This window comes from Klebsiella sp. S69 (assembly GCF_016516145.1).
GTDB classification, from domain to species: domain Bacteria; phylum Pseudomonadota; class Gammaproteobacteria; order Enterobacterales; family Enterobacteriaceae; genus Klebsiella; species Klebsiella oxytoca.
The window spans coordinates 1-57,671 of sequence record NZ_JACVUU010000005.1 but is presented as its reverse complement, the minus strand read 5'-3'; the positions used below and the strand labels follow the sequence as shown (position 1 = coordinate 57,671).

The window sequence follows — 57,671 nt, the reverse complement described above, 5'->3', positions numbered from 1 at the left end:
CAGGGCCGCGGCGGGCGCACCCATCTGGTTAGCCCGGCCATGGCAGCCGCGGCGGCCGTTACCGGTCATTTCGCCGATATCCGTAGCTTGAAATAAGGAAACCCTCATGGCAGAGAAATTTATCCAACATACCGGCCTGGTGGTTCCGCTGGATGCCGCGAACGTCGATACTGATGCAATCATTCCAAAACAGTTTCTGCAGAAAGTCACGCGTACCGGTTTTGGCGCCCATCTGTTTAACGACTGGCGCTTCCTGGACGATAAAGGCGAACAGCCTAACCCGGAATTCGTGCTGAACTTTCCGGAGTATAAAGGCGCCTCTATCCTGCTGGCGCGAGAAAACTTCGGCTGCGGCTCCTCCCGCGAGCATGCGCCGTGGGCGCTGACCGATTACGGTTTTAAAGTCGTCATCGCGCCCAGCTTCGCCGATATCTTCTATGGCAACAGCTTTAACAATCAGCTGCTGCCGGTCACGCTGAGCGAAGAACAGGTTGATGAGCTCTTTAAGCTGGTCCAGTCTCAGCCCGGCATTAAGTTTGAAGTCGATCTGCAAGCCGAGGTCGTGAAAGCTGGCGATAAATCCTGGAGCTTTAAAATTGACGCTTTCCGCCGCCACTGCATGCTTAACGGCCTGGACAGCATCGGTCTGACCCTGCAGCACGAAGAGGCCATCTCGGCCTATGAGAAAAAACTGCCGGCTTTTATGAATTAAGGCGAACCGCCATTGCTATCTCAGCCCGGACGAACATCCGGGCTTTTTTCTGCCGATGAAAATGAGATCTAGCGCACATATATAATATCCAGACTGATTTGATAGATAGAAAATTTTGCCGATAAAAAAATAAATCATTATCAATTGGGCATCTATTCAATCATTCACCTACTTTTTTTGTGTCATTCCACAAGTACAAGTAAAAATTCGATTGAAATATTTAAGATAAAAACATGAATATGTGAATCGAATGTTAATCCCATAGAGTCCCCCTATAGCTCCACGCAAAAAAAAGCATTATTTTTCTATTGGACGCCTCGTTATCTTTCCCCACAGAGAAATATTAACTTTGGACCGGCCAGGATCGCCCAATAGCGGCCATCAGGCATCCAGTGGAGAGAGCATATGAGCCACTACCCCCATCTTTTTTCCCCGTTGACCATTAACGGGATGACAATAAAAAACCGCATCATTATGCCGCCAATGGGGACCAACCTGGCGAGCCTGAACGGTGAAGTCACTCAGGAACAGATTGACTACTATGAGCTACGCGCGCGGGGCGGCACAGGACTCATCACTATCGAGAATATTTGTATCGATTTTCCATTCGCTTCTAATGGCACAACCCAGCTGCGTATCGATAACGATCAGTATATTCCGCGCCTGTTCAAATTAACCGAAACCTTACATAAACACGGCGCCTGCGTCGGTATTCAGTTAAACCACGCTGGCGCATCGGCCTATGCATATCGCCTGAACGGTGAAATGCCGCTTTCCTCTTCCAGCACGCCGTCCAAAAAGAACGGTAATATTCCCCGTCCGATGACGCACGACGAGATATATCATGCCGTCGATAAGTTTGGTGATGCTGCGGAACGCGTTCGCCGCGCTGGTTTCGACTGTGTGGAAATTCACGCCGGCCACTCTTATTTAATTAGTCAGTTTTTATCACCGCTGTTTAATAAGCGTACCGATGAATTTGGCGGCAGCGTAGAGAATCGCGCCAGAATATTAACCTTAATCGTCGATAAGGTACGCGCCTGCGTTGGTCCGCGTTTCCCGGTCAGCCTGCGTATTAGCGCCGATGACTTCCTGGAGGGCGGGAATACGCTCGAAGATTCCTTGCGGATCCTCGAATTGTGCCAGGAGAAAGTCGATATTATCAACGTCTCCGCCGCGCAAAACGACAACCTGAATTTCCAGATTGACCAGATGTCTCTGGAAGATGGCTGGAAGCGCTATCTCTCCCGTGCGGTACGCGACAAATTCCACAAGCCAACGGTAATTGCCGGCAATATCCGTACCCCGAAAGTCGCTGAAGATATTATCGCCAGCGGCGATGCTGACCTGATAGCCATTGGCCGCGGACTGATCGCCGAGCCGGAGTGGGTACAAAAAGTGCAGAGCGGTAACGAGCGTTTGATGCGGAAATGCATCTCCTGCAACATCGGCTGCGCGGATCACCGCATCGCCCGCTCCCGCCCTCTGCGCTGCTCGATTAACCCGGATATTATCCACGGCGATGCCTATAAACAGCAGCGCGTTATCCGCGATACCAACGTCGTGGTTATCGGCGCGGGTACGGCGGGAATGGAAGCGGCCTGCACCGCGGCGGAAGTCGGCTGCCATACCTGGCTGCTGGAAGAGAAGCACAGCATCGGCGGACTGGCCAGCGAGATCTCCCTGCTGCCGGAGAAAAAGCGTATCGCCGATTTTCCGCAGTTTATGAAAAACCGTATCGCCTCGCTCGATAACCTGATGCTGCAGGTCGGCAAGCGCGCCACCGTGGCATCCGTTTCCGCTCTTCGCCCGGATTTAATCGTCAACGCAACCGGTTCAGTTCCTCTGCTGCCGCCAATTGAAGGACTGCGCGAGAACATCGATGTCGAAGGCGGAAACGTCTTCTCCATCACCAACATGATTCATCATCTGGACCAGTTTGCCGATGCTACAGGTAAACGCATCGCTGTCGTCGGCGCAGGCGCCGTAGGTCTGGATGTTATTGAATACTTCTCCGCGCGCGGCGCCAGCGCCGTGCTTATCGAGATGCAGGACGCGCCGGGACGCGACCTGGACATCATTACTAAAAATGCCATGTTGACCATGCTCGATGAACATCACGTGGAACAGCACATGCGTACGCAGCTGGTTGCCGTCACCCCAACGCATTTCACCGTTAAAAATGCGGATGGCACCTTTGACATTCCTTTTGATTACGGCTTCGTCTGCCTGGGAATGCGCGCCAATACCGCCGGTCTCACTGAGATTGAACAATGGGCCAGAGCCAATAACGTAAAAATAATGAACATCGGCGACAGCCTGATGGCCCGGCGAATCATTGATGGCGTGCGCGAAGGGCGCAACGTACTGGACACCCTTGAAGATATGGGCGCTCTCGGCAACCGCGAATCGACAAAAATTCCATTTCTAACATATTGAGGACTTTATCATGGCAGAACGTATTACTGGACACACCGAGCTGATTGGCCTGATTGCGACCCCGATTCGTCACAGCATGTCGCCGACTATGCATAACGAAGCCTTTGCCCATCTGGGACTGGACTACGTTTATCTGGCGTTCGAAGTAGGTAATGAAGAGCTGAAAGATGTCGTACAGGGTTTTCGTGCATTAAAACTGCGCGGCTGTAACGTCTCCATGCCGAACAAAACGGAGATTTGCCAGTATCTGGACAAACTCTCGCCGGCGGCAGAACTGGTTGGCGCGGTGAATACCGTGGTGAACGACAATGGCGTCCTGACCGGCCATATCACCGATGGCACCGGATATATGCGCGCGCTCAAAGAAGAAGGCATTGATATCATCGGCAAAAAGATGACCGTTCTGGGCGCTGGCGGTGCGGCAACCGCGCTCTGCGTTCAGGCCGCGCTTGATGGCGTCAAAGCGATCTCCATCTTCAACCGCAAAGATAAATTCTTCGCCAACGCAGAACAGACCGTTGCCAAAATCCGTAATAACACCAACTGCGAGATCCACCTGTTCGATCTGGACGATCATGACAAACTGCGCGCGGAAATCGACAGCAGCGTCATTCTGACCAACGCCACCGGCGTGGGGATGAAACCGTTTGAAGGCCAGATGCTGCTGCCTGACGACAGCTTCCTGCGCCCGGACCTGATCGTTTCTGACGTGGTCTACAACCCGCGCAAAACTTATCTGCTGGAAGTGGCTGAGAAAAAAGGCTGCCGCACCATCAACGGTCTGGGGATGATGCTCTGGCAAGGCGCGCGCGCTTTTGAAATCTGGACAGGCAAAGAAATGCCGGTTGAACACGTCAAAAATATCCTGTTCTAAGGATGGGCGCGATGAAAAATCAATATGTCCCAACGGCAGCTGGGCTATATCTTAACTATCTGATCCACGGTATGGGGGTTTTGTTAATTACCCTCAATATGGCGAATCTGCAGGAACAATGGGGAACCGACGCTGCCGGCGTCTCCATCGTTATCTCGTCGCTCGGGATCGGTAAGCTCGCCACGATCGTGACAGGATTCCTGTCCGACCGTTTTGGTCGTAAACCCTTTATCTATCTCGGCATAGCCAGTTATGTGGTGTTCTTCCTCGGTATTCTGCTGACGAAAAACATCTATCTGGCCTACTGCTGCGGCATTATGGCGGGCCTGGCGAACAGCTTCCTCGACTCCGGTACCTATCCGGCGCTGATGGAGTCTTTCCCTAACTCCGCCAGCCGGGCTAATGTGTTGATCAAAGCCTTTGTCTCTGCCGGGCAGTTCCTGCTGCCGTTCATTATCGGTGCGCTGATATGGGCGAATATGTGGTACGGGTGGTCGTTTATCATCGCTGCAGCATTAATGATCCTGAGCGCGGTCTACCTGATAAAAATGCCTTTCCCGGATCATCGGGCGAAAAAGGAAACCGCAGAGAAATCAGTGACTGCCGCCGCCGCTCCGCAGGCGGACTCCGGCAAACTGGATATGGTCATCTTTACCCTGTACGGTTACATCGGTATGGCGACTTTTTATCTGGTAAGCCAGTGGTTAGCGCAGTACGGCGAGTTCGTTGCCGGCATCCCTCACGAGTCGGCTATTAAACTCTTGAGCGTCTATACTGCCGGTTCACTGACCTGCGTATTCGTCACTGCGGCTTTTGTTAAAGAGGTATTCAGCTCAGCCGTCGCTATGATCATCTACACTTTCCTGTCGATGATTTCACTGCTGATCGTTTGCCTGTTCCCGACGCCAATGATTGTGACCGGCTTTGCCTTTATCATCGGCTTTGCCGCCGCAGGCGGCGTGCTGCAGATAGGCGCGACCATCATGGCCATGAGCTTTCCGAACGGGAAAGGCAAAGCCACCGGGATCTTTTATACCGCAGGAAGTCTGGCCAGCTTTACGATCCCGCTGATTACGGCAAAACTGTCGAAGATTGGTATCGCCAGCATTATGTGGTTCGATCTTCTGATCGCTATCGTCGGCTTTGTGATCGCCCTGTACATCGGTTATCGTCAGCTTCAGGTTCGCGCCGCTGCAAAAACATCCCGCGTTGCAGCAACCGCCTGATGGTCAATGACAAAAAGAATAATGGATACCAACATGACTAAAGCAGTAACAGTAAAAAACATCACCTTCCAGGAAGGGGAAACCTTAATCTGCGTACCGCTGATCGGCAAAACGCTTGCCGAGCTGCAGACTAACGCACGCGCGCTGGCTACCGCCGGAGCCGATATTATCGAATGGCGCGTCGATCACTTCACCCAGGTCAGAGAAACTGAGCAGGTTCTGCTGGCGCTGGGCGAAATTCGCCAGCTGCTGAAAGAGATTCCTCTGCTGTTTACCTTCCGCAGCAAAAAAGAGGGTGGCGAAACGGAAATCAGCGACGAAGCCTATTTTGAGCTGAATCGCCAGGCGGCCGTTAGCGGTCTGACCGACGTGATTGATATCGAGCTGTTCAACGACGAAGCGCAAATTCGCTCGCTGGTGAGCGATGCCCACGCTGCGGGCGTTAAAGTTATCATGAGCAATCACGATTTTCATAAAACGCCGGCTCAGGAAGATATCATCTATCGTCTGCGTCGCATGCAGGATCTTGGTGCTGACCTGCCGAAGATCGCGGTTATGCCACAGTCGCCGCAAGATGTTCTGACCCTGCTTTCGGCAACGCTGACGATGAAAGAGAAGTATGCCACTCGCCCATTAATCACGATGTCGATGGGTAAATCCGGCGGCGTGAGCCGGGTAACCGGCCGTTTGTTCGGTTCAGCAATGACCTTTGGCACCGTCGGTCAGGCTTCTGCGCCAGGGCAAATCGCCATTACCCAGCTGCGTGAACTGATGGATATTCTTTCCTGATGAAACCATCGCCCGGAGGTCACCCTCCGGGCATCTTGTTATCTGATTTTTTGGCTGTCATTAATAATGACATCTTTAAATGACTGAATGGCCGGGGAAAGTACCCGCTCCTTCATAGTCGCCAGATAGATATAACGCGGAGGAATGGCATTTTTGATCGTCAGGATATGCACGTTGTAATACGACAGCGCGGAAATTCTCGGCATAATCGCAATACCGTAATCAATACTAACCAGCCCCGCCATCGCCGTATCCTCATCAACGTAGCAGGCAATATCCGGAACCAGTTTTTGCTGCATAAACACGTTATCAATAAAAGGTCGCAGACCGCTATTTTCTGAAAAATAGATATAGGGGTAGTGGATCGTCTCCACCAGGTCGACTTCATTTTCATAAAGCCTGGCCAGAGGATGATCTTTTGCCGTCACTACGACCAGTTCTTGTTGAATAATAGGAATAAAGTCAATATCCGGTTCATCCGCAATATAGGAACAAATAGCCAGATCGCTTTTTCCGGCTTTCAGTTCCTGGAGAAGGGTTAACGAGGTTCCCTGAGTAAAAGAAAATGTCACATTGTGACGAGATGGTGACAGCGAATATTTGTTAATTAACTGCGGAACAACATATTCGCCCATGGTATAAATAAATGCAATGCGAATATTTTCTTTGTTCTCAGCGCTATTTTTTTGCAACGTCATACGGCCATTTTCTAACGAGGCCAGCGCATCTTCCACGTAGGGCAGAAAGCGCCTACCATTCTGCGTAATCTTGACATTGCGCCCTTTCCTGGCAAATAGCGCCACTCCCAGCTCTTTCTCCAGTTCAGATATGGCATGGCTCAGGGACGGTTGGGTGATAAAAAGGCTGGAGGCAGCTTCAGTGTAATGCTCAGTTTCTGCCAGTCGCTTAAAATAATAAAGTTGCTTTAGGTTCATTATTTTTGCTCGTATAATATAAAAATAAAACTAATGCGCTTAATATACCATACAAGCTATCTATGATGAGCCGGAAAGGAGAAATATCGGAGTCATATCAAATATTGTTTTACCATTTCGTTCCAGGGGTAACAAGGCATGACCAATCATCGATAGAGTCAATACTTAAGCAGAGTATTTCTGCATGCATAAATACATGCAAAAATATTTTAAACTTTAAAGGAACTCTCTATGAGGACACTCAATGCTCAGGAACGGCCGATTTTGCCGTCGGCCACGCAAAAGCGAACTAAAACACGAATTGTAATTTTAATGTTACTATCGATCGGGACGATGATAAATTATCTCGATCGTACTATTTTAGGTATTGTTGCACCTAAGTTAACGAGCGAAATCCATATCGACCCGGCGATGATGGGTATCGTTTTTTCCGCTTTCGCCTGGACCTACGCGCTGGCACAAATTCCCGGGGGAATGTTTTTAGATCGCTTCGGTAATAAATTAACTTACGCGCTTTCTATTTTCTTCTGGTCAACTTTTACCCTATTACAAAGCTTTTCCGTAGGCTTAAAATCATTGCTGCTGCTGCGATTAGGTTTAGGCATCAGCGAAGCCCCCTGCTTTCCGGTGAATAGTCGGGTCGTGAGTAAATGGTTTCCCCAGCATGAACGCGCTCGGGCAACGGCGACTTACACCGTCGGTGAATATATTGGACTGGCCGCATTCTCTCCGCTACTTTTTTTAATTCTGGAGCATCATGGCTGGAGAACGCTATTTTTCCTGACCGGCGGCCTGGGCATTGCATTCACTTTTGTGTGGTGGAAATTTTATCATGAACCGCATCAATCAAAGACTGCAAATAAAGCAGAGCTGGAATATATCGGCGTAGAAAATACGGCTAGCGCCGATGAAAATATCCCGTTTAACTGGCCCGATGCCAAACGCCTGCTGTGCTGCCGACAGATTATCGGCGCCAGCCTGGGGCAGTTTGCCGGTAACACCACGCTGGTTTTCTTCCTGACCTGGTTCCCCACTTATCTGGCTAACGAACGCCATTTACCGTGGCTTCACGTGGGTTTCTTCGCCTCCTGGCCGTTCCTGGCCGCGGCTATCGGTATCTTTTTCGGCGGTTGGGTATCCGATAAAATCTTAAAGAAAACCTGTTCCGTAAATATTAGCAGAAAGCTACCCATTATTTCCGGGCTGCTGCTTTCGGGCTGCATCATCATTGCTAACTGGGTCGAGAGTAACACCGCTGTTATTATTATTATGTCGATCGCTTTTTTTGGTCAGGGCATGGTTGGACTCGGCTGGACGCTTATTTCAGACATTGCGCCTAAAAACATGGGCGGACTCACCGGGGGGATCTTCAACTTCTGTGCAAATATGGCGTCAATTATTACCCCGTTAATTATCGGGGTCATCATATCCATGACCGGTAATTTTTTCTACGCACTGATTTATATCGGTTTAACCGCGCTGATTGGCGTTATCGCTTATATTTTTATTATCGGCGATATAAAAAGGATCGTGTTGAAATAACCCGCCCGGGACGCTGCCCCGGTAGCCAGCCGGGGCGGTAACGACAATCAGATATCTTTCACCCGGCTGGTCATAAATAGCGTCACCAGCGAGATAGCGGCAATTGTCCAGTAGACGCTGGCGTGCCCATAGCTTTGCGACAGTGCGCCCTGAATCACCCCGGCCAGAATCACCCCGGTAGAGATACTGTTGGTAAACAGCGTCGTCGCGGCGCCCGCCCGTCCGGGCATCAGATCCTGAAACCACAGCATGCCAATGCCGGCAACAATGCCGATAAACACGGCATTAAACAGCTGTAACACCAGCAGCGCCACGCGGTCGTGAAACAGAATCAGACCAATATAAAACAGCACGCCCGCCGCCACCGCAGTCACCATCATCTTGCGTTTCCCCCAGCGCTTAACGTAATAGCCCGCCAGGATCATCGCCGGGATCTCCAGCCCGGCGGCGGTGCCCATCAGAATCCCCGCGAGGCTATCGGGAAGGCCAAGATCGCTACTGATCCACAAAGGCATATCAATGATATACATGGTGTTGCAGGTCCACATCAGCGTCGAGGCAATAAACAGCATGCGTACGTTTTTATCGTGCCATCCTCCGGCCTGTACCAGAACTTCAGCGCCTTCCGAGGGTTGTTCAACGCGGGCGACCGAGGGTAGCTTGAAGGCAATCAGCGCCAGGCTAATAACAAAGATCCCGGCAGCAATCGAAAACATGGTGGTGAAGCCGTAGTTCAGCGCCAGCATAAAGGCCAGCGGCGGGCCAATAACCCATGCCAGCGAGAGCTGCGCACGCATTATCGAACTGAACATCACCACTTCACGCGCCGAGCTATCAGCATATTCCCGCGCGAGGGCAAAAAGCTGCGGCATCGCGGCATTCGCCACGGAGGCCAGCATAACCCCGCAGGTAATCAGCGTCAGATAGTGGCGATTAAAAGCAAACAGCAGCGCGTTTCCCACCGCCATCAGGCAGCAAAACATAATCAGCCGTCGACGATCGCCCCGACTATCGGAGCGCTTAGCCAGCGCCAGGCTGACCAGTATGCCGGCAATGGCGTTAACCGTATAGAATAGCCCTACCCAGAAAGGCTGCGCGCCCACTTCGCGGCTGAGAAATAAGCTGAGCGTCGGCGCCTGCAGCGCGCCTGCGATTCCCATCATGAAAGCGACAAGCATAAAAGCGGCGTAAACGCCGTTAAGACGTCGACCCATCGTCATTAACCACAGCATGAAATATCCTTAAGCACGCGAAGAAAACGAAAAAAGCCAGCAGAAGTTTTCTGCTGGCGGGTGATTCTATACTCTATGGATTTCGAGTTGCGGGCAGGCGGCCAGAACGTAAGTCCCTGGGAACATAGATAACTATGTGACCCGGGCGAGCGGGCGCAGCCAACGCACCTGCAGCTTGAAAGACGACGAGTATAACACCAATACTCAGTCACACATGATGTCTGCAAGTCAATGATCAGAGGCCTGCGACGTAACTCCCCACTGCATCAGTTCGCCGAGAATTTTCTGCTGTCTTCCTGCCATCAGGCGGGCCAGCCAGGACGCATCCTGCGTCGCAGAAAAGTAGCGTTGGTAGAACTGTTTAATGGTTGACCCCATCATATTCACCTCCTCGCTTCATCGACGTTGATTATTGACTTAATATAGGAAGTAATAAATTGCTGAGTTTTTATCAGGAGTTCCCCTTTTATGTCTTCCGGTCGTTTACAACAGCAGTTCATCCGCCTGTGGCAGTGCTGCGACGGCAAGTCGCAGGAGACAACGCTGAATGAACTGGCAGAGATGCTAAGCTGCTCGCGTCGTCATATGCGTACCTTACTCAACATGATGGAAGCGCGCGGCTGGCTGACCTGGGAGGCGGAGGCCGGACGCGGCAAGCGTTCCCGGCTCGCTTTTCTCTATACCGGTCTCGCGCTGCAGCAGCAGAGGGCGGAAGATCTGCTGGAGCAGGACAGAATCGATCAGCTGGTGCAGCTGGTTGGCGATAAAGCCGCCGTCCGCCAAATGCTGGTTTCCCATTTAGGCCGCAGCTTTCGCCAGGGTCGGCATATCCTGCGCGTGCTCTACTACCGGCCGATGAAAAATCTGCTGCCCGGCAGCGCGCTGCGCCGCTCGGAAACCCATATTGCCCGGCAGATTTTTAGCGCCCTGACGCGAGTAAATGAGGAAAATGGGGAACTGGAAGCCGATATTGCTCACCATTGGCAGCAGATCGCGCCGACCCACTGGCGTTTTTTTCTGCGTCCAGGCATTCATTTTCACCATGGGCGTGAGCTGGAGATGGAGGATGTCATCACCTCCCTGCAGCGCAGTAACACGCTGCCGCTCTTCTCTCACATCGAGCGTATCGACTCCCCCACCGCCTGGACTCTCGACATTCATCTCAGCCAACCCGACCGCTGGCTACCGTGGTTGTTAAGCCAGGTACCGGCCATGATCCTTCCGCATGAGTGGCGTACGATGGAGAATTTCTCCAGCATCCCCGTGGGGACAGGGCCTTACTCGGTTGTGCGTAATAATCAGAACCAGCTCAAAATTCACGCCTTCGATGACTATTTCGGCTACCGGGCACTGATCGATGAAGTGAACGTCTGGGTTCTGCCGGAAATCAGCGAAGAGCCCAACGGTGGGTTAACGTTACAGGGCACCACACAAAGCGAAAAGGCGGTGGAAAGCCGTCTGGAAGAGGGGTGTTATTACCTGCTGTTCGATGCCCGTAGCCCGCTCGGCGCGAACAGCGCGGTACGCCAGTGGCTAAGCTATGTATTCCAGCCCGCTAATCTGCTCTATCACGCGGGTGAGCACTATCAGGGCAACTGGTTCCCGGCGTATGGCCTGCTGCCCCGCTGGCATCATGCGCGCAGCCATGCCTGTGAAAAACCGCCCGGTCTTGAAACGGTCAGGCTGACCTACTACCAGGACCACGTCGAGCATCGCGTGATGGGCGGGATCATGGCGACGCTGCTGGCCGAGCATCAGGTTAAGCTGGAGATCCAGGAACTGGAGTATCAGGAGTGGCACCGCGGTGAGGTGGTCAGCGACGTATGGCTCAACAGCGCCAACTTTACGCTGCCGATCGATTTCTCCCTGTTTGCCTGGCTGTATGAAGTTCCCCTGATTCGCAATTGTATCCCCATCGACTGGGAGCAGGACGCCGCTCGCTGGCGCGCGGGTGAGCTGAATCCGGCGACCTGGAGCCAGCAGCTGTTGGCCAATCAAACCGTGGTGCCGCTCATTCACCACTGGCTGATGATCCAGGGGCAGCGCAGTATGCGCGGCGTACGCATGAACACGCTCGGCTGGTTTGACTTTAAATCCGCGTGGTTCGCGCCGCCGGAGCCGTAATGCTTTCAGTCCGCTGACAAAATCATTACACTAACTGCCGTTCTCAACGGGGTGCTAATAAACATACGCAATCTCATTCAAGTTGCTTCAACGCGCGGTTAGCGCGGAAACAACCCGAAGATAAAGCGTATGGGCTGAGAAAATACCCGTCGAACCTGATCCGGATAACGCCGGCGAAGGGATTTGAGGCCCTCTCAAAATCCTTTGCCCCCCCTTTTTCTGAGGTGCAAAGTGTTGAAAAAATTACTCCCCCTGCTGGCGCTGGCCGCCGCGCCCGTTTTTGCCAAACCGCTGCTCACCGTTTATACCTACGACTCATTCTCCGCCGACTGGGGCCCTGGCCCGGCGGTTAAAAAAGCCTTTGAAGCCGACTGCGGCTGCGAGCTGAAGTTCGTGGCGCTGGAAGATGGCGTCTCGCTGCTCAATCGTCTGCGGATGGAAGGCAAAAACAGCAAAGCCGACGTAGTGCTGGGGCTGGATAACAACCTGCTGGAAGCGGCTTCGCAAAGTAAGCTGTTCGCCAAAAGCGGCGTCCCTGCCAGCGCGGTGAACGTACCCGGCGGCTGGAACAACGACACCTTCGTCCCGTTCGATTACGGCTATTTCGCCTTTGTTTACGATAAAAACAAGCTGAAAAATCCGCCCAGGAGCCTGAAAGAGCTGGTTGAGGGCGAGCAAAAATGGCGGGTGATTTATGAAGATCCGCGTACCAGCACGCCGGGTCTGGGCCTGCTGCTGTGGATGCAAAAAGTCTACGGCGATAAAGCGCCGGAAGCCTGGCAGAAGCTGGCGGCGAAAACCGTCACCGTCACCAAAGGCTGGAGCGAAGCCTACGGCCTGTTCCTGAAAGGCGAAAGCGATCTGGTGCTGAGCTACACCACCTCCCCGGCTTACCACATTATCGAAGAGAAGAAGGATAACTACGCCGCGGCAAACTTCGCTGAAGGACACTATTTGCAGGTCGAAGTCGCCGCCCGCACCGTGGCCAGCAAGCAGCCGGAACTGGCGGAAAAATTCCTCAAATTTATGGTATCGCCGGGCTTCCAGAATGCGATCCCCACCGGCAACTGGATGTATCCGGTCACTCAGGTTGCGCTTCCGGCAGGCTTTGACGCGCTGATGAAACCGCAGACGACCCTCGAATTTACACCGCAACAGGTGGCCGCCGAACGTCAGAACTGGATTAGCGCATGGCAACGCGCCGTCAGCCGCTAGCTGTTGGCTGGCTCCTGCCGGGACTCACGGCGGCCATCGTTCTGGTCGTCGTGGCGCTGGCCGCCTTTCTGGCGCTATGGTTCAGCGCCCCGGAGACCACCTGGAAAGCGCTTATCAGCGACGGCTATCTCTGGCACGTGGTGCGTTTCTCCTTCTGGCAGGCCTTCCTTTCCGCGCTTTTTTCGGTGATCCCGGCAATCTTCCTCGCCCGCGCTCTGTACCGGCGACGTTTCCCCGGGCGCACGCTGCTGCTGCGCCTTTGCGCCATGACCTTAATCCTGCCGGTACTGGTGGCGGTCTTCGGTATTCTGAGCGTCTACGGTCGTCAGGGATGGCTGGCTGAATTATGCAACGCGTTCGGCTGGCAGTGGGAATTCTCGCCCTACGGGCTACAGGGGATCCTGCTGGCGCACGTGTTCTTTAATATGCCGATGGCTACGCGCCTGCTGCTGCAGACGCTGGAAAATATCCCCGGCGAGCAGCGGCAAATCGCCGCCCAGCTCGGCATGCGAGGCTACGTCTTTTTCCGGCTGGTTGAATGGCCGTGGCTGCGGCGGCAAATCCCGCCCGTTGCGGCGCTGATCTTTATGCTCTGTTTCGCCAGCTTTGCGACCGTGCTGTCGCTGGGCGGAGGACCGCGGGCCACGACGATCGAGCTGGCGATTTACCAGGCTCTCAATTTCGACTACGACCCGGCGCGCGCGGCGATGCTGGCGCTTATCCAGATGATCTGCTGTCTCGGGCTGGTGTTGCTTAGCCAGCGCCTGAGTAAAGCGCTCGCCATCGGGGCCAGTCATATCCGCGGCTGGCGCGATCCCGACGACCGGCTATATAGCCGGCTGTGCGACACGGCGCTGATCGGCGCTGCGCTTTTGCTGCTGCTACCGCCGCTGCTGGCGGTGATAGGCGACGGGCTGAACAGCAATCTGTTTAGCGTGCTGCAGCAGCCTGCGCTTTGGCAGGCGCTGTGGACATCGCTGCGTATCGCCCTTGCCGCCGGACTCTTAAGCGTCATCCTGACCATGATGCTGCTGTGGAGCAGCCGTGAGCTCCGCGCCCGCCGTCGCCCTCTCGCCGGTCAGGCGCTTGAGCTGAGCGGCATGCTGATCCTCGCCATGCCGGGCATCGTGCTGGCCACCGGTTTCTTCCTGCTGCTCAATAATAGCGTGGGCCTGCCGGAATCCGCCGACGCCATCGTTATTTTCACCAATGCGCTGATGGCGATCCCCTACGCGCTTAAGGTGCTGGAAAACCCGATGCGCGATATTGCCGCCCGCTACGGCACCCTCTGCGAGTCGCTGGGGATGCACGGCTTTACCCGCCTCCGGGTGGTCGAGCTTCGCGCTTTAAAACGGCCGCTGGCCCAGGCGCTGGCCTTCGCCTGCGTGCTGTCGATTGGCGATTTCGGCGTCGTAGCGCTGTTCGGCAACGAAGATTTTCGTACTCTGCCCTTTTATCTGTATCAGCAAATTGGCTCTTATCGCAGCCAGGACGGCGCCGTCACCGCCCTCCTGCTTCTGCTGCTGTGCTTTTTACTCTTTAGCGTGATTGAAAAACTTCCGGGACGCGATGCTAAAACTGAATGATGTGACCTGGCTTTATCAGCATCTGCCGATGCGTTTCACGCTTGCCGTCGAACGCGGTGAGCGCATTGCGGTTCTTGGCCCCAGCGGCGCCGGGAAAAGTACGCTGCTGAACCTGATTGCCGGTTTTCTGCCGCCTGCCAGCGGCAGTATCGAGATCGATGGTCAGCCCCATACCTACACGCCGCCCGCGCGTCGCCCGGTATCGATGCTGTTTCAGGAAAATAATCTGTTTAACCATCTCACCATCCGCCAGAACATTGCTCTGGGAATGCATCCGGGGCTCAAGCTGAACGCGACGCAGACCGCCCGCCTGCAGGCCATTGCCGGGCAGATGGGAATCGACGCCTTGTTAGAGCGGCTGCCGGGCGAGCTTTCCGGCGGCCAGCGTCAGCGTGCGGCGCTGGCGCGCTGTCTGGTACGCCAGCAGCCGGTACTGCTGCTGGATGAGCCCTTCTCCGCGCTCGATCCCGCGCTGCGTCAGGAGATGCTGACCCTGGTTGCCGACATCTGCCGGCAACAGCAGCTGACGCTGTTAATGGTCTCGCACAGCGTGGAAGATGCCGCGCGTATCGCGCCGCGGTCGGTGGTCGTGGCTGAGGGACGGATTGCCTGGGATGGTGAGACCGCCGCGCTGCTCAACGGCAGCAGCAGCGCCTCGGCGCTACTGGGAATTAGCGCAAAATAACCTTATGCAGGATGTCGAGATAGACCGGCATCAGCGGATGACGGAAGGCGAGCACCAGGGCCGCGACGGCGGCGCATACCATCAGCGGCGCGATCCACAGCAGGCGCGAACGCGGCAGAAAGCGGGTGAGACGATCGCCGGCGCTTTTGGCGCTGCGCCACAATCGCCAGCACAGCCACGCCGCCAGCCACGCCAGCAGCGCCGCCCCCAGCAGCAGCCACTTAAAGCTGGCGCTATTCTCATCGGCCGGAATATCAATTGCCGCCCCGGCTAGTATCCCCGGTAAGAAGTAGAGCGGCGGCCATAGCAGGCAGCCGATGATATTCGGCGGGATAAATTTCGCGACCGGCAGATCCAGCATCCCGGCGACCATCGGCACCAGCGGGCGCGTTGGCCCGACAAAGCGGCCAATCAAAATGGTAAACATGCTGTGCTGATGCAGCGCATGTTCGGTTTTATCCAGCAGCGCTTTGTTTTTCTTTAAAAAAGACCAGCGATGCAGCGGCTTTTTAAACCGCCAGCCAAGCCAGAATGAGATCCAGTCGCCGAGCAAACAGCCGATAATCCCCGCCAGCCACGCCTGCCAGAAGTTAACCTCTCCGCTGCCGATCAGCGCCCCCAATCCGGCCATCATCACCGTTCCCGGTAAGATAAGCCCCACCAGCGCCAGCGACTCGAGGAAGGCGACCAGCAGAACGGCTATCAGGGAATAGACCGTCGATTGAGTAATAAAGTGTTCCAGCAATGCTTGCATAATGTACCCGGTTTAAAAACGAAGCACGGATTCTCCGGAGCCGTTCATACTTCGTCAAGCCATCATTTGTTTGTATAGTTTACTGGCTGTGTTAAAAATCCGGGCCATCATTTCACTTTCTTTACTTTTTATTCACACCCAGCGCGAAACTCGCTCGGGCTGGCGCCGGTGCATTTCTTAAACACGCGCGAAAAGTAGAGCTGGTCCTCAAAACCGACGTTACGGCCAACGGTAGCGATCGGCATCCGCGTCGTGCTCAGCAGCAGCTTGGCCTGGCTAATGCGCTGATCCTCCCGCCACCCCAGTACGCTGATCCCTAACTGCTGGCGGAACAGATGCGACAGGCGCGACGGCGACAGGCACACGTGCTGGGCGACGCTGGCAATGTCGAAATGGCTGTCCGCCAGATGATCGCTGATGTACTGGCAGGCATCGCGCACCCGGTTATCCAGCGGCGGATGCAGCGATTCATTGATGGCCTCCATACGGCGCAGCAGCAGTTGCTCCATAAGATTGATCGCCAGCAGCTCGGAATAACGCCCCGCGCCCTGCCCGGCCTCCACAATCTGCCCGAACAGCTCGCCAAAGCGCGCCTGCCACTGCTCATCCGGGCGGAAAAAGCCGGTCTGGGCAAAAATCGTTGGCCAGTTAAGCCATTCATGCCAGTAGGCGCGCGGCCGGAAATAGACCCACTGGTGATACCACTCGCGGGCATCGGGATGGCGGCCGTAGTGGTGTATCTCTCCCGGTGGAAACAGCAGCATATCGCCGGGGCGGCAGATAAACTGCTCCCCGTGGTTATTGATCACCCCTTCGCCGCGGATCGTCAAATTAAGGATATAGCCCTTCATACCCAGCGGACGGTCAATAAAGAAATCCAGATAGCCGTCGGCCTCAATCGGCGTCAGGCCCGTCACCAGATGGGCATTAAAAGAGTAACCCGGCAACAAAGGATCGTTTTGCGTTTCAGCCATAAACTCTGCTCTCCCGGAGACATTAAGGACACCAATTGTCCATACCTTGCATTTTATCCTCAGGCTGAAGACCCGTACTGCGATGCGCGTTAGAAATCGGATTAAAACCCGCCTCATCTCGGCAAAAACTGAGCACTGCGCACAATTCAGGCGCTTTGAGCGCATAACTGAAGTGTCTATAAAGACGGCAGGAAAGTCCACATTGAATATTTGCACGGCGTCACACTTTGCAGCTTCACAGCAATATAGTCCATAAGATTAGCGAATACGGCCTGACGGTTTTCAGCCCAGATATCTACTGTTGCACCATGAATGATTTTTAGCATGGAGTAACAGTATGGCAATTGCGATTGGCCTCGATTTTGGCAGTGATTCAGTACGCGCCCTGGCGGTAGAGTGCGCGACCGGCGAAGAGCTCGCCGCAAGCGTCGAGTGGTATCCGCGCTGGCAGGAGGGGCTATTCTGCGATGGCCCGAACAACCAGTTCCGCCATCATCCACGCGACTATATCGAATCAATGGAAGCCGCGCTGAAAAGCGTCCTCACCGCCCTTAGCGCCGAACAGCGCGCTGCCGTCGTAGGTATCGGCGTTGATAGCACCGGCTCAACGCCCGCGCCCATCGACGCTGACGGCAACGTGCTGGCGCTGCGCGATGAGTTCGCCAACAACCCCAACGCCATGTTCGTGCTGTGGAAAGACCATACCTCGGTGGAGGAGGCGGAGGAAATTACCCGCCTGTGCCACCAGCCCGGCAAAGAAGATTACTCCCGCTATATCGGCGGTATCTACTCCAGCGAATGGTTCTGGGCCAAGATCCTCCACGTGACTCGCCAGGACCGCGCCGTCGCCGAGGCCGCCGCGTCGTGGATTGAGCTGTGCGACTGGGTGCCGGCCCTGCTTTCCGGGACGACGCGCCCGCAGGATATTCGCCGCGGCCGCTGCAGCGCCGGGCATAAATCCCTTTGGCATGAAAGCTGGGGCGGCCTGCCGCCAGCCGGGTTCTTCGATGAACTTGACCCGATAATTAACCGGAACCTGGCCTACCCGATGTTCAGCGAGACCTGGACTGCGGATCTGCCGGTCGGCACGCTGACCGCCGAATGGGCCGCGCGTCTGGGCCTGCCGCAAACCGTCGCCATCTCCGGCGGCGCATTCGACTGCCATATGGGCGCCGTCGGCGCCGGAGCGCAGCCAAATGCGCTGGTTAAAGTTATCGGCACCTCCACCTGCGACATTCTGATCGCCGATAAACAGAGCGTTGGCGAGCGCACGGTAAAGGGCATTTGCGGCCAGGTTGATGGTAGCGTCGTGCCTGACTTTATCGGTATGGAAGCGGGGCAATCCGCCTTTGGCGACATCTACGCCTGGTTTGGCCGCATTCTCGGCTGGCCGCTGGAGCAGCTGGCGCAGGCCCACCCGGAACTTAAAGAACAGATCAAAGCCAGCCAGAAACAGCTGCTGCCCGCGCTGACCGACGCATGGGCGAAAAATCCGTCTCTCGACCACCTGCCGGTAGTGCTGGACTGGTTTAACGGGCGCCGTACGCCGAATGCCAACCAGCGTCTGAAAGGGGTCATTACCGATCTGAACCTCGCCACCGACGCCCCGGCGCTGTTCGGCGGGCTGATTGCCGCCACCGCCTTCGGCGCCCGCGCCATTATGGAGTGCTTCACCGAACAGGGGATCCCGGTCAATAACGTGATGGCGCTCGGCGGCATCGCGCGCAAAAACCCGGTGATCATGCAGGCCTGCTGCGATGTGCTGAATCGCCCGCTGCAAATCGTCGCGTCCGATCAGTGCTGCGCGCTGGGCGCGGCTATCTTCGCCGCCGTTGCTGCCGGCGTCTACCACGATATTCCTGCCGCGCAGGAGCAAATGGCCAGCCGGGTGGAAAGCACCCTGCAGCCTCGCCCGGCGCAGGCGCAACGTTTTGAACAACTCTATCAGCGCTACCAGCAGTGGTCGCTCAGCGCGGAACAACGTTACCTCCCTTCGACTGCAAAAGCGGAATCCGCGCCGCAATCTCAGGCAGCCTTCACCCATTAAGGACATGAAAATGACAATTTTTGATAATTATGAAGTGTGGTTCGTCATCGGTAGCCAGCATCTGTATGGCCCTGAAGCGCTACGCCAGGTGACAAAGCACGCAGAACATGTGGTGAACAGCCTGAATGCGGAAGCCAAACTGCCGTGCAAACTGGTGCTTAAGCCGCTGGGTACCACGCCGGATGAGATCACCCATATCTGTCGCGACGCAAACTACGATGATAAGTGCGCCGGGATGGTGGTGTGGCTGCATACCTTCTCACCGGCGAAAATGTGGATCAACGGCCTCACGATCCTGAATAAACCGCTGATGCAGTTCCATACTCAGTTCAACGCGGCGCTGCCGTGGGACAGTATCGATATGGACTTTATGAACCTGAATCAGACCGCCCACGGCGGCCGCGAGTTCGGCTTCATCGGCGCGCGGATGCGTCAGCAACACAGCGTGGTAACCGGCCACTGGCAGGATAAAGAAGCCCATCAGCGCATCGGCGCATGGATGCGTCAGGCGGTTTCGAAACAGGATACCCGCCACCTGAAAGTGTGCCGTTTCGGCGATAACATGCGTGAAGTGGCGGTCACCGACGGGGATAAAGTCGCCGCGCAGATTAAGTTTGGTTTCTCGGTTAACACCTGGGCGGTGGGCGACCTGGTACAGGTCGTCAATGCGGTCACCGATGGCGAAATCAGCGCCCTGGTCGATGAGTATGAAAGCAGCTATCGCCTGACGCCAGCGGTGCAAATCCACGGTGATAAGCGGCAGAACCTTCTTGATGCCGCGCGCATTGAGCTGGGGATGAAGCGCTTCCTGGAACAGGGCGGCTTCCACGCCTTTACTACCACCTTTGAAGATTTGCACGGCCTGAAACAGCTTCCGGGTCTCGCCGTACAGCGTCTTATGCAGCAGGGCTACGGCTTTGCGGGCGAAGGCGACTGGAAAACCGCCGCCCTGCTTCGCATCATGAAGGTGATGGCAACCGGTCTGCAGGGCGGCACCTCCTTTATGGAGGATTACACCTACCACTTCGAGAAAGGCAACGATCTGGCGCTGGGCTCGCATATGCTGGAAGTCTGCCCGACCATCGCCACCGCGGAGAAACCGATTCTCGACGTCCAGCCGCTGGGCATCGGCGGGAAAGCCGATCCGGCGCGCATCATCTTTAACACCCAGACCGGCCCGGCGATCGTCGCCAGCCTGATCGATCTCGGCGATCGCTATCGTCTGCTGGTGAACACCATTGAGACGGTGAAAACGCCGCACGAGCTGCCGAAGCTACCGGTGGCCAATGCGCTGTGGAAAGCCCATCCGGATCTGCGCACCGCGTCCGAGGCCTGGATCATTGCTGGCGGCGCGCACCATACCGTCTTCAGCCATGCGCTGACCCTTGATGATATGCGCCAGTTCGCAGAGCTACAGGATATCGAACTGACCGTGATTGACAATGAGACCCGCCTGCCCTCCTTCAAGGATGCGCTGCGCTGGAACGAAGTGTATTACGGTTCAAAACGCTAAGAGATCGTCCCCTCACCCTTACCCTCTCCCATAAGGAGAGGGTACCGCTCGGGCGCGGAACTGCTTTTCTCCCCTACCCTTGAACCGGGAAGAAAAGTTCGGGCACGGGACGGCTTCCTCCCTGGCCCTCCGGGAGAGGGTTGGGGTGAGGAGAAGCTGACTCGCCAGCTATTCGGAGCACATTATGTTAGAAGATCTTAAACGCCAGGTTCTCGAAGCCAACCTGGCCCTGCCAAAGCACAATCTGGTCACTCTCACCTGGGGCAACGTCAGCGCCGTCGACCGTGAACGGGGCGTGCTGGTGATTAAACCCTCAGGCGTCGACTACAGCGTCATGACCGCCGAGGATATGGTGGTGGTCAGCCTGGAGACCGGCGAAGTGGTTGAAGGCCAGAAAAAACCCTCGTCTGATACCCCGACCCACCGTCTGCTGTATCAGGCATTCCCGACGCTGGGCGGTATTGTCCACACTCATTCGCGTCACGCCACCATCTGGGCGCAGGCCGGACAGTCGATTCCCGCTACCGGCACGACCCACGCCGACTATTTCTACGGCGCGGTTCCCTGCACCCGCCTGATGACCGACGACGAGATCAACGGCGAGTACGAGTGGCAAACCGGCGAAGTGATCGTCGAAACCTTTCGTGAAAAAGGCATCGATCCGGCGCAAATGCCCGGCGTGCTAGTGCACTCTCACGGGCCGTTTGCCTGGGGTAAAAACGCCGAAGACGCAGTGCATAACGCCATTGTGCTGGAAGAGATCGCCTATATGGGCATCTTCTGCCGCCAGCTGGCGCCGCAGCTGCCGGAGATGCAGCAGACGCTGCTGGATAAACACTATCTGCGCAAGCACGGCGCGAAAGCCTATTACGGGCAATAAACCCGCGATCTCCCTGGCTCGCGCTGCGCTTAGTCGGGCTACAGGTTCACAGCCGTCTGCGGACCTGGTAGCCCGGACAAGGCGCGTCAAGCGCCGCCTCCGGGAAATAGCGCGCGGCACTGCCTTTGAAAACAGACAACCGCGCCACACCTGTATAAAATCCCAGCATTACTCGGTGAACCAGGCTATAATCAGGCCTGGTTTTTACTGATGAGAGCACGGCGTGACGCAGCCACGAGAAGGTTTTTTACTGACCCGTCACTGGCGGGATACCCCGCAGGGCACCGAACTGACTTTCTGGCTGGCGACCGATGACGGCCCGCTTGAGGTCACGCTGCCGCCCCAGGAGTCCGTGGCGTTTATCCCTGAATCCCAGCGCGCGCAGGTTGAACGCCTGCTGCAGGGGGAAAACGGCCATCGCCTTGCCCCGCTCAGCCTGAAAGATTTTCATCGCCAGCCGGTTTTTGGCCTTTACTGCCGCGCTCACCGCCAGCTGATGCGGCTGGAAAAAAAGCTGCGCGAAAACGGCGTCACGGTTTATGAAGGCGACGTTCGCCCGCCGGAGCGCTATCTGATGGAGCGCTTTATCACCGCCCCGGTGTGGGTTGAAGGCGAGTCGCGCGGCCAGCAGCTGGTCAACGCCCGGATGAAGCCCAATCCCCACTACCGCCCGCCGCTAAAATGGGTTTCGCTGGATATTGAAACCAGCCGCCACGGCGAGCTCTACTGCATCGGTCTTGAAGGCTGCGGCCAGCGGGTTGTCTACATGCTCGGGCCGGAGCCCGCCTCGCCCCCTGCCGTCAACTTCCAGCTAGAGTACGTCGCCAGCCGCCCGCTGCTGCTGGAAAAGCTTAACGCCTGGTTTGCCGCTCACGACCCGGACGTGCTGATCGGCTGGAACGTGGTGCAGTTCGATTTACGCGTCCTGCAAAAGCACGCCGAGCGCTATCGCATCCCGCTGCTGCTCGGGCGCGGCAACAGCGAACTGGAGTGGCGCGAACACGGTTTTAAGAATGGCGTCTTCTTTGCTCAGGCCAACGGCCGCCTGATTATCGACGGCATTGAGGCGCTGAAATCCGCGTTCTGGAACTTCTCCTCTTTTGCGCTGGAATCGGTCGCCCGCGAGCTGCTCGGCGAGGGCAAAGCCATTGATAATCCCTGGGATCGGATGGATGAAATCGACCGCCGTTTTCACCAGGATAAACCGGCGCTGGCCACCTACAACCTGCAGGACTGCGAGCTGGTCACCCGCATCTTCCATAAAACCGAGATCATGCCGTTTTTGCTGGAGCGCGCGACGGTCAACGGCCTGCCTGCGGATCGCCACGGTGGTTCGGTCGCCGCCTTCAGCCACCTCTATTTTCCACGCATGCACCGGCTCGGCTACGTCGCACCGAACTTCGGAGAAGTGCCGCCGCAGGCCAGCCCTGGCGGCTACGTGATGGATTCACGCCCCGGTCTGTACGACTCTGTGCTGGTGCTGGACTATAAAAGCCTGTACCCGTCGATTATCCGCACCTTCCTGATCGACCCGGTGGGGCTGGTTGAAGGTCTGGCGCAGCCCGATGACGCTCACAGCACCGAAGGCTTTCTCGGCGCGCGCTTCTCGCGAGATAAGCACTGCCTGCCGGGGATTGTCGGGCAGATCTGGCACGGGCGCGACGAAGCCAAGCTGCATAAAAACAAACCGCTGTCGCAGGCGCTGAAGATCATTATGAACGCCTTCTACGGCGTGCTCGGCACCAGCGCCTGCCGCTTTTTCGATCCGCGCCTGGCCTCTTCCATTACCATGCGCGGTCACGCGATTATGCGCCAGACCAAAGCGCTGATTGAATCCCAGGGCTATGACGTTATCTACGGCGATACCGACTCCACCTTCGTGTGGCTCAAGCGGGCCCACAGCGAAGAGGAAGCTGGCGCTATCGGTCGGTCGCTGGTGGCCTTCGTCAACGAATGGTGGGCGACGGAGCTGGGCAAAGAGGGGCTCGCCAGCACCCTGGAGCTGGAGTTTGAAACCCACTTCTGCCGCTTTCTCATGCCTACCATTCGCGGCGCGGATACCGGCAGTAAAAAGCGCTACGCCGGGATGATTCAGGAAGGCAGCGAGCAGCGCATGGTGTTTAAAGGCCTGGAGACGGTACGCACCGACTGGACGCCGCTGGCCCAGCAGTTTCAGCAGGAGCTTTATCTGCGCATTTTCCGCCATCAGCCCTATCGCGACTATGTGCGCGAAACCATTGATAAGCTGATGAACGGCGAGCTTGACGATCGACTGGTCTATCGCAAACGCCTGCGCCGTCCGCTGGCGGAGTATCAGCGCAACGTGCCGCCGCACGTGCGCGCGGCGCGGCTGGCTGATGAGCACAACGTTCGGCTGGGTAGACCGCAGCAGTATCAGCAGCGCGGCAGCATTAAATACGTCTGGACTACCGGCGGGCCGGAACCAGTGGATTATCAGCAGTCGCCGCTGGATTATGAGCACTATCTCTCTAAGCAATTAGAGCCTGTCGCCGAAGGAATACTTCCCTTTGTCGACGACGATTTTGCTACAATAGTGACGGGGCAACTGGGGCTATTTTGATTTTTTCTCACTCGTTCCGTCAGCACAAAAGCCGCAAAATGAAGGGTGAGGAGGACGTGACGAACGTTCCGCCATCCAGTAATATAGCGCCCTTTCCATTCCTGGACCCAATTTTGACGCATCTCCGATTCTCCATGGAGATGATCAACTATTGCCTGCAATTAAAGAACTAAAGAGCCGAACATATATGCCTTTTACACTTGGTCAACGCTGGATTAGCGACACAGAGAGCGAACTGGGATTAGGGACGGTCGTTGCGCTGGACGCGCGCATGGTGACCCTGCTTTTCCCCGCCATCGGCGAAAACCGTCTGTACGCACGCAACGACTCCCCGATCACCCGCGTGATGTTTAACCCGGGCGACACCATCACCAGCCATGAAGGCTGGCAACTCCAGGTTGACGAAGTTAATGAAGAGAACGGCCTGCTGGCCTACACCGGCACCCGACTCGACACCCAGGAAGCCAACGTTACCCTGCGTGAAGTGCTGCTCGACAGCAAGCTGGTTTTCAGCAAACCGCAGGACCGTCTGTTCGCCGGACAGATTGACCGTATGGATCGTTTTGCCCTGCGCTATCGCGCGCGCAAATTCCAGAGCGAACAGTACCGCATGCCGTGGAGCGGCCTGCGCGGTCAGCGCACCAGCCTGATCCCGCATCAGCTGAATATCGCTCATGACGTTGGCCGCCGCCATGCGCCGCGCGTCCTGCTGGCGGACGAAGTGGGTCTGGGTAAAACCATCGAAGCCGGGATGATCCTGCATCAGCAGCTGCTCTCCGGCGCCGCCGAACGCGTACTGATTGTCGTTCCGGAAACCCTGCAGCACCAGTGGCTGGTGGAAATGCTGCGCCGCTTTAACCTGCGCTTCTCGCTGTTTGACGATGAGCGCTATGCCGAAGCGCAGCACGATGCAATTAACCCGTTTGAAACCGAACAGCTGGTGATCTGTTCGCTGGATTTCGTACGCCGCAGCAAGCAGCGTCTGGAACACCTGTGCGAAGCGGAGTGGGATCTGATGGTCGTTGATGAAGCGCACCACCTGGTCTGGAGCGAAGACGCCCCGAGCCGGGAATATCAGGCGATTGAACAGCTGGCCGAATGCGTGCCGGGCATTCTGCTGCTCACCGCGACGCCGGAGCAGCTGGGAATGGAGAGCCATTTCGCCCGTCTGCGCCTGCTCGACCCCAACCGTTTCCACGACTTCGCCCAGTTTGTTGAAGAGCAGCAGAACTACCGTCCGGTTGCCGACGCCGTCGCCCTGCTGCTGGCCGGCAATAAGCTGAACGACGCCGAGCTGAACGCGCTGAGCGATCTGATCGGCGAACAGGATATCGAGCCGTTATTGCAGGCCGCCAACAGCGATCGCGATGATGCCCAGGCCGCTCGTCAGGAGCTGGTGTCAATGCTGATGGACCGCCACGGTACCAGCCGCGTGCTGTTCCGCAATACCCGTAACGGCGTCAAAGGCTTTCCGAAACGCGAGCTGCATACGATTCGTCTGCCGCTGCCGACCCAGTACCAGACGGCCATCAAGGTTTCCGGCATTATGGGTGCCCGCAAAACGGCCGAAGAGCGCGCCCGCGACATGCTCTATCCGGAGCAGATTTATCAGGAATTTGAAGGCGATACCGGTACCTGGTGGAACTTTGACCCGCGCGTTGAATGGCTGATGGGCCATCTCACCAGCCACCGCTCGCAGAAAGTACTGGTGATCTGCGCTAAAGCAGCCACCGCGCTGCAGCTGGAGCAGGTTCTGCGCGAGCGCGAAGGCATCCGTGCCGCGGTGTTCCACGAAGGGATGTCAATTATCGAACGCGACCGCGCCGCCGCCTGGTTCGCCGAGGAAGATACCGGCGCTCAGGTGCTGCTGTGTTCTGAAATCGGCTCGGAAGGCCGCAACTTCCAGTTCGCCAGCAACCTGGTGATGTTCGACCTGCCGTTCAACCCGGATCTGCTGGAGCAGCGTATCGGTCGTCTTGACCGTATCGGCCAGGCCCACGATATTCAGATCCACGTTCCGTATCTGGAAAGAACCGCCCAGTCGGTGCTGGTGCGCTGGTATCACGAAGGTCTGGACGCGTTCGAGCACACCTGCCCGACCGGCCGTACCGTTTACGACAGCGTGCATAATGAACTGATTAACTATCTCGCCGCGCCGGAAAATACCGACGGCTTCGACGACCTGATCAAAGCCTGCCGCCAGCAGCATGAAGCGCTGAAAGCGCAGCTGGAACAGGGCCGCGATCGTCTGCTGGAGATCCACTCTAACGGCGGAGAAAAAGCCCAGCAGCTTGCGGAAAGCATTGAAGAACAGGATGACGACACCAGCCTGATCGCTTTCTCCATGAACCTGTTCGATATTGTCGGCATCAACCAGGACGACCGTGGTGAAAACCTGATTGTCCTGACCCCCTCCGACCATATGCTGGTACCGGACTTCCCTGGCCTGCCGGAAGATGGCTGCACCATTACCTTTGAGCGTGACGTCGCCCTGTCCCGCGAAGACGCGCAGTTCATCACCTGGGAGCATCCGCTGATTATCAACGGTCTGGATCTGATCCTCTCCGGCGATACCGGCAGCAGCACCATCTCGCTGCTGAAGAACAAAGCGCTGCCGGTAGGTACCCTGCTGCTGGAGCTGATTTACGTCGTTGAGGCCCAGGCGCCGAAGCATCTGCAGCTCAACCGCTTCCTGCCGCCGACGCCAGTGCGCATGCTGCTCGACAAAAACGGCAACAACCTTGCCGGTCAGGTGGAGTTCGAAAGCTTTAACCGTCAGCTGAGCGCGGTAAACCGCCACACCGGCAGCAAGCTGGTCAACGCCGTCCAGCAGGACGTCCACGCCATTTTGCAGCAGGGCGAAGGCCAGGTGGCCAAAGCGGCCCAGGCCCTGATCGACGCCGCGCGTCAAGAAGCCGACGATAAGCTGTCGGCCGAACTGTCGCGCCTTGAAGCGCTGCGCGCCGTTAACCCGAACATCCGCGATGATGAACTGGCGGCTATCGAGAGCAACCGTCAGCAGGTCATGGACGCGCTGGCGCAGGCGGGCTGGCGCCTGGATGCGCTGCGCTTAATCGTGGTCACCCACCAGTAACGGAACGCGAATATGGCGATGGAAAACTACAATCCGCCGCAGGATCCCTGGCTGGTTATCCTCTACCAGGATGAGCACATTATGGTGGTCAACAAGCCAAGCGGCCTGTTGTCCGTACCGGGCCGGCTGGCTGAGCACAAGGACAGCGTGATGACGCGCATTCAGCGCGATTTCCCGCAGGCCGAGTCGGTGCACCGGCTGGATATGGCGACCAGCGGCGTGATTGTGGTAGCCCTGACCAAAGCGGCAGAGCGCGAGCTTAAGCGGCAGTTCCGCGAACGCGAGCCGAAAAAGCAGTACGTCGCCCGCGTCTGGGGGCATCCGGAAAAAGCCGAGGGTCTGGTGGATTTACCGCTGATTTGCGACTGGCCGAACCGGCCAAAGCAGAAGGTGTGTTACGAAACCGGCAAAGCGGCGCAAACCGAGTATGAAGTGCTGGAGTTCGCGACGGACAACACCGCCCGCGTGCGCCTGAAGCCGATTACCGGACGTTCGCATCAGCTGCGCGTGCATATGCTGGCGCTGGGCCATCCGATTCTTGGCGACCGCTTTTATGCGTCGCCGGAAGCGCTGGCCATGGCGCCGCGTCTGCTGCTGCACGCTGAAACCCTGACCATCACCCATCCGTCATTCGGTAATACGATGACGTTCCGCGCGCCGATCGACTTCTGATCGTTCAAATCTGTCCCGGGTCTTGCCGCCAGCGGCATACCCGGGCAATTCTTCGCTCATCATCGCAGCGGAACACCGGCGTTAGTCGCGGGCAAACCACGCATCAATCATCTGCTCAACGCGGGCGACAACCTCCCCGGTGTCATGACGGCGGCTGCGCGCGCAGGCGTGCGCAGGTTCATCGCACAGCAGGCAGCGGCGCTGGTTTTCCCCCATTGACTCACGGCCAACCAGGCCATCTTTCGGGCAAATAACGTCGATATCCCACAGGCGGCCCAGCGGATGGGTATGCTCAAGATCGGTACAGAAGGCTTTGATTTCACTGGCGGCGTGATCGACGCACCACAGCGCTTCCGGCCCGGTCGGCAGCCACAGCACCTGGCGATCCAGCGTCTGCCAGCGGTGTTTCCACAGCATCTGATCGCAGGCCTGCAGCGCTACGCCCATCATATTACGGTAGCGAATGCTGTCTTTCACCGCGCCCGGGGTCACCAGGGTCAGCGAAATCACCGGCCGCTGATAATGGGCTAACCAGTCGGCCTGGCGCGCGGCGCGCTGCTCTTTCGCCGCCAGCAGCGCTTCCATGCTTACGCCCTCACGGGCGAGAGTATCCACTGACATTTGTTTCTCTCCTCACTCAATTACAGGCAGCGGACAGGCTGCCGTCGCAGTCGCGAATAATGGCGCTGATTGTATCGCTAAACGATCCCTGTTTTGGAGACGGGGCGCAGATATTTTCTGCGCCATTTAGCACGAAAAAGCAGACTTAGCGGTTATAAAAAAGTTAAATCAGGCCAGAAAGTGACTGAGGAACAGCAGACCCAGCGAAACATTAATCGCGCCGCCGATCCTGGTTGCGATCTGCGCGAACGGCATCAGGTTCATGCGGTTGCCGGAGGTCAGTATCGCCACGTCGCCGGTACCGCCCTGACCGCTCTGGCAGCAGGAGACAATCGCCACGTCAATCGGGTACATGCCAATCTTTTTGCCGACCAGGAAACCGGTCGCCACCAGCGCCGTTACGGTGCTGATAATCACCAGCAAATTGGTTACGGTAAACGCGTTGACCAGCTCCTGCCACGGGGTGATCGCCACGCCGACGGCAAACAGAATCGGATAGGTGACCGCCGTGCGGAAGAACTTATACACCATCTTCGATCCCTCCTGCAGGCGCGGAGAGACGCCGTTCACCAGCTTCAGCAGCACCGCGAGGAACAGCATGCCCACCGGCGCGGGCAGGCCGATGGTCTTCTGCCCCAGCATGCCCAGCATATAGAGCAGCACCGCCAGCAGCGCGCCGGAGGCCAGCGTCGTTACGTCCATTTTGCCCTCGACGGGCGTTTCGCGATGCGTCTCGTTGCGGCGGTTCGGCATCAGCTGTCCCTCACCGGTCAAATGCGGAAAACGCTTGCCCAGCTGATTTAAACAGCCGGAGATAACAATCGCCGTCAGGCTGCCCAGCATCACCATCGGCAGCACGCGCCCAAGCGCCACGCCCTGATCCATATGCATCAGCGCGGCGTAGCCAATCGACAGCGGGATCGCTCCCTCGCCGACGCCGCCGGCCATGATCGGCAGGACGATAAAGAAGAATACCTGGAACGGCTCCAGCCCCAGCGCGGTACCGACGCCGACGCCAACGACCATGCCGACGATTTCTCCGCACAGCATCGGGAAGAAAATCCGCAGAAAGCCCTGAATCAGCGTGGTGCGGTTCATGCTCATAATGCTGCCGACGATAATGCAGCAGATATAAAGATAAAGAATGTTGGTCGACTTATAGAATTTGGTGGTCGATTCCACCACCACCTCCGGCAGCAGGCCGTAATGAACCAGCGCAGAAGGAATAAAAGTCGCGCAGATGGCCGCTGCGCCAAGCTTACCCAGAACCGGCAGGCGTTTGCCGAATTCACCGCAGGCAAAGCCGAAAAAGGCCAGCGTCGCCACCATCACGACGATATCGCTCGGCAGCTTGCCGCCTAAACAGTCCAGGGCAATCAGGCCGCCGGCCAGCAGAAAGAGCGGCAGCGGGATAATACCGACTTTCCAGTTATCGAGGATATGCCACCAGCGCTGCTTAAGCGGCGCTTTCGGGGTATTGATAGGGTCGATGGTTGCAGAGAATGCATTGTCTGTGGTGCTCATAATTAAGCCCTCTGGTTATTATTATTTTTCAGGTTAGAGGGCCATCCGCAGAGTTAATGTGAGGATCGGCAGATTAAAAAAGAAGTTTTAATGGTCACTATGGTTTTTATGGTTTCTATTATTATTGTGAAACCGCTCTGATTTATGGTCGTGGTTTTTAAGGTTTTTAAATCCAGCGCCTGATTAACCTTGATAAATTCCGCGCCAGCAGATAATTGTGGTTTCCGGACGCCTGCGAAGGGGGTCACCGTTTTCCCTCAGCCACGATGTCGGTATGGCCAAAGATGATACAGTGCCGCATCCCTGATACGGTGCAATAGAATTATGAAGGTTTCATTTCAATTTAAGCTGTTCATTTCACTGGTCGCTTTTTTCTCAGTGCTTTTCGCGCTGCTGGGCGTGTATTACTATTTTGACGCCAGCCGTCAGCTCTATCAGGAAATGAGCGCCCGCGCGAAAATACAGGCGCAAGAAATTGCCCTGATGCCGGATTTACGCCAACAGGTCGCGCGTGAAGACGCGCTGGCGATAAAACCTTTTATGCAAAATATCGCCGCCCACAGCGACGCCAGCTTTATTGTCATTGGCGACAGGCGAGGCGTGCATCTGTTTCATTCGGTCCACCCGGAATGGGTCGGCACGCGGCTGGTTGGCGGCGATAACCAGCCGGTGCTGGAGGGGAAAAGCGCCACCACCATCCGCAAAGGGGGACTGGGGATTTCCCTGCGCAGCAAAGCGCCGATTTTCGACGATGCGGGCCGGGTCATCGGTATTGTTTCCGTCGGCTACCTCACCAGCTATCTCGACAGCATCACGCTGGAAAAAGTCATCAATATCTTTGTCGCCGCGGTGCTGCTGTTGATTGCGCTGTTTATCTTCTCCTGGTACTTCACCCGCAGCATTAAGAAGCAAATTTTCTCGCTGGAGCCGCGGGAAATCGGCCTGCTGGTGCGCCAGCAAAAGGCGATGATGGAGTCGATATACGAAGGGGTGATCGTAATTGACCATCACCGGCGTATCGAAGTGATAAATCATGCCGCCCGCAGCCTGCTCGGACTGAGCCAGCCGGCGCATCAGCTGCGCGGTAAGTCTATCGATAGCGTCATTACGCCGCAGCCGTTTTTCGCCAGCGGGGAGATGCTCGAAAACGATACCCACGACGAGCTGTGCCGCTTTAATCAGCTGACCGTTCTCGCCAGCCGGGTGCGTATCCTGCTGGAGAGTGAACTGCAGGGCTGGGTGATCACTTTCCGCGACCGCGACGAAATCAACTCGCTGAGCGCCCAGCTCAGCCAGGTGAAGCGCTACGTTGATAATCTGCGCATCATGCGCCATGAACAGCTGAACCGTATGACCACCCTTTCCGGCCTGCTGCATATGGGCCACTATGATGAGGCGATTCGCTACATTCAGGCGCAGTCGGAGCATGCCCAGGAGCTGCTGGACTTTATCTCATCGCACTTTAATTCGCCGACGCTGTGCGGTCTGCTGCTGGGCAAAGCCGCCCGCGCGCGGGAAAAAGGGGTTGAACTGAGCTTTGACCCGGCCTGCCGCATTGACCGTCCGCTGCCGTCATTGATGGAGTCCGAGCTTATCTCTATCATCGGTAATCTGCTGGATAACGCTATCGAGGCTACCCAGCGCGCCGAACTGCCGCACGAACCGGTCGAGATTCTGATTCAGCTCAACGCCCGGGAATTAATGATTGAAGTCGCCGACCGCGGCGTCGGTATTCGTCCGGAGATCCGCGAGCATATTTTTGAGCGCGGCGTCACCACCAAAACCCGCGGCGATCACGGTATTGGCCTGTATCTTATTGAGCGCTACGTTACCCAGGCAGGCGGCACAATTGAAGTGGCCGACAACGCCCCGCGCGGCGCGATTTTTACGCTGTTTATCCCCGCCAGCGGGCCAGCCCATCCGCAAGAAGAGACGCACTATGCATCATGACCTGGTCGATGTTCTGATCATCGAAGATGAAAGCGAACTGGCGCGGCTGCACGCCGAGCTTATTCAAAAACACCCGCGCATGCGGCTGGCAGGCATGGCGGCCTCCCTCGCCCAGGCGCGGCAGAGACTCAACGCCAGGCCGCCCCAGCTGGTGCTGCTGGATAATTATCTGCCGGACGGCAAAGGGGTCACGCTGATGAACGACCCGATCATGGCCCAGGCTAACTGTTCGGTGATCTTTATCACCGCCGCCAGCGATATGGAAACCTGTAGTCTGGCAATCCGCAACGGCGCCTTCGACTACATTCTTAAGCCGGTGTCATGGAAGCGCCTGAGCCAGTCCCTTGAACGGTTTGTGCAGTTTTACGATCAGCAGCGCGAGTGGAAGATTGTCGACCAGCAGAACGTGGATTCGCTGTATCAGCTACAGGCCAAAAACTATCGTGCCGATAGCGGTAGTAAAGGGATTGAAGAAAAAACGCTGGCGCTGGTGCAAAATCTGTTTACCGGCGATCAAGAACGCTGCTTTTCGGTCGATGACGTGGTGAGCGAGGCTGGATTGAGCAAAACCACTGCTCGTCGCTATCTGGAGCACTGCGTGGAAATCGGCTTTCTGGAGGTGGAAATGCTGTACGGCAAGATTGGCCATCCGCGGCGTATGTACCGCCGCGCCGCCAGCCCATAGTGACGCCTCCCCCGCCCGGGAGAGGCCGGTCGTTCAGAAGCCGCGCTGTTCTTTGATCAGCTCCCAGGCTTTCTGGATCTCCTGCGCTTTCTGCTTAGCCATCTCCATCATTTCCGGCGGTAGCCCTTTCGCCACCAGCTTATCCGGATGGTGCTCGCTCATCAGCTTACGATAGGCGCGCTTGACGGTGGCGGCATCATCAGTCGGTTTTACCCCCAGCACATTGCAGGCATCTTCCAGAGTGGGCCCGCGCTGCGCCTGCTGCCAGCCGGCGTTGCCGCCGCGCTGGCCGTAAGATTGCTGCTGCGACCCGCCGCCGAACTGCGCCCCGCCCTGCATCATGCGCAGGAACTGCTCAAACTGAGCGCGGGAGATGCCCAGCTCATCGGCAATCACAAACAGCACTTCACGCTCGTTGGGATGCAGATCGCCATCGGCAAAAGCCGCCTGCAGCTGAATTTCCAGAAACATCCGAATTAAATCAAAGCGGCCAAAACAGACGCTGCGCAGCTGGCGCATTTTCTCACGCAGCGGATAATCATCTGATTTCCCTACCCGAAACGCGTGCTGTGCCGCCGTCCGCGCTTCGCCATGAAGATTCATGCGATCCATCAGCAAATTGGCGACGTGGATATCGGCTTCGGTGACGCGCCCTTTAGATTTAGTCAGGTGCCCCATCACTTCAAACGTCGTCGAGAAGAACAGCGACTGGCGCTCCTGCTGGTTGGCAAAGACGTTCAGCCGGCGGCTGCGCGCGCGGTCAAACATATGCCCGATTAAAAAGCCCAGTACCACGCCCCAAAAGCCGCCGCCCATCATCAACGCAACCGCAACGCCAATTATTTTACCCAAATACTGCATAGACTCCCCAATCTCTCTGCCGCCAGTTAAGCTATATCTGACCGCACGTTACAAAGCGTTTACGCCTCGGTCAATTGTGGGACATAGCCTATAATTTGCTTTATCATACTCGTCATTCTACACGGTGCCTAACGCTCGGGTTCGAAACGGGCAGGATTAACACTAGCGCGATTTAGACGAGTAAGTTAGGCTCTGACCGTTTGCAAGCCGCTGCCACACGATGACGGAACAACAAATACAACGTATGAAAAAACGTATTCCCAGCCTCCTGGCCACCATGATCGCCAGCGCCTTGTATAGCCAACAGGGCCTCGCTGCCGATCTCGCCACGCAGTGTATGCTTGGCGTCCCAAGCTACAATCGTCCTTTGGTCGAAGGGAAACCCAACGACCTGCCGGTGACGATCGATGCCGATCATGCGAAAGGCAACTACCCTGATAACGCCGTATTTACCGGCAACGTCGATATTAATCAGGGAAACAGCCGGCTGCAGGCCGATGAGGTCCAGCTCCACCAGCAGCAGGCGGAAGGCCAGCCGCAGCCGGTGCGGACGGTTGATGCCCTCGGCAACGTGCACTATGACGATAATCAGGTGATCCTCAAAGGGCCGAAGGCCTGGTCGAATCTCAACACCAAAGATACCAACGTCTGGCAGGGCGATTACCAAATGGTAGGCCGTCAGGGGCGCGGTACCGCTGACCTGATGAAGCAGCGCGGTGAAAACCGCTACACCATTCTGGAAAACGGCAGCTTTACCTCCTGTCTGCCGGGCTCTGACACCTGGAGCGTGGTCGGCAGCGAAGTTATCCACGACCGCGAAGAGCAGGTGGCTGAGATCTGGAACGCGCGCTTTAAGCTCGGTTCAGTGCCGATTTTTTATAGTCCCTACCTGCAGCTGCCGGTGGGCGATAAGCGCCGTTCAGGTTTCCTGATCCCCAACGCTAAATACAGCACCAAAAACGGCGCGGAGTTCTATCTCCCTTACTACTGGAATATCGCGCCTAACTTTGACGCCACCCTGACCCCGCACTATATGAGCAAGCGCGGCGGCGTGATGTGGGAAAACGAATTCCGCTATCTGACCAAAGCAGGGACCGGTTTATTTGAGTTCGACTACCTGCCGTCGGATAAAATTTATCATGACGATCATTCGAACGACAGCAACAGCCGCCGCTGGCTGTTCTACTGGAACCATTCAGGCGTCGTAGACCAGGTGTGGCGTTTCAACGCCGACTACACCAAAGTCAGCGACCCGGACTACTTTAACGATTTCAGCTCCAAATACGGTTCCAGTACCGATGGCTACGCCACGCAGAAACTCAGCGCCGGCTACGCAAATCAGAACTTCGACGCCACCGTATCGACCAAGCAGTTCCAGGTCTTTGACCGCGACTCAAGCAATGCCTATTCCGCCGAGCCGCAGCTGGACGTGAACTACTACCAGAACGACGTCGGCCCGTTTGATACGCATCTTTATGGCCAGGCGGTGCATTTTGTTAACTCGAACAGCAAAATGCCGGAAGCAACGCGTCTTCACCTTGAGCCAACCATCAACCTGCCGCTGTCTAACGGCTGGGGAAGCATCAATACTGAGGCAAAACTGCTGGCCACCCATTACCAGCAAAGCAACCTTGATAGCTACAACGCGACCAACGGCACTGACTATAAAGACTCCGTTAACCGCGTCATGCCGCAGTTTAAAGTCGACGGCAAAATGGTTTTCGAGCGCGATATGCAAGAGAACTATACCCAGACGCTTGAACCGCGCATGCAGTATCTGTATATCCCGTATCGTGACCAGAGTAAGATCGGCAGCTACGACTCAACGCTGTTGCAATCAGACTACAGCGGCCTGTTCCGCGACCGCACCTACAGCGGTCTGGACCGTATTGCGTCCGCCAACCAGGTCTCCACCGGCATCACATCTCGCGTTTATGATGCCGCCGCAGTTGAACGTTTTAATATTTCCGTTGGTCAAATCTACTATTTCACCGAAGCACGTACCGGTGACGACAACATCAACTGGGAGAACAACGACACGCGAGGTTCACTGGTATGGGCCGGGGATACCTACTGGCGCATTACCGACGACTGGGGTTTACGCGGGGGAATTCAGTACGATACGCGTCTGGATAACGTCGCGACCAGCAGCGGAACCGTGGAATACCGTCGCGACGAAAACCGTTTAGTACAACTTAACTATCGTTATGCAAGTCCGGAATACATTCAGGCGACTCTGCCTTCGTATTCCACCGCTAAGCAGTATAAAGATGGTATTTCGCAGGTGGGAATGACCGCCAGCTGGCCAATCGTCGATCGTTGGGCAGTCGTCGGCGCGTATTACTACGATACGAATACCAGAAAGTCAGCGAACCAGATGTTAGGGGTGCAGTATAGCTCCTGCTGCTACGCTATCCGCGTTGGCTATGAACGTAAGATCAACGGCTGGGATAACAGCAGCAGCGAAAGCAAATACGACAATACCTTCGGCTTTAACATTGAGCTGCGCGGCCTGAGCTCCAATTACGGTCTCGGCACCCAGCAGATGCTGCGTTCGAACATTTTACCGTACCAGAGCTCCCTGTGATGTGGCTGGTTTAAACGTAATCCGCAATTGCGGTTAATTGAAATGGAAAAAGTATGAAGAACTGGAAAACGCTGCTTCTCGGTATCGCCATGATCGCGAATACCAGTTTCGCTGCCCCACAGGTTGTCGATAAAGTAGCGGCTGTCGTCAATAATGGCGTTGTTCTGGAAAGCGACGTCGATGGCTTGATGCAATCGGTAAAACTTAACGCCGGCCAGGCCGGGCAGCAGCTGCCGGATGACGCCACCCTGCGTCATCAGATCCTTGAGCGTCTGATCATGGACCAGATTGTCCTGCAGATGGGTCAGAAAATGGGCGTGAAGATCTCTGACGATCAGCTGGACCAGGCTATCGCCAACATCGCCAAACAGAACAACATGACCATGGATCAGATGCGCAGCCGTCTGGCCTATGACGGTATTAACTACAACACCTATCGTAATCAGATCCGCAAAGAGATGCTGATTTCGGAAGTGCGTAACAACGAAGTACGTCGCCGTATTACCGTTCTGCCGCAGGAAGTTGAAACCCTGGCGAAGCAGATTGGCGATCAGAACGACGCCAGCACCGAACTCAACCTCAGCCACATTCTGATCCCGCTGCCGGAAAACCCCACTTCCGAGCAGGTGGCAGAAGCTCAGGACCAGGCCAACTCGGTGGTTCAGCAGGCGCGCAGCGGCGCGGATTTCGGCAAACTGGCGATCACCTACTCAGCCGACCAGCAGGCGCTGAAAGGCGGCCAGATGGGCTGGGGTCGTATTCAGGAACTGCCGGGCATCTTCGCCCAGGCGCTGAGCACGGCTAAGAAAGGCGATATCGTTGGTCCGGTACGTTCCGGCGTTGGCTTCCATATCCTGAAAATCAACGATATGCGCGGCGGCAGCCAGAATATCTCCGTGACTGAAGTTCACGCCCGCCACATCCTGCTGAAACCGTCGCCGATCATGAATGACAATCAGGCCCGGGCAAAGCTGGAGCAAATTGCGGCTGACATTAAGAGCGGCAAAACCACATTTGCTAAAGCGGCAAAAGAGTTCTCTGAAGATCCGGGTTCGGCAAACCAGGGCGGTGATTTAGGCTGGGCAACGCCGGATATCTTCGATCCGGCCTTCCGCGACGCTATTCTGCGCCTCAATAAAGGCCAGACCAGCGCACCGGTTCACTCATCCTTCGGCTGGCACCTGATTGAGCTGCTGGATACCCGCAACGTCGACAGAACCGACGCCGCGCAGAAAGATCGCGCTTACCGCATGCTGATGAACCGTAAATTCTCTGAAGAAGCGGCGACCTGGATGCAGGAACAGCGCGCCAGCGCCTACGTTAAGGTACTGAGCAACTAATCGCATTAGCCTCATACACAACATCACTCAGGGTGTATCGAGGCGGCTCGGCGAATCGCCCTGGTCTCTGACTGGGGCGACGAAGCGCAGCCAGTAAGAGAACGCCTGAAGGATGAAGTGTATGAATCGAGTTGTTATCACTCCCGGCGAACCTGCCGGGATTGGCCCCGACCTCGTTGTGCAGCTTGCACAGCGCGACTGGCCGGTCGAGCTGGTGATTTGCGCCGATGGCGCTCTGTTATCCGACCGGGCAAGCCTGCTCGGTCTTCCTTTATCGCTTCTGCCTTATGACCCTACCGTTCCCGCTACGCCGCAGCGCGCAGGCACCCTGACGCTTCTTCCCGTCGCTCTCAATGCGCCGGTTGAGCCAGGCGTGCTCAACGTCAGCAACGGCAGCTATGTGGTGGAAACGCTGGCCCGCGCCTGTGATGGCTGTCTGAACGGCGAATTCGCCGCGCTGATTACCGGGCCGGTGCACAAGGGTATTATCAACGATGCGGGGATCGCCTTTACCGGTCATACCGAGTTCTTTGAAGAGCGCTCGCAGGCCAGTAAAGTGGTGATGATGCTGGCGACCGAAGCGCTGCGCGTGGCGCTGGTGACCACTCACCTGCCGCTTAAAGCAATAAGCGATGCGATTACCCCCGAGCTGCTGCGGGAAATCATCACCATTCTGCATCACGATCTGCGCACCAAATTTGGCATCAATAATCCGCACGTGCTGGTTTGCGGCCTGAACCCGCACGCGGGCGAAGGCGGCCATATGGGTACGGAAGAGATTGATACCATTATTCCGGTGCTGGAAGAGATGCGCGCGAAGGGGATGAATCTCAACGGCCCGCTGCCGGCGGATACCCTGTTTCAGCCGAAATATCTCGACCATGCCGATGCGGTACTCGCGATGTATCACGATCAGGGCCTGCCCGTGCTAAAATACCAGGGCTTTGGCCGCGGCGTGAATATTACGCTCGGTTTACCATTTATTCGCACTTCCGTTGACCACGGCACCGCGCTTGAACTTGCGGGCCAGGGGAAAGCGGAAGTCGGCAGTTTTATCACGGCGCTTAATCTCGCCATTAAAATGATTGTTAATACTCAATGAATAATCGAGTCCATCAGGGCCACTTAGCCCGTAAACGCTTCGGGCAAAACTTTCTCAACGATCGGTTTGTGATCGACAGCATTGTCTCGGCCATCAATCCACAGAAAGGCCAGGCGATTGTTGAAATCGGCCCCGGCCTCGCCGCGCTGACCGAACCGGTCGGTGAACGCCTCGACCAGCTCACCGTTATCGAGCTGGACCGCGACCTGGCCGCTCGTCTGCAAACGCATCCGTTCCTCGGACCAAAGCTGACGATTTATCAGCAGGATGCGATGACCATGAACTTCGGCGAGCTGTCGCAGAACATGGGCCAACCGCTGCGCGTATTCGGCAACCTGCCGTACAACATCTCGACCCCGCTGATGTTCCATCTGTTCAGCTATACTGATGCCATTGCCGATATGCACTTTATGCTGCAAAAAGAGGTGGTCAATCGTCTGGTTGCCGGGCCGAACAGTAAGGCGTATGGTCGACTAAGCGTCATGGCGCAGTACTACTGCCAGATTATCCCGGTGCTTGAAGTTCCGCCGAGCGCCTTTACGCCGCCGCCTAAAGTTGATTCCGCCGTGGTGCGCCTGGTGCCTTACCGCACGCTGCCGTATCCCGTTAAAGATGTGCGCGTGCTGAGCCGCATCACGACAGAAGCATTTAACCAGCGTCGGAAAACGATCCGCAACAGTCTGGGCAATCTGTTCAGCGTTGAAGTTCTGACCGAGCTGGGCATTGACCCGGCGAAGCGCGCAGAGAATATTTCCGTGGCGCAGTACTGTCAGCTAGCTAACTGGTTATCTGAGAACGCGCCCACCAAGGAGAGCTAACCATGATTAATTCGCCCCGAGTTTGTGTACAGGTGCAAAGCGTCTATATCGAATCGCAATCTTCTCCGCAAGAAGAACGCTACGTCTTCGCTTATACCGTCACCATTCGCAATCTGGGGCGGACTCAGGTTCAGCTTCTTGGCCGCTACTGGCTTATCACCAATGGGCACGGTCGTGAGACCGAAGTCCAGGGGGAAGGCGTTGTCGGCGAGCAGCCGCATATTCCGGCCGGCGGTGAATACCAATATACCAGCGGCGCGGTCATTGAAACGCCGCTGGGCACCATGCAGGGACATTATGAGATGATCGATGTGAACGGCGCGCCGTTCACTATTGAAATCCCTGTTTTCCGTCTCGCAGTACCCACTCTCATCCATTAAAACAATGTCTACATACCTTATTGGCGACGTTCACGGTTGCTACGATGAACTGATCGCACTATTAGAGCAGGTGGAGTTTAACCCTGAGACTGATACGCTGTGGCTGACGGGCGACCTGGTCGCGCGCGGCCCCGGTTCGCTCGAAGTACTGCGTTTAGTGAAACAGCTTGGCGACAGCGTACGCATCGTGCTGGGTAATCATGACCTGCACCTGCTGGCGGTCTTTGCGGGCATTAGCCGCAATAAACCCAAAGATCGGCTGAAATCGCTGCTTGAGGCGCCGGACGCCGACGATCTGCTCAACTGGCTGCGTCGTCAGCCGATGATGCAAATCGATGAAGAGAAAAAGCTGGTTATGGCCCACGCCGGGATCACGCCGCAGTGGGATCTGGAAACCGCTAAACAGTGCGCACGCGACGTGGAAGCCGTGCTTGCCAGCGACTCCTATCCGTTCTTCCTCGATGCGATGTACGGCGACATGCCGAACAACTGGAGCAACGAACTGAGCGGACTGGCGCGCCTGCGCTTTATCTCTAACGCTTTTACCCGCATGCGCTACTGCTTTCCGAACGGCCAGCTGGATATGTATGCCAAAGAGGCGCCGGAAAACGCGCCCGCGCCGCTCAAGCCGTGGTTTGCGATTCCCGGCCCGGTGGCCAGCGAATACAGCATCGCCTTCGGTCACTGGGCTTCGCTGGAAGGAAAAGGCACGCCGGAAGGGATTTACGCGCTGGATACCGGCTGCTGCTGGGGCGGCGATCTGACCTGCCTGCGCTGGGAAGATAAAACGTACTTCACGCAGCGATCGAACCGGCAGAGCAATCTTGATGAAGGCGAGGCGATCGCCTCCTGAAGAGAGTCACCCCGGTGAGCGAACGCCACCGGGGAAAACCTTAGCGGCGCTCCAGAATCTCGAAGCAGTAACTATGGGAATTCTGCGCATCAGCATCGTGGAACTCGCTGAATACCGACTCCCACTCGTCCGGATCGTAATCCGGGAAGTGGGTATCCCCTTCCACTTCCGCATCAATATGGGTCAGATAAAGCTTTTGCGCTTTTGGCAGGAACTGCTCATAAACGCGTCCGCCGCCGATCACCATCATCTCTTCGACGTCGCCGCAGGCGGCGATGGCTTCATCGACCGACTTCACCCACTGCACGCGATCGTCGGTGCCGGGCTGGCTGCTAATAACGATATTTTTACGCCCCGGTAACGGGCGACCGATAGATTCCCAGGTGAGACGCCCCATCACTACCGGTTTGTTTAAGGTATTGCGCTTAAACCAGGCGAGATCGGCAGGCAGATTCCACGGCATGGCATTTTCCATACCAATGACGCGATCTACCGCTAACGCCGCAATCAGACTGATCATTGAATAATTCCCGAATGCAAAAAATTGCCGCCACTATACGGAAAGCGTAATACTTCGTCGACTGGGCGGAGAGTAAAGAATCAGAAAATTTTAAGATTTGCTGGCGAGCCCACGTAAGCCCCGTGAGCCGCCAGACAGGATTTAAATTGAAAACAAAATGTTACTTGTAAAGCTAACGTAACACCCTGAATTCCCCCTTATGCCGGGGGTTTATTTTCCGGCTCATCAGCGATATCACCGGTATGCCTCCCCTCTTCCGTTCCTTGCCAGCCATGACGCTGAACCAGCGATAAATGGTTGCGGTCTTCGTTGATTATTCCGGTCAGCATATCGCTGGTGCGCTTGAATACCGCCACCCGGGAGGCCGCATCGTTTTCCGCCATGGCCACCATCTCTTCGACCATTTGCAGGTTGAAACGGCGGAACAGATCGGCGCGCTCGCGGGCCTCGTAGGCTCCCAGGCCCAGCGCCTCAAGCGTCATACGCCCGGACTTCAGCGCCGCTTCAAAGGTTTCACGCTCCGGCGCCTCAACGCCTGCCTGGCGCAGCTTAATGTAATGATCGACATCGCGGGCGCGGGAGATGATCTGCAGATGCGGGAAATGCTCTTTTGCCAGCTCCGCCAGCTGCAGGTTTGTCTGCGGATCGTCGATGGCGTTAATCAGCACTTCCGCTTTTTCCGCCCCCGCCGACTCCAGCAGGTCAACCCGCGTCGCATCGCCGTAGAACACCTTCATATCAAACTTACGCAGGGTATCGACGTGGTCAGGATCGTGATCGAGAATCACCATCTTCACGCCGCTGGAGAGCAGCACGCGGCCGGCAATCTGCCCGTAGCGGCCAAAGCCGGCAATAATTACCCGCGGCTGCTCTTCGTCAATTTCATCCGCCTCGCGCTCCTGACCGCTGGTGGATTTCTCCAGACGGGTCAGCAACACCAGCAGGATTGGCGTGGCAGCCATCGATAGCGCCACCGCCAGAGTCAGCGCCTTCGCCCATTCGCCGTCCAGGACATCGGCCATCTGCGCCGCGCCGAAGACCACAAAGGCAAATTCACTCCCCTGCCCCAGCAGCACCGCAAACCAACGGCGCTGCGCGCGAGGTACGCCTAACGGCTTGGCGATCAACCACAGCATCAGGGATTTAATCACCAGAAATCCCACCAGCAAAATCAGGATCCGCAGCGGATGAGTCACCAGAGTACCGAAGTCGATAGACATCCCGACGCCGATAAAAAACAGCCCCAGCAGCAGCCCCTTAAACGGTTCAATATCGCTTTCGAGAGCGTGGCGGTACTCCGAGCTCGCCAGCAGCACCCCGGCCAGGAATGCCCCCATCGCCATCGACAGCCCAACCTCTTCCAGCAGCAGCCCGAAGCCAAACACCAGGAACAGAGCCACGGCGCTGAAGACTTCACGCAGGCCGGAGCGCGCAACAAAACGCAGCATCGGCCGGGTCAGATAGCGGCCAAGCACCACCACCAGCGCCAGCGCACCCGCCACTTTCAGGGCCGAGAGTGCAAACGCGCCCAGCGTTGTCGAGCCGCCGCTCGCCGCCAGCAGCGGGATCATCGCCACCAGAGGAATAGCCGCAATATCCTGGAACAGCAGCACCGCAAAGGCGCTCCGGCCCAGCTGGGTGACCGTCAGGTTACGCTCGTTCATCGCCTGCATAGCGATAGCCGTTGAAGAGAGCGCCAGCGTCATGCCAATCAGCTCGGCAACCTGCCAGCGCAGACCAAGGGACATGCAGAACAGGCCGATCAGCACGCCGCAGACGACCATCTGCAGCGCCCCACCGCCGAACACCGAAGCGCGAAGTTTCCACAGGCGCTGGGGATCGAGCTCAAGACCGATAACGAAAAGCATCAGCACCACGCCGATTTCCGCGAAGTGCAGAATCGACTCGGCGTCGGTGACCAGCCGCAGCCCCCACGGGCCAATAATGCAGCCGGCAATTAAGTAGCCGAGCACCGACCCTAAGCCCAGACGTACGGCAATCGGCACGATCAGCGCGGCGGAGCCTAAATAGATGAGCGCCTGTATCAGCGTATGGCTATCCATGGTTGTGCGCCTCCTGCCATTCGATTAAGCGTTGCCGATAGCGGCGCGCCTGCGCCTGTAGGGTTTCGTCATCGCAGATAAAAGTGCAATGCATCGCAAACGGCGGTAGCCATGTCATGCCGCAGTAGAGGGCTGTCGCCTGCAGCGGCTGCGCCAGGACGTCGAAACCGGGAAAGGAACCAATATCAAAGTGGCTTTCGCCGCCGCCGGTAGTAACCGCCCACATCAGCGATTTACCGCGCAGCGCGATACCGTTGTGACCGTATGCCCAGCCGTGCGCCAGCACTTTATCCATCCACAGCTTGAGCAGCGGCGGCACGCTGTACCACTGCATCGGATGCTGCCAGATAACCAGATCGGCACGGGCCAGCGCCGCCTGCTCGGCGGCGATATCAATATTAAAGTCAGGATAAAGCTGATAGAGGGAGCGTATCTCTACGCCGTCAAGCGTCCCTGCCTGCTCAAGCATCCGCTTATTCGCATGCGAGTGCTGCGGATAAGGGTGCGCATAAATTATGAGGATCATTGATTAGCCTGCGTTAGCTCTTGTTGTAATCAGCAAGAGTGTAGACAGTTAATTGAATCGCTTACAATGATAAGTGTGATTTATCTCTCATTCAGGGCGAGGATCGCTCAGGCAGGGGTGACCCCGCGATACGGGGCCATGAATAACGCTTAGTTATCCAGTTCATCCATCGATTTAACCTGATCGCGATTGATCTGCTCGGTACGACCGGTTTCCGCGTTTTTGTAGGACACCAGACCGGTGTCGTCATCCACCTGGGGTTTGCCATCGGTGACAATAGTTTTGCCATCGGTGGTTTTTAGCGACTGATTAGATGAACAGCCAGCCACGGTGAAAAGCGCAGCAGCGGCAAAAATAGCGGCGGTGAGGGGCTTGTTGTACATGGTGTTTCTCTCCCGTTATTCAGTCATATTCATTATCACCCTAACCACTTTAGGCTAGCTGACTGTCCGGGGAGAGAAAACCAGAACTCTCCGAAGTGGCCTGTTAGCGCCGATCCCTCTGTTTTTGTTCGAAGTTCACCGCCGCGCCGATCAAGTTAGCATCGTTGCGGTATTGGCATAGCACCACCTGCGGTAAAAATTCTGCTAAATCTTTTTCATTCACCAGCTCGTTCAGGCGCTGCTTGATGCCGTTAAAAATCTTATCGCTGGCGGAGATACCGCCGCCGATAATCAGGCAGTCTGGGTCGTAGCACACCTGCAAATTCAGTAAGCCTATCGCCATCCAGTGGTAAAACTGCGCCACTTCCTGCTGCGCGATATTGTCGCCCTCCTCAGCCAGGCTAAAGACATCCTCTCCGGAGACGGAGTCAGCCGCCAGCGACATGCGCCGGGCATAACGACGCGCCGTAGCGACGGCGGTTGCCAGTTCGCTAAAGGTTTGCCCCTCGTGCAGGGTCATCATGCCAAATTCCCCGGCGTAGCGATGGCTGCCGTGGCGCAGGACTTTATTGTCGACAATGGCGCCACCGATACCTGAACCGGCAATCACAAACAGTACGCTGTCATACTCGCGGCCCGCGCCCAATGCCGCCTCGGCGATACCCGCCGAGTTGGCGTCGTTCTCAATGCATACCGGCAGTGAAAACAGCCCGGAAAGCTCTTCGACGATGGGAAAGTGATGAATATAGGGAATGGCGCTCAGGCCGCTAATGACCCCGCTCTGCGGATCCACGCACCCAGGAGCACTAATTGAGATCCCATCAATGGCGTAGCGCGACTGAAACTGTTGATAAAGTTCCAATAGCCGATTTTTCATCTCTTCCCAGCTATCAGGCGTCTCAACCGATGCGGTGTCCTTCAGCTCCCCCTGCTGCCAGACGCCATATTTAATCGATGTACCGCCCCAATCAAACAAAAGTATCGCCATGTCGTTATCCTTGCGTGCGTCATGAAATGGTTTTGTTCCATTAAGGATGAACCCTCTCCCCCCGTTTCGCTTTATCGCAACGCAAAAAAAAAGCGCCTCCGGCGTTGGCCACCGGAGGCGCTTTTACTGGCAGATGAGATTACTTTTTAATCTGCGCGTGCATTTCCTGCACCGAGGTCACTTTCTCTATCGCGTTGGCATTGAGGGCCATTGCGGTAGCGAAACCGCCGTTCAGCGTGGTGTCGTAGTGCACTTTGTACTGCAGGGCGCTGCGGCGAATCAGCTTGGAGTCTTCAATCGCCTGACGGCCTGCGGTGGTGTTGATGATGTAGGTATATTCGCCATTCTTGATGCGGTCCTGAATGTGCGGACGGCCTTCATGCACCTTGTTCACCAGACGCGGGTTGATGCCGGCTTCGCCCAGCACAATCGCGGTACCGTGGGTTGCATCCAGCTCGAAACCAAACTTCAGCAGTTTTGCCGCCAGATCCACCACGCGCTCTTTGTCGCCTTCGCGTACGGAGAGCAGCGCGCGTCCCTGTTTCTTCATCGTCGAGTTGCTGCCTAACTGCGCCTTGGCGAACGCTTCCGCGAAGGTGCGGCCAACGCCCATGACTTCACCGGTAGAGCGCATTTCTGGCCCTAACAGCGGGTCAACGCCCGGGAATTTGTTAAACGGCAGAACCACCTCTTTCACCGAATAGTACGGCGGGATGATCTCTTTAGTGACGCCCTGCTGAGCCAGCGTTTTGCCCGCCATCACGCGCGCCGCGACTTTCGCCAGCGGTACGCCGGTGGCTTTCGAGACAAACGGGACGGTACGCGCCGCGCGCGGGTTGACTTCAATCAGGTAGACTTCGTTGTTTTTGACCGCAAACTGCACGTTCATCAGACCGCGTACCTGCAGCTCAAAGGCCAGCTTCTGCACCTGCTCGCGCATCACATCCTGAATTTCCTGGCTCAGGGTGTAGGCCGGCAGCGAACACGCGGAGTCGCCGGAGTGTACGCCCGCCTGCTCGATATGCTCCATGATGCCGCCAATCAGCACCATTTCGCCGTCGCAGATGGCATCGACGTCAACTTCAACCGCATCGTCAAGGAAGCGGTCCAGCAGCACCGGCGCATCGTTAGAGACGCTGACGGCGGTCTGGAAGTAGCGACGCAGGTCGATTTCGTCGTAGACGATTTCCATCGCGCGGCCGCCGAGAACGTAGGACGGGCGCACCACCAGCGGGTAGCCAATCTCTTTCGCCTTCTCGACCGCCATTTCGATCGCGGTCACGGTGGCGTTCGCCGGCTGCTTCAGCTTCAGGCGGTCAACCGCGTGCTGGAAGCGCTCACGGTCTTCCGCACGGTCGATTGCATCCGGGCTGGTGCCGATAACCGGCACGCCTGCGGCTTCCAGCGCGCGCGCCAGCTTCAGCGGCGTCTGGCCGCCGTACTGCACGATAACGCCTTTCGGCTTCTCAATGCGCACGATTTCCAGCACGTCTTCCAGCGTCACCGGTTCAAAGTAGAGGCGGTCAGAGGTGTCGTAATCGGTAGAGACGGTTTCCGGGTTACAGTTGACCATAATGGTCTCGTAGCCGTCTTCGCGCAGCGCCAGGGAGGCATGGACGCAGCAGTAGTCAAACTCGATGCCCTGGCCGATACGGTTCGGGCCGCCGCCGAGCACCATGATTTTATCGCGGTCAACGGACGGATTGGCTTCGCACTCATCTTCATAGGTGGAGTACATATAGGCGGTATCGGTAGCGAATTCCGCCGCGCAGGTATCCACGCGCTTGTAGACCGGGTGCAGGTCATACTGGTCGCGCAGCTTGCGGATTTCCGCTTCGCGCACGCCAGCCAGCTTCGCCAGACGCGCATCGGCAAAGCCTTTACGCTTGAGCTGACGCAGGAAGTCGGCGTCGAGGCCGGTAATACCGACTTCAGCCACTTTCTCCTCCAGACGCACCAGCTCTTCAATCTGCACCAGGAACCAGCGGTCGATATTGGTCAGGTTGAATACGCCATCAACGGAGAGGCCCGCGCGGAAAGCGTCAGCGATGTACCAGATACGCTCAGCGCCAGCATCTTTCAGTTCGCGGCGAATCTTGGTCAGCGCTTCCGGATCATCGAGGCTCACTTTCGGGTCGAAGCCGGTAGCGCCGACTTCCAGGCCGCGCAGCGCTTTCTGCAGGGATTCCTGCTGGGTGCGGCCAATCGCCATCACTTCGCCCACCGATTTCATCTGGGTGGTCAGACGGTCGTTGGCGCCGACGAATTTTTCAAAGTTGAAGCGTGGGATTTTGGTCACAACGTAGTCGATGGACGGCTCAAACGACGCCGGGGTGCGGCCGCCGGTGATATCGTTCATCAGCTCATCAAGGGTGTAACCGACCGCCAGCTTCGCCGCCACTTTAGCGATCGGGAAGCCGGTGGCTTTCGAGGCCAGCGCCGAGGAGCGGGAGACGCGCGGGTTCATTTCGATAACGATCAGGCGGCCATCTTTCGGGTTCACCGAGAACTGAACGTTGGAACCGCCGGTCTCTACGCCGATTTCACGCAGTACCGCCATCGAGGCGTTACGCATGATTTGGTACTCTTTATCGGTCAGGGTCTGTGCCGGCGCGACGGTGATGGAGTCGCCGGTGTGGATGCCCATTGCGTCGAAGTTTTCAATAGAGCAGACGATGATGCAGTTGTCGTTTTTATCACGCACCACTTCCATCTCGTACTCTTTCCAGCCAATCAGCGACTCATCAATCAGCAGCTCATTCGTCGGCGAGAGATCCAGACCGCGTTCGCAGATTTCTTCGAACTCTTCGCGGTTGTAGGCGATACCGCCGCCGGTGCCGCCCATAGTAAAGGAAGGACGGATGATGCACGGGAAGCCAACTTCAGCGGCAACCGCCAGCGCTTCTTCCATGGTATGTGCGATCCCGGAACGCGCGGTGTCGAGGCCAATTTTCTTCATTGCCACGTCGAAACGGCGACGGTCTTCCGCTTTATCAATCGCGTCGGCGGTCGCGCCAATCATGGTCACGCCGAACTCGGCCAGCACGCCCTGACGCTCCAGCTCCAGCGCGCAGTTCAGCGCCGTCTGGCCGCCCATGGTCGGCAGAACCGCATCCGGACGCTCTTTCTCAATGATCTTGCGCACCACTTCCCAGTGAATCGGCTCGATGTAGGTAGCATCGGCCATTTCCGGGTCGGTCATGATGGTGGCCGGGTTAGAGTTCACCAGAATGACGCGGTAGCCCTCTTCGCGCAGCGCTTTACACGCCTGGGCGCCGGAGTAGTCAAACTCACACGCCTGACCGATAACAATCGGGCCCGCGCCCAGAATCAGGATGCTTTTTATATCTGTACGTTTTGGCATGGCTCTCTTAACTCCTGATTATTTCGCGGACTGACGGTACTGCTTAATTAACTCGATAAAATGGTCGAACAGCGGTGCGGCATCGTGCGGGCCGGGGCTCGCCTCCGGGTGTCCCTGGAAGCTGAACGCCGGTTTGTCGGTACGATGAATCCCCTGCAGGGTGCCGTCGAACAGCGACTTATGGGTGACGCGCAGGTTGGCCGGCATAGACGCTTCATCCACCGCGAAACCGTGGTTCTGCGCGGTGATCATCACCACGTTATTATCAATATCTTTTACCGGATGGTTGCCGCCGTGGTGGCCGAACTTCATCTTCACGGTCTTCGCGCCGCTCGCCAGCGCCAGCAGCTGATGGCCGAGGCAGATGCCGAATACTGGAACGTCGGTTTCCAGAAACTTCTCAATCGCGTCGATAGCGTAGTCACAAGGCGCCGGGTCGCCGGGACCGTTGGACAGGAAGATCCCGTCCGGATTCATCTTCAGCACCTCTTCGGCAGGAGTCTTAGCCGGAACCACCGTCAGACGGCAGCCGCGGTCTACCAGCATGCGCAAAATGTTGCGCTTGGCGCCGAAATCGTAGGCCACCACGTGAAACGGCAGCTCGCTTTCCGCTTTGGCTTCCGGCAGGTCGCCCGCAAGGGTCCAGCTTCCCTGCGTCCAACTGTAGGTTTCTGCGGTGGTTACTTCCTTCGCCAGATCCATACCGTTAAGGCCCGGGAACGCTTTTGCCTTTTCCAGCGCCAGCTGCGCATCCGGGCTATCGCCGGCGATGATGCAGCCGTTCTGCGCGCCTTTTTCACGCAGCAGGCGGGTCAGCTTACGGGTGTCGATATCGGCAATCGCTACAATGTTATGGCGCTTCAGATAAGAAGAGAGGTCTTCGGTATTGCGGAAGTTGCTGGCAATCAGCGGCAGATCGCGAATGACCAGACCCTGCGCGTGTACCTGAGAAGATTCTTCATCGGCGGCATTGGTGCCGACATTGCCGATATGGGGATAAGTTAGAGTGACGATTTGGCGGGAATAGGAAGGATCAGTGAGGATTTCTTGATAACCGGTCATTGAAGTATTGAAAACGACTTCCCCAACCGCCGTGCCGGTAGCCCCAATGGCCCGACCGTGAAACTGGGTTCCGTCTTCCAGAACCAATAGCGCTGACTTAATCAAAACACCCTCCAGAGAATATCCACTCACTTTATTTGCATATTAATTCATAATGTAGATCTGAATCAATGCAAATCTGTTGCCCGCAGAATTTTGGCAAACGGCGGCATTCTGGAGAGATGGCGGGTAAAAGTCAACTTAAAGCGGATATTTTTAATCTTGTTTTAGGCGACTACTCTGTAATCTCTGCTTTAAGCGGCAAAAAGATCAACTAACTCGCCTGGGAAAACGCTTGCGGAGGCGGAAGAGTGTAAAAACTGCGCTCAAGGTGTAAAAAAGTGGACCGGATGGTCAAAATTTACAATAAAACAACAAAATCAGGGTAGATAATGTATTTTTTTGGAGGGTTAAGCCAATAAAAATCGCAAAAATCAAAAAAATAAAAAAGGGCAATAAAGTATTGCCCCTTGCAATCAATTACTTATTGAAAGCAATAACCACATCACGATGGGTAATAATCGTTATAAAGAGTTCAATTCAAGCACATCACGCATATCAAAAAGACCATTTTTCTTGCCTTTTAGCCATAATGCAGAGCGAACGGCACCATTTGCAAAAGTCATCCGGCTGGAAGCCTTATGGCTGATTTCAATACGTTCGCCGATATCCGCAAACATCGCCGTATGTTCGCCGACGATATCCCCGGCGCGCACGGTTGCAAAGCCGATGGTGCCGGGAACGCGCTCACCGGTATAGCCTTCGCGACTGTATACCGCACACTCCTTCAGATCTTTATCCAGCGCGCCGGCAATCGCCTCGCCCATCGCCAGCGCCGTACCTGATGGCGCATCGACTTTATGGCGATGATGCGCTTCAATAATCTCAATATCGGTATAGTCGCCCATCACCTTCGCCGCTTTCTCCAGCAGCTTAAGCATAACGTTAACGCCAACGCTAAAGTTGGCGGCAAAGACGATGGCGATCTCCTGCGACGCCTCGCGAATGGCCTGCTTCCCGGCGTCGTCAAAACCGGTGGTGCCGATAACCATGCCTTTACCATGTTGACGGCAAAAAGCGAGATGGTTCAGCGTGCCTTCCGGACGGGTGAAATCGATGAAGACATCGAAATCGTCTTTTACCGCCTCAAGGCTGCTCTGCACCACTACCCCTGACTTGCCCGCGCCCGCCAGTTCGCCCGCATCGCTGCCGAGCAGCGAGGAACCTTCGCGCTCCAGCGCCGCGCCAAGCGCCGCGCCTTCCATCTGCTGTACCGCCTGAATTAACTGGCGTCCCATCCGGCCGCCCGCGCCCGCGATGGCCACGCGGATATGTGCATCATGCATAGCTATTCTCTTTTGTTAACACTACGTAAATTGTTTTCAGAGTAACCAGCCCAACGATGAGCCGCTACTCAAAAACACCGATAATTAGAAATTTATGACAAACTGCCGCCGATATCAGTAAAAACTATACGATTATGCCGGGAATCGGCCATTGGGCAGAGAGAAGGAATGAACAAATGGGGCTGGAACCCCGGTTCAGCCATGTGCAGGTCAATCCGGGGTCAGCTATCGATGAAAAACCGGGCAATTAATGCAGGAACATCTCCCCGGCAGGAAAACCAGACAGGAACAAGGTTACCGCCAGCAGGTCAGCGCTGCCGCCAGGGCTAAGATGGCGAACAATCAGTTCATCATCCAGCTGGCGCAGAGCTTCCAGCCCGCCATCGGCCAGCACTCCGCCTTCCCACAGCAGCTTTTGCGCCTGCTGCTGAACAAAATTCAGCCCTTCCAGCCCACCGCGCGATACCAGATTGGTATCGTCATTCCAGGCCATCAGATGCAGCAGGGTCTGCAATAACGCCAGATTGGTGTCGCCGGTATTCGCCATGACGCGATTGAATACCGGCATCGCCTGAGTGCGCACGGTGTGAAAGCCGCTTTCCGCTTCGCCTCTGGCACCGGAGAGCCCGTAGCGCAGGAAATGCCCTTCGCCTTTGCTCACCTTCTTTCCTTCAGAGGAGGAGAGCTCGCGCGCCACCAGGCCGCGACAGAATCGGGCCACCTGATCGCAAACCCGATGCTGTTCAACCGGCTCCCCTCTGGCAACCAGTCTTCCCGCCGCCGCGCAGAGCAGGCCAAAAGCGAAGATCGCGCCGCGATGGGTGTTCACCCCGCCGGTGGCTTCCAGCATATCCGTCTCGCAGGCCATGCCCACCGGACGCAGCATCGTCAACACCTGTTCCGGCGTGATATTGGCGGTGTCGTGTCCCATAATGAAAAACTTCTCCATCCACGGGGCGACAACCGCCGTACTGGCCTCAAAGGTGGCCAGATCCATATCCCGATGCGCGCCGGCATTACGAATATCCACCAGACCCGGCTTCGGCGTCAGGCGAACTTCAGTCAGTAGCGCCCGTCCCACGCGAGAAACCATCTCCTCAGCCGTCACCGTTTGACGGCTCAATGGCCGATGCTGGCTTATTATCACTTCGCTCATGCCTTTCTCCTCAGCGCGTTTAACCAGCGGTTTTAACCTGACGAATCACGTCGATCACCGAACCATCGCGATAGCGCACCACGGCCACGACCCGATCGGTGAATTCGATCGGATCAGGCTTGCCGGTCAACAGTTCGGCGCGCTGCTGTAGCTCTTCGATGGTCATGAGCTGGATGCCCGCGTTACGCAGGTTATCAATCAGGTCCTGACGCGCCGGGTTAACGGCAATACCGTGGTCGGTCACCAGCACATCCACGCTGGCCCCCGGCGTGACGCGAGTCAGGACTTTCTCCACCACGCACGGAATACGCCCACGCACCAGCGGCGCGGTGATAATGGTTAAATCCGCGCCTGCCGCCGTATCGCTATGGCCGCCGGACGCCCCGCGCAGGACACCGTTGGAGCCGGTCATCACGTTAACGTTAAACCCGGTGTCGATTTCCAGCGCGCTGAGCATCACCACATTCAGGCGTTCGCAGGAGATTCCTTTCGAACCGGGATTGGCGTACTGATTAGCGGAAATTTCGATATGATTAGGGTTGTTCGCCAGCGAACGGGCGGCATCGCCGTCGAAAGATTGGGTATCCAGCAGCGCTTTGATCAAGCCCTTTTCATGCAGATCGACCATCGTGCCGGTAATCCCGCCCAAACCAAAGCTGGCGGTGATATTGTTACGACGCATCTTATCTTCGAGGAAGCGAGTTACCGCCAGCGATGCGCCGCCGGTACCGGTTTGCAAAGAGAAGCCCTCTTTGAAGTAGCCCGAATGTTCGATGACTTTGGCCGCCTGGCGGGCGATCAGCAGCTCGCGTGGGTTGCTGGTCAGACGGATCGCGCCAGCGGTGATTTTCGCCGGATCGCCGACTTCATCAACCTGCACGATCAGATCCACCTGATCCTGGGCGATGCTGGCCGGATAGTTCGGATAATCCACCCACTCTTCAGTCAGCAGTACCACGCATCTGGCGGCATCGGCATCCACTTTGGCGTAACCCAGCGAGCCGCAGCGGGATTTACCGCTAAAGCCGTTGGCATTGCCATATTCATCGCAGCACGGCACGCCGAGGAACGCCACGTCAATGGTTAGCTCACCGGTTTGCACTAAATACGCCCGGCCGCCGTGGGAATGGATTTGTACCGGATTTTCCATCAGCCCGGCGGAGATCTCTTCCCCCAGCTTCCCGCGCAGACCGGAGGTGTAAATCTGCCGGATCACGCCGTTTTTTATGTGCTCGATCAGCGGCCAGTGGGCGTCGATCAGCGAGCTTGAGGCCAGCGTCAGATCGCGAAAGCCCATTTCAGCCAGCTTCGCCACCACCATATTGACCACCTTGTCACCGCCGCGAAACGCGTGATGGAAGGAGATGGTCATACCGTTTTGCAGCCCGGAGCGGCGAATCGCCTCCTCCAGCGAAGCGCAGACTTTACGCTGCCGCTTTTCGCTTTCACTGGCCAGCCACGGACTCTTCGCCGTTACCCCTGCGTAAGGTTCTAATCCTTCCGGCATGACGTACTGTTGATTAAGCATTGCCACGGTCTCTTTCATTATTTCCTCCTTAATCACGAATGCCGGAAGCCGACAGCGCCACGACTTTGCGCGCATGATCGATAATCGGTCCATCTATCATCTTGCCGTTTAGCGAGACCACGCCGAGTCCGCGTTCTTCCGCCTCTTCCGCCGCCGCGATGACGTCCCGCGCATGCTCAACTTCTTTCAGCGTTGGGGCATAAACCTGGTGCAGCAGCTCAATCTGGCGCGGGTTAACCAGCGATTTGCCGTTAAAGCCGAGATTTTTCGCCAGATTCGCTTCCGCGAGGAAACCCTCTTCATTGTTAATGTCCGACCACACGACGTCATAGGCCGCGATTCCGGCGACGCGGGCCGCGTGCAGCACCGCGCAGCGGGCGTAGAACAGCTCCGTGCCGTCGCCGCGGCAGGTCCCCATATCCATGACGTAGTCGAAGGCCGCCAGCGCAATGGCCGACAGACGCGGACTGGCGCGGGCGATTTCTACCGCGTTCACCACGCCCAGCGCCGACTCAATCGCCGCCATTAATTTGGTGCTGCCCACCTCCCGGCCGCACTCGCGCTCAATACGTTCGACGTGAGCCTCCAGCTCATGAATATCTTCTTTGCTATCGGTTTTCGGCAGACGCACCATGTCGACACCTGCCCGCACCACCGCCTCAAGGTCGGCAAGGCCGAACGGCGTGCTGAGCGGGTTAATACGCACCACGGTTTCCACATCCCGGTAGAGCGGATGCTGGAGCGCATGATGCACCAGCAGGCGAGCGGTATCTTTTTCTCGTAGCGAGACGGCGTCTTCGAGGTCAAACATCACCGCGTCAGCGCCGTAGACAAAAGAGGTGCTTAACATCGCGGCGTTGGCGCCGGGGATAAACAGCATACTGCGACGAGGTTTCATAGCTGGCTCCATTGCGGTTGAGATTGTTGCGCCGCGCGCAGCGCTGCGGCCTGGACGCGAGCCTTCAGCACGCATTCGAGCGCGCCTTTATCATCGACGACGACGTTCGCCCGGGTAACGCCAAGCTGGGTCAGCGTCTCTCTGACGACGCGTTCAATCGCCGCGCCAAACTGCTGCTTCACAATGCTGTCGATTTCAAGCTGAATACCTGGCTCATTCGCAGGCCCAATCCTGACCATCACATCGCTGGACTCCAGCGTGCCGGCCAGGGCGTCAATCATCATTTCCATAGAGGCTGATCCTTAGTTATGGCGGTAAAATCAGGCGGTCTGGCGTTCGCTTTCCGCCAGATGCATCAGAAAAGCGAGCGTTCCCGGCGGTACCAGCGGCTCGATAGCCGACCACAGGCGCTGCTGATACAGCTTGCGCACCCGGGAAGCGGAAATCGGCGCGCCCTCTTTCTCAACCCGCGCCAGCTCAACCACTTCAATGGTCGGCGCGTCGCCGGGCGCTTCCAGCAGCTGTCGCATACGCAGGTTGTAATTACGGGTTAATTCGCACAGCGGTTCGCTGCCGACAAAGCGGTGGGTGACCCCCAGCGCCGGAGCTAAATGTTCGCGAAACAGCTGCAGATCGATCTGGCAGTGGCAATCGTCAACCACGCCTTTGTCTTTCAGGAAGTAGCCGGGGAAAGTGGCGCGCGAGATCAGATAGGACGATCCCGGATGCAGGGTCACGTTATCGATCCCGGCGATCCCCTGCTCGATCAGCGCCACGCGATCCTGGTAGCTGAAAAATGAAGCATCTTCCTTCACCACGAAAAGATGCAGCCAGTCGCACTGGCGAGCGGCTTGCTCCACCAGCCAGCGATGCCCCAGCGTAAAGGGATTGGCGTTCATTACGATGGCGCCGATTTTTTCTCCGGGCTGGCGATACATCCTGAGCTGGCGGCAATAGCGGGCCAGGCGTTCGCGGCTGTTCTCCATCAAAACGGCCCTGTCGCCCGCACGGGCGATAGGCCAGAAACCGGCGCAGGAAAAGAGGGCCGCGTTATAAGGTTTAGTGAACAGAAACAGCTCGCTGCGGCCCAGCTCATACGCCAGGGTCATCAGTTCAGTCAGCAGCTTCAGGCTAAGCCCTTCTCCCTGCAGCGACGGGTCGACGGCAATGCACTTCAGCACGCATCCGGCAATCGCGCCGCAGCCAACAATGCGCCGCTGGTACTCGGCGACAATCACTATTTCGCAATCCGCCTCGAGCGAGAGCTGATGCTGATGAAGAAAGAGGTCAACGGCCTCTCGCCGCCGGGGATCTTTCTGTACCACGACGCGTTTTAATATCAGATTCATTTTTTTCGCGCTTCATTGACCAAAACGAGCTGTATTTCGCCACCGTTCCCGTAGCGGTTCTTTTATTTGAATCACACTTTTCCCCGCACCTTAATTTGCTTTATGGTTTTTATGTTGTTAATTAATTCAGAAGAATAAAAACAATTAAATTAATTAAAAACACGACTAATCAGTGAACGTAATCACATATCGCCGTAGCGCATCTTTATTATTATGCCGCCGTCCTATTATTGCTTTTTCTAACGGCATTATTCCTTTTTTTAACAGGGTGACGTCATATGACTAATATGAGCCAGGCTCCTTCGACGGAGAAAAATGGTGTAAGTGAACTGCTGAAGTTTAAAATCTTCGGCATGCCGCTTCCGCTATACGCGTTTGCGTTAATCACTTTACTACTTTCACATTTTTATAACGCGCTGCCGACCGACATTGTTGGCGGCTTCGCCATCATGTTTATTATCGGCGCCATCTTTGGCGAAATTGGCAAACGGCTGCCGATATTTAATAAATATATTGGCGGCGCGCCGGTGATGATCTTCCTCGTAGCCGCTTATTTCGTTTACGCAGGCATTTTTACCCAAAAAGAAATTGATGCAATCACTAATGTGATGGATAAAAGCAACTTCCTGAACTTATTCATCGCAGTTTTGATAACTGGCGCAATTCTCTCGGTTAACCGTAAACTGCTGTTGAAATCGCTGCTGGGTTATATTCCGACGATCCTTATGGGGATCCTCGGCGCATCTATCTTCGGGATTATCATCGGCCTGTGCTTCGGTATTTCCGTAGACCGCATCATGATGCTGTACGTTCTGCCGATTATGGGCGGCGGCAACGGCGCAGGCGCGGTTCCGCTGTCCGAAATTTATCACTCCGTCACCGGCCGCTCCCGTGAAGAGTACTACTCCACCGCGATTGCCATTCTGACCATCGCCAATATCTTCGCCATCGTTTTTGCCGCACTGCTCGATATTATCGGTAAAAAACACACCTGGCTGAGCGGGGAAGGCGAACTGGTACGTAAAGCCTCCTTTAAAGTCGATGATGATGAAAAAGCAGGCCAGATTACCCATCGCGAAACGGCGGTCGGCCTGGTGCTCGCCACCACCTGTTTCCTGCTGGCCTACGTCATTGCCAAGAAAATTCTGCCAAGCATTGGCGGTGTGTCAATCCACTATTTTGCCTGGATGGTGCTGATCGTCGCGGCGCTGAATGCTTCCGGCCTCTGCTCGCCGGAGATCAAAGCCGGGGCCAAACGCCTGTCTGACTTCTTCTCTAAGCAGCTGCTGTGGGTACTGATGGTCGGCGTCGGCGTGTGCTACACCGACCTGCAGGAAATTATCGACGCGATTACCTTCGCGAACGTCATCATCGCTGCGGTAATCGTCGTAGGTGCTGTCGTCGGGGCGGCCGTCGGCGGCTGGATGATTGGCTTCTTCCCGATCGAATCCGCCATCACCGCAGGCCTGTGCATGGCTAACCGCGGCGGCTCAGGCGACCTGGAAGTGCTCTCTGCCTGTAACCGTATGAATCTTATCTCTTATGCGCAAATCTCCTCCCGTCTGGGCGGCGGTATTGTGCTGGTCATCGCCAGCATTGTGTTCGGCATGATGATGTAACCAACACGCACGATGGCGATGTTTGAGCGTCAACCACAGCGATGCCAATTAGGGGCCAGAGCCGGGGGCGGCTTCGGGAAATCCCCCCTACTCCTTAGCCGGAAGTATCGTTTGGTTAGCCTTCAAACACGCCGTCGTGCCCTTACTTTAGGGTTTTTCAATGACTGAAGCTGTACTGCTGGGTGAAGGCTTCACCCTGATGTTCCTCGGCATGGGGTTCGTGCTGGCGTTTCTG

At 56.5% G+C, this 57,671-nt stretch carries 47 protein-coding genes, 1 pseudogene and 1 riboswitch (1 of these 49 running past the window's edge); of the genes and pseudogenes, 27 read left to right on the top strand and 21 right to left on the bottom strand.

Features of this window, described 5'->3' with window-relative positions:
• The 6 genes from leuC to aroD form a co-directional block, all read left to right on the top strand.
• Positions 1-96: the 3' end of a 3-isopropylmalate dehydratase large subunit gene (leuC, locus tag IAE27_RS06665; RefSeq protein ID WP_004108147.1), read on the top strand. The gene continues 1,305 nt to the left of window position 1, outside the view; 96 of the gene's 1,401 nt are visible here — the last part of the coding sequence; its start codon lies beyond the left edge, outside the window; its stop codon occupies positions 94-96.
• Positions 97-106: 10 nt separating this feature from the next.
• Positions 107-712 carry a 3-isopropylmalate dehydratase small subunit gene (gene leuD / locus IAE27_RS06660; protein ID WP_004108149.1) on the top strand — a complete coding sequence of 202 codons (606 nt, stop codon included), beginning with the start codon at positions 107-109 and terminating at the stop codon, positions 710-712.
• A gap of 405 nt (positions 713-1,117) precedes the next feature.
• Positions 1,118-3,151: an FAD-dependent oxidoreductase gene (locus tag IAE27_RS06655; protein ID WP_004108151.1), complete on the top strand. Its 2,034-nt coding sequence runs from the start codon at positions 1,118-1,120 to the stop codon at positions 3,149-3,151.
• A 10-nt stretch (positions 3,152-3,161) separates the two neighbouring features.
• Entirely contained in the window at positions 3,162-4,025 is an 864-nt protein-coding gene (locus tag IAE27_RS06650) for a shikimate dehydrogenase (protein ID WP_004108154.1), read from the top strand.
• An 11-nt stretch (positions 4,026-4,036) separates the two neighbouring features.
• Entirely contained in the window at positions 4,037-5,251 is a 1,215-nt protein-coding gene (locus IAE27_RS06645; protein ID WP_016807515.1) for an MFS transporter, read from the top strand.
• A 33-nt stretch (positions 5,252-5,284) separates the two neighbouring features.
• Positions 5,285-6,040 (top strand): type I 3-dehydroquinate dehydratase, encoded by a 756-nt coding sequence (gene aroD / locus IAE27_RS06640; RefSeq protein WP_004108159.1) that lies wholly within the window; start codon positions 5,285-5,287, stop codon positions 6,038-6,040.
• Positions 6,041-6,078: 38 nt separating this feature from the next.
• Here the strand turns inward: aroD and IAE27_RS06635 are convergent, their stop codons facing one another.
• Positions 6,079-6,975, bottom strand: a complete 897-nt coding sequence (locus IAE27_RS06635) for a LysR family transcriptional regulator (RefSeq protein ID WP_004108162.1) — start codon at positions 6,973-6,975, stop codon at positions 6,079-6,081.
• A gap of 231 nt (positions 6,976-7,206) precedes the next feature.
• On the opposite strand from IAE27_RS06635, the gene IAE27_RS06630 reads away from it, so the two are divergent.
• Positions 7,207-8,517 (top strand): MFS transporter, encoded by a 1,311-nt coding sequence (locus IAE27_RS06630; RefSeq protein ID WP_200092167.1) that lies wholly within the window; start codon positions 7,207-7,209, stop codon positions 8,515-8,517.
• 47 nt (positions 8,518-8,564) lie between these two features.
• Here the strand turns inward: IAE27_RS06630 and IAE27_RS06625 are convergent, their stop codons facing one another.
• Positions 8,565-9,749, bottom strand: coding sequence for a sugar efflux transporter (locus IAE27_RS06625; protein ID WP_004108168.1), 1,185 nt, complete (start codon positions 9,747-9,749; stop codon positions 8,565-8,567).
• Between the two features lie 228 nt (positions 9,750-9,977).
• Complete coding sequence (gene sgrT / locus IAE27_RS06620) at positions 9,978-10,130, bottom strand: glucose uptake inhibitor SgrT (protein WP_083307717.1); 153 nt, start codon at positions 10,128-10,130, stop codon at positions 9,978-9,980.
• Between the two features lie 87 nt (positions 10,131-10,217).
• On the opposite strand from sgrT, the gene sgrR reads away from it, so the two are divergent.
• From sgrR to thiQ, 4 genes are all read left to right on the top strand, one after another.
• Positions 10,218-11,873: an HTH-type transcriptional regulator SgrR gene (gene sgrR, locus IAE27_RS06615; RefSeq protein ID WP_004108174.1), complete on the top strand. Its 1,656-nt coding sequence runs from the start codon at positions 10,218-10,220 to the stop codon at positions 11,871-11,873.
• A 37-nt stretch (positions 11,874-11,910) separates the two neighbouring features.
• A riboswitch (TPP riboswitch) is annotated at positions 11,911-12,073 on the top strand.
• A gap of 31 nt (positions 12,074-12,104) precedes the next feature.
• On the top strand, positions 12,105-13,088 hold the full coding sequence (gene thiB / locus IAE27_RS06610; RefSeq protein ID WP_154022201.1) for a thiamine ABC transporter substrate binding subunit: 984 nt from the start codon (positions 12,105-12,107) through the stop codon (positions 13,086-13,088).
• Positions 13,064-14,674, top strand: a complete 1,611-nt coding sequence (gene thiP, locus IAE27_RS06605; RefSeq protein ID WP_154022202.1) for a thiamine/thiamine pyrophosphate ABC transporter permease ThiP — start codon at positions 13,064-13,066, stop codon at positions 14,672-14,674. The genes thiB and thiP overlap by 25 nt, the downstream gene beginning before the upstream one ends.
• Positions 14,658-15,359 carry a thiamine ABC transporter ATP-binding protein ThiQ gene (gene thiQ, locus IAE27_RS06600; protein ID WP_016807509.1) on the top strand — a complete coding sequence of 234 codons (702 nt, stop codon included), beginning with the start codon at positions 14,658-14,660 and terminating at the stop codon, positions 15,357-15,359. The genes thiP and thiQ overlap by 17 nt, the downstream gene beginning before the upstream one ends.
• Here thiQ and IAE27_RS06595 read toward each other — a convergent pair.
• Together IAE27_RS06595 and araC are read right to left on the bottom strand one after the other, a co-directional pair.
• Complete coding sequence (locus IAE27_RS06595) at positions 15,346-16,113, bottom strand: DedA family protein (RefSeq protein WP_004108185.1); 768 nt, start codon at positions 16,111-16,113, stop codon at positions 15,346-15,348. The genes thiQ and IAE27_RS06595 overlap by 14 nt on opposite strands.
• Positions 16,114-16,241: 128 nt before the next feature.
• Complete coding sequence (araC, locus tag IAE27_RS06590) at positions 16,242-17,087, bottom strand: arabinose operon transcriptional regulator AraC (RefSeq protein WP_004098545.1); 846 nt, start codon at positions 17,085-17,087, stop codon at positions 16,242-16,244.
• Positions 17,088-17,424: 337 nt separating this feature from the next.
• Between araC and araB the strand changes: the two genes are divergently transcribed.
• The 6 genes from araB to rluA all read left to right on the top strand — a co-directional run bounded on the left by araB (position 17,425) and on the right by rluA (position 27,874).
• Positions 17,425-19,134 carry a ribulokinase gene (araB, locus tag IAE27_RS06585; RefSeq protein WP_135800298.1) on the top strand — a complete coding sequence of 570 codons (1,710 nt, stop codon included), beginning with the start codon at positions 17,425-17,427 and terminating at the stop codon, positions 19,132-19,134.
• 10 nt (positions 19,135-19,144) lie between these two features.
• Positions 19,145-20,647, top strand: coding sequence for an L-arabinose isomerase (gene araA, locus IAE27_RS06580; RefSeq protein ID WP_004110533.1), 1,503 nt, complete (start codon positions 19,145-19,147; stop codon positions 20,645-20,647).
• 184 nt (positions 20,648-20,831) lie between these two features.
• Positions 20,832-21,527 carry an L-ribulose-5-phosphate 4-epimerase gene (gene araD / locus IAE27_RS06575; protein WP_017145008.1) on the top strand — a complete coding sequence of 232 codons (696 nt, stop codon included), beginning with the start codon at positions 20,832-20,834 and terminating at the stop codon, positions 21,525-21,527.
• Positions 21,528-21,750: 223 nt separating this feature from the next.
• On the top strand, positions 21,751-24,108 hold the full coding sequence (polB, locus tag IAE27_RS06570) for a DNA polymerase II (RefSeq protein ID WP_017145009.1): 2,358 nt from the start codon (positions 21,751-21,753) through the stop codon (positions 24,106-24,108).
• A gap of 187 nt (positions 24,109-24,295) precedes the next feature.
• Positions 24,296-27,202: an RNA polymerase-associated protein RapA gene (gene rapA / locus IAE27_RS06565; RefSeq protein WP_004108196.1), complete on the top strand. Its 2,907-nt coding sequence runs from the start codon at positions 24,296-24,298 to the stop codon at positions 27,200-27,202.
• Positions 27,203-27,214: 12 nt separating this feature from the next.
• Positions 27,215-27,874: a bifunctional tRNA pseudouridine(32) synthase/23S rRNA pseudouridine(746) synthase RluA gene (rluA, locus tag IAE27_RS06560; protein WP_004108199.1), complete on the top strand. Its 660-nt coding sequence runs from the start codon at positions 27,215-27,217 to the stop codon at positions 27,872-27,874.
• 81 nt (positions 27,875-27,955) lie between these two features.
• On the opposite strand, the gene citX is transcribed toward rluA, so the two are convergent.
• Positions 27,956-28,495: a citrate lyase holo-[acyl-carrier protein] synthase gene (gene citX, locus IAE27_RS06555; protein ID WP_004108201.1), complete on the bottom strand. Its 540-nt coding sequence runs from the start codon at positions 28,493-28,495 to the stop codon at positions 27,956-27,958.
• A gap of 168 nt (positions 28,496-28,663) precedes the next feature.
• A complete protein-coding gene (locus IAE27_RS06550) occupies positions 28,664-30,019 on the bottom strand; it encodes a 2-hydroxycarboxylate transporter family protein (RefSeq protein ID WP_070555817.1) in 1,356 nt (451 codons plus the stop codon).
• A gap of 324 nt (positions 30,020-30,343) precedes the next feature.
• Here IAE27_RS06550 and IAE27_RS06545 point away from each other — a divergent pair, with 324 nt between their 5' ends.
• A complete protein-coding gene (locus IAE27_RS06545; RefSeq protein ID WP_004108206.1) occupies positions 30,344-31,969 on the top strand; it encodes a sensor histidine kinase in 1,626 nt (541 codons plus the stop codon).
• Positions 31,959-32,654 carry a response regulator gene (locus IAE27_RS06540; RefSeq protein ID WP_070555815.1) on the top strand — a complete coding sequence of 232 codons (696 nt, stop codon included), beginning with the start codon at positions 31,959-31,961 and terminating at the stop codon, positions 32,652-32,654. Before IAE27_RS06545 ends, IAE27_RS06540 begins: the two co-directional genes overlap by 11 nt.
• A 33-nt stretch (positions 32,655-32,687) precedes the next feature.
• On the opposite strand, the gene djlA is transcribed toward IAE27_RS06540, so the two are convergent.
• Complete coding sequence (gene djlA, locus IAE27_RS06535; protein ID WP_004108210.1) at positions 32,688-33,515, bottom strand: co-chaperone DjlA; 828 nt, start codon at positions 33,513-33,515, stop codon at positions 32,688-32,690.
• A 244-nt stretch (positions 33,516-33,759) separates the two neighbouring features.
• On the opposite strand from djlA, the gene lptD reads away from it, so the two are divergent.
• The 6 genes from lptD (at position 33,760) to apaH (ending at position 40,595) form a co-directional block, all read left to right on the top strand.
• On the top strand, positions 33,760-36,102 hold the full coding sequence (lptD, locus tag IAE27_RS06530) for an LPS assembly protein LptD (protein ID WP_016807502.1): 2,343 nt from the start codon (positions 33,760-33,762) through the stop codon (positions 36,100-36,102).
• A gap of 53 nt (positions 36,103-36,155) precedes the next feature.
• Positions 36,156-37,442 carry a peptidylprolyl isomerase SurA gene (gene surA / locus IAE27_RS06525; RefSeq protein ID WP_004108221.1) on the top strand — a complete coding sequence of 429 codons (1,287 nt, stop codon included), beginning with the start codon at positions 36,156-36,158 and terminating at the stop codon, positions 37,440-37,442.
• Positions 37,443-37,554: 112 nt separating this feature from the next.
• Positions 37,555-38,544, top strand: a complete 990-nt coding sequence (pdxA, locus tag IAE27_RS06520) for a 4-hydroxythreonine-4-phosphate dehydrogenase PdxA (RefSeq protein ID WP_162556099.1) — start codon at positions 37,555-37,557, stop codon at positions 38,542-38,544.
• Entirely contained in the window at positions 38,541-39,362 is an 822-nt protein-coding gene (gene rsmA, locus IAE27_RS06515) for a 16S rRNA (adenine(1518)-N(6)/adenine(1519)-N(6))-dimethyltransferase RsmA (RefSeq protein ID WP_070555811.1), read from the top strand. Before pdxA ends, rsmA begins: the two co-directional genes overlap by 4 nt.
• 2 nt (positions 39,363-39,364) lie before the next feature.
• Positions 39,365-39,742 (top strand): Co2+/Mg2+ efflux protein ApaG, encoded by a 378-nt coding sequence (apaG, locus tag IAE27_RS06510; protein WP_004108227.1) that lies wholly within the window; start codon positions 39,365-39,367, stop codon positions 39,740-39,742.
• A 4-nt stretch (positions 39,743-39,746) separates the two neighbouring features.
• Positions 39,747-40,595: a bis(5'-nucleosyl)-tetraphosphatase (symmetrical) ApaH gene (gene apaH / locus IAE27_RS06505; protein WP_070555808.1), complete on the top strand. Its 849-nt coding sequence runs from the start codon at positions 39,747-39,749 to the stop codon at positions 40,593-40,595.
• 40 nt (positions 40,596-40,635) lie between these two features.
• On the opposite strand, the gene folA is transcribed toward apaH, so the two are convergent.
• The 13 genes from folA to citC form a co-directional block, all read right to left on the bottom strand.
• Positions 40,636-41,115, bottom strand: a complete 480-nt coding sequence (gene folA / locus IAE27_RS06500) for a type 3 dihydrofolate reductase (protein WP_004108231.1) — start codon at positions 41,113-41,115, stop codon at positions 40,636-40,638.
• A 197-nt stretch (positions 41,116-41,312) separates the two neighbouring features.
• Positions 41,313-43,178 (bottom strand): glutathione-regulated potassium-efflux system protein KefC, encoded by a 1,866-nt coding sequence (gene kefC, locus IAE27_RS06495; RefSeq protein WP_154022206.1) that lies wholly within the window; start codon positions 43,176-43,178, stop codon positions 41,313-41,315.
• Entirely contained in the window at positions 43,171-43,704 is a 534-nt protein-coding gene (kefF, locus tag IAE27_RS06490) for a glutathione-regulated potassium-efflux system oxidoreductase KefF (RefSeq protein ID WP_004108234.1), read from the bottom strand. The genes kefC and kefF overlap by 8 nt, the downstream gene beginning before the upstream one ends.
• 149 nt (positions 43,705-43,853) lie before the next feature.
• Positions 43,854-44,087: a YgdI/YgdR family lipoprotein gene (locus tag IAE27_RS06485; protein WP_004108236.1), complete on the bottom strand. Its 234-nt coding sequence runs from the start codon at positions 44,085-44,087 to the stop codon at positions 43,854-43,856.
• A gap of 103 nt (positions 44,088-44,190) precedes the next feature.
• Complete coding sequence (locus IAE27_RS06480) at positions 44,191-45,075, bottom strand: ROK family protein (protein WP_070555806.1); 885 nt, start codon at positions 45,073-45,075, stop codon at positions 44,191-44,193.
• Positions 45,076-45,214: 139 nt separating this feature from the next.
• Complete coding sequence (carB, locus tag IAE27_RS06475) at positions 45,215-48,439, bottom strand: carbamoyl-phosphate synthase large subunit (protein WP_004108241.1); 3,225 nt, start codon at positions 48,437-48,439, stop codon at positions 45,215-45,217.
• Between the two features lie 18 nt (positions 48,440-48,457).
• Positions 48,458-49,606 (bottom strand): glutamine-hydrolyzing carbamoyl-phosphate synthase small subunit, encoded by a 1,149-nt coding sequence (gene carA / locus IAE27_RS06470; RefSeq protein ID WP_064345269.1) that lies wholly within the window; start codon positions 49,604-49,606, stop codon positions 48,458-48,460.
• 458 nt (positions 49,607-50,064) lie between these two features.
• A complete protein-coding gene (gene dapB, locus IAE27_RS06465; protein WP_004108255.1) occupies positions 50,065-50,886 on the bottom strand; it encodes a 4-hydroxy-tetrahydrodipicolinate reductase in 822 nt (273 codons plus the stop codon).
• A 247-nt stretch (positions 50,887-51,133) separates the two neighbouring features.
• Complete coding sequence (gene citG, locus IAE27_RS06460; protein ID WP_371300303.1) at positions 51,134-51,979, bottom strand: triphosphoribosyl-dephospho-CoA synthase CitG; 846 nt, start codon at positions 51,977-51,979, stop codon at positions 51,134-51,136.
• 82 nt (positions 51,980-52,061) lie between these two features.
• Positions 52,062-53,588, bottom strand: coding sequence for a citrate lyase subunit alpha (citF, locus tag IAE27_RS06455; protein WP_004108265.1), 1,527 nt, complete (start codon positions 53,586-53,588; stop codon positions 52,062-52,064).
• Between the two features lie 10 nt (positions 53,589-53,598).
• The gene (citE, locus tag IAE27_RS06450) at positions 53,599-54,468 is read right to left on the bottom strand and encodes a citrate (pro-3S)-lyase subunit beta (RefSeq protein ID WP_004108268.1); all 870 of its coding nucleotides are present in this window, start codon (positions 54,466-54,468) and stop codon (positions 53,599-53,601) included.
• Positions 54,465-54,758 (bottom strand): citrate lyase acyl carrier protein, encoded by a 294-nt coding sequence (citD, locus tag IAE27_RS06445; RefSeq protein WP_004108271.1) that lies wholly within the window; start codon positions 54,756-54,758, stop codon positions 54,465-54,467. The genes citE and citD overlap by 4 nt, the downstream gene beginning before the upstream one ends.
• Before the next feature lie 30 nt (positions 54,759-54,788).
• On the bottom strand, positions 54,789-55,817 hold the full coding sequence (gene citC, locus IAE27_RS06440; RefSeq protein ID WP_135800302.1) for a [citrate (pro-3S)-lyase] ligase: 1,029 nt from the start codon (positions 55,815-55,817) through the stop codon (positions 54,789-54,791).
• Positions 55,818-56,095: 278 nt separating this feature from the next.
• On the opposite strand from citC, the gene citS reads away from it, so the two are divergent.
• Both citS and IAE27_RS06430 read left to right on the top strand, forming a co-directional pair.
• Positions 56,096-57,436, top strand: a complete 1,341-nt coding sequence (citS, locus tag IAE27_RS06435; protein ID WP_004108277.1) for a citrate/sodium symporter CitS — start codon at positions 56,096-56,098, stop codon at positions 57,434-57,436.
• Positions 57,437-57,596: 160 nt separating this feature from the next.
• Positions 57,597-57,671: pseudogene (locus tag IAE27_RS06430) on the top strand (oxaloacetate decarboxylase gamma chain); the annotation flags it as partial.

Bases quoted from the DNA above. Each gene is read 5' to 3' on its own strand.
- kefF (WP_004108234.1), bottom strand. From the start codon at position 43,704: ATGATCCTCATAATTTATGCGCACCCTTATCCGCAGCACTCGCATGCG.
- IAE27_RS06595 (WP_004108185.1), bottom strand. From the start codon at position 16,113: ATGCAAGCATTGCTGGAACACTTTATTACTCAATCGACGGTCTATTCC.
- araC (WP_004098545.1), bottom strand. From the start codon at position 17,087: ATGGCTGAAACGCAAAACGATCCTTTGTTGCCGGGTTACTCTTTTAAT.
- thiP (WP_154022202.1), top strand. From the start codon at position 13,064: ATGGCAACGCGCCGTCAGCCGCTAGCTGTTGGCTGGCTCCTGCCGGGA.
- IAE27_RS06480 (WP_070555806.1), bottom strand. From the start codon at position 45,075: ATGGCGATACTTTTGTTTGATTGGGGCGGTACATCGATTAAATATGGC.
- sgrR (WP_004108174.1), top strand. From the start codon at position 10,218: ATGTCTTCCGGTCGTTTACAACAGCAGTTCATCCGCCTGTGGCAGTGC.
- citS (WP_004108277.1), top strand. From the start codon at position 56,096: ATGACTAATATGAGCCAGGCTCCTTCGACGGAGAAAAATGGTGTAAGT.
- pdxA (WP_162556099.1), top strand. From the start codon at position 37,555: ATGAAGTGTATGAATCGAGTTGTTATCACTCCCGGCGAACCTGCCGGG.
- aroD (WP_004108159.1), top strand. From the start codon at position 5,285: ATGACTAAAGCAGTAACAGTAAAAAACATCACCTTCCAGGAAGGGGAA.
- sgrT (WP_083307717.1), bottom strand. From the start codon at position 10,130: ATGATGGGGTCAACCATTAAACAGTTCTACCAACGCTACTTTTCTGCG.
- IAE27_RS06550 (WP_070555817.1), bottom strand. From the start codon at position 30,019: ATGAGCACCACAGACAATGCATTCTCTGCAACCATCGACCCTATCAAT.
- apaH (WP_070555808.1), top strand. From the start codon at position 39,747: ATGTCTACATACCTTATTGGCGACGTTCACGGTTGCTACGATGAACTG.
- IAE27_RS06635 (WP_004108162.1), bottom strand. From the start codon at position 6,975: ATGAACCTAAAGCAACTTTATTATTTTAAGCGACTGGCAGAAACTGAG.
- IAE27_RS06630 (WP_200092167.1), top strand. From the start codon at position 7,207: ATGAGGACACTCAATGCTCAGGAACGGCCGATTTTGCCGTCGGCCACG.
- IAE27_RS06655 (WP_004108151.1), top strand. From the start codon at position 1,118: ATGAGCCACTACCCCCATCTTTTTTCCCCGTTGACCATTAACGGGATG.
- araD (WP_017145008.1), top strand. From the start codon at position 20,832: ATGTTAGAAGATCTTAAACGCCAGGTTCTCGAAGCCAACCTGGCCCTG.
- rsmA (WP_070555811.1), top strand. From the start codon at position 38,541: ATGAATAATCGAGTCCATCAGGGCCACTTAGCCCGTAAACGCTTCGGG.
- thiQ (WP_016807509.1), top strand. From the start codon at position 14,658: ATGCTAAAACTGAATGATGTGACCTGGCTTTATCAGCATCTGCCGATG.
- rapA (WP_004108196.1), top strand. From the start codon at position 24,296: ATGCCTTTTACACTTGGTCAACGCTGGATTAGCGACACAGAGAGCGAA.
- araB (WP_135800298.1), top strand. From the start codon at position 17,425: ATGGCAATTGCGATTGGCCTCGATTTTGGCAGTGATTCAGTACGCGCC.
- IAE27_RS06650 (WP_004108154.1), top strand. From the start codon at position 3,162: ATGGCAGAACGTATTACTGGACACACCGAGCTGATTGGCCTGATTGCG.
- carB (WP_004108241.1), bottom strand. From the start codon at position 48,439: ATGCCAAAACGTACAGATATAAAAAGCATCCTGATTCTGGGCGCGGGC.
- citG (WP_371300303.1), bottom strand. From the start codon at position 51,979: ATGGTTTCTCGCGTGGGACGGGCGCTACTGACTGAAGTTCGCCTGACG.
- araA (WP_004110533.1), top strand. From the start codon at position 19,145: ATGACAATTTTTGATAATTATGAAGTGTGGTTCGTCATCGGTAGCCAG.
- folA (WP_004108231.1), bottom strand. From the start codon at position 41,115: ATGATCAGTCTGATTGCGGCGTTAGCGGTAGATCGCGTCATTGGTATG.
- apaG (WP_004108227.1), top strand. From the start codon at position 39,365: ATGATTAATTCGCCCCGAGTTTGTGTACAGGTGCAAAGCGTCTATATC.
- djlA (WP_004108210.1), bottom strand. From the start codon at position 33,515: ATGCAGTATTTGGGTAAAATAATTGGCGTTGCGGTTGCGTTGATGATG.
- IAE27_RS06545 (WP_004108206.1), top strand. From the start codon at position 30,344: ATGAAGGTTTCATTTCAATTTAAGCTGTTCATTTCACTGGTCGCTTTT.
- leuD (WP_004108149.1), top strand. From the start codon at position 107: ATGGCAGAGAAATTTATCCAACATACCGGCCTGGTGGTTCCGCTGGAT.
- IAE27_RS06625 (WP_004108168.1), bottom strand. From the start codon at position 9,749: ATGCTGTGGTTAATGACGATGGGTCGACGTCTTAACGGCGTTTACGCC.
- IAE27_RS06540 (WP_070555815.1), top strand. From the start codon at position 31,959: ATGCATCATGACCTGGTCGATGTTCTGATCATCGAAGATGAAAGCGAA.
- citC (WP_135800302.1), bottom strand. From the start codon at position 55,817: ATGAATCTGATATTAAAACGCGTCGTGGTACAGAAAGATCCCCGGCGG.
- lptD (WP_016807502.1), top strand. From the start codon at position 33,760: ATGAAAAAACGTATTCCCAGCCTCCTGGCCACCATGATCGCCAGCGCC.
- rluA (WP_004108199.1), top strand. From the start codon at position 27,215: ATGGCGATGGAAAACTACAATCCGCCGCAGGATCCCTGGCTGGTTATC.
- citX (WP_004108201.1), bottom strand. From the start codon at position 28,495: ATGTCAGTGGATACTCTCGCCCGTGAGGGCGTAAGCATGGAAGCGCTG.
- citD (WP_004108271.1), bottom strand. From the start codon at position 54,758: ATGGAAATGATGATTGACGCCCTGGCCGGCACGCTGGAGTCCAGCGAT.
- kefC (WP_154022206.1), bottom strand. From the start codon at position 43,178: ATGGATAGCCATACGCTGATACAGGCGCTCATCTATTTAGGCTCCGCC.
- dapB (WP_004108255.1), bottom strand. From the start codon at position 50,886: ATGCATGATGCACATATCCGCGTGGCCATCGCGGGCGCGGGCGGCCGG.
- citF (WP_004108265.1), bottom strand. From the start codon at position 53,588: ATGAAAGAGACCGTGGCAATGCTTAATCAACAGTACGTCATGCCGGAA.
- citE (WP_004108268.1), bottom strand. From the start codon at position 54,468: ATGAAACCTCGTCGCAGTATGCTGTTTATCCCCGGCGCCAACGCCGCG.
- IAE27_RS06485 (WP_004108236.1), bottom strand. From the start codon at position 44,087: ATGTACAACAAGCCCCTCACCGCCGCTATTTTTGCCGCTGCTGCGCTT.
- IAE27_RS06645 (WP_016807515.1), top strand. From the start codon at position 4,037: ATGAAAAATCAATATGTCCCAACGGCAGCTGGGCTATATCTTAACTAT.
- surA (WP_004108221.1), top strand. From the start codon at position 36,156: ATGAAGAACTGGAAAACGCTGCTTCTCGGTATCGCCATGATCGCGAAT.